Annotated in this window: 45 protein-coding genes and 2 pseudogenes (1 of these 47 running past the window's edge); 21 read left to right on the top strand and 26 right to left on the bottom strand. The window is 42.4% G+C overall.

What is annotated here, in order from left to right; translation table 11 throughout:
• Nucleotides 1-77: 77 nt before the first annotated feature.
• Nucleotides 78-785: an RNA-guided endonuclease InsQ/TnpB family protein gene (locus tag V7K15_RS11425; RefSeq protein ID WP_334905617.1), complete on the bottom strand. Its 708-nt coding sequence runs from the start codon at nucleotides 783-785 to the stop codon at nucleotides 78-80.
• A pseudogene (locus tag V7K15_RS11430) lies at nucleotides 772-1,395 on the bottom strand (IS607 family transposase). Before V7K15_RS11430 ends, V7K15_RS11425 begins: the two are co-directional and overlap by 14 nt.
• 286 nt (nucleotides 1,396-1,681) lie before the next feature.
• Here V7K15_RS11430 and V7K15_RS11435 point away from each other — a divergent pair.
• Complete coding sequence (locus V7K15_RS11435) at nucleotides 1,682-2,305, top strand: 4Fe-4S single cluster domain-containing protein (protein ID WP_334905618.1); 624 nt, start codon at nucleotides 1,682-1,684, stop codon at nucleotides 2,303-2,305.
• A 329-nt stretch (nucleotides 2,306-2,634) separates the two neighbouring features.
• Nucleotides 2,635-3,672 (top strand): FecCD family ABC transporter permease, encoded by a 1,038-nt coding sequence (locus V7K15_RS11440; RefSeq protein WP_334905619.1) that lies wholly within the window; start codon nucleotides 2,635-2,637, stop codon nucleotides 3,670-3,672.
• 7 nt (nucleotides 3,673-3,679) lie between these two features.
• Here V7K15_RS11440 and V7K15_RS11445 read toward each other — a convergent pair whose 3' ends face one another.
• Entirely contained in the window at nucleotides 3,680-4,000 is a 321-nt protein-coding gene (locus tag V7K15_RS11445; protein ID WP_334905620.1) for a DMT family transporter, read from the bottom strand.
• Between the two features lie 639 nt (nucleotides 4,001-4,639).
• Between V7K15_RS11445 and V7K15_RS11450 the strand changes: the two genes are divergently transcribed.
• Entirely contained in the window at nucleotides 4,640-5,089 is a 450-nt protein-coding gene (locus V7K15_RS11450) for an Hsp20/alpha crystallin family protein (protein WP_334905621.1), read from the top strand.
• Between the two features lie 241 nt (nucleotides 5,090-5,330).
• Here V7K15_RS11450 and V7K15_RS11455 read toward each other — a convergent pair whose 3' ends face one another.
• Nucleotides 5,331-5,630, bottom strand: a complete 300-nt coding sequence (locus V7K15_RS11455; protein WP_334905622.1) for a ferredoxin — start codon at nucleotides 5,628-5,630, stop codon at nucleotides 5,331-5,333.
• A gap of 81 nt (nucleotides 5,631-5,711) precedes the next feature.
• Nucleotides 5,712-6,602: a uroporphyrinogen-III synthase gene (locus V7K15_RS11460; RefSeq protein ID WP_334905623.1), complete on the bottom strand. Its 891-nt coding sequence runs from the start codon at nucleotides 6,600-6,602 to the stop codon at nucleotides 5,712-5,714.
• A gap of 641 nt (nucleotides 6,603-7,243) precedes the next feature.
• On the opposite strand from V7K15_RS11460, the gene V7K15_RS11465 reads away from it, so the two are divergent.
• The 5 genes from V7K15_RS11465 to V7K15_RS11485 all read left to right on the top strand — a co-directional run bounded on the left by V7K15_RS11465 (nucleotide 7,244) and on the right by V7K15_RS11485 (nucleotide 12,416).
• Nucleotides 7,244-8,083 (top strand): hypothetical protein, encoded by an 840-nt coding sequence (locus V7K15_RS11465; RefSeq protein WP_334905624.1) that lies wholly within the window; start codon nucleotides 7,244-7,246, stop codon nucleotides 8,081-8,083.
• 325 nt (nucleotides 8,084-8,408) lie between these two features.
• On the top strand, nucleotides 8,409-9,311 hold the full coding sequence (locus V7K15_RS11470; protein WP_334905625.1) for a S1C family serine protease: 903 nt from the start codon (nucleotides 8,409-8,411) through the stop codon (nucleotides 9,309-9,311).
• Between the two features lie 86 nt (nucleotides 9,312-9,397).
• A complete protein-coding gene (locus tag V7K15_RS11475; protein ID WP_334905626.1) occupies nucleotides 9,398-10,234 on the top strand; it encodes a S1C family serine protease in 837 nt (278 codons plus the stop codon).
• Complete coding sequence (locus V7K15_RS11480) at nucleotides 10,231-10,863, top strand: response regulator transcription factor (protein ID WP_334905627.1); 633 nt, start codon at nucleotides 10,231-10,233, stop codon at nucleotides 10,861-10,863. The genes V7K15_RS11475 and V7K15_RS11480 overlap by 4 nt, the downstream gene beginning before the upstream one ends.
• 323 nt (nucleotides 10,864-11,186) lie before the next feature.
• A complete protein-coding gene (locus V7K15_RS11485; RefSeq protein ID WP_334905628.1) occupies nucleotides 11,187-12,416 on the top strand; it encodes a glycosyltransferase family 4 protein in 1,230 nt (409 codons plus the stop codon).
• A gap of 199 nt (nucleotides 12,417-12,615) precedes the next feature.
• On the opposite strand, the gene V7K15_RS11490 is transcribed toward V7K15_RS11485, so the two are convergent.
• The 3 genes from V7K15_RS11490 to V7K15_RS11500 form a co-directional block, all read right to left on the bottom strand.
• Nucleotides 12,616-12,897, bottom strand: coding sequence for a hypothetical protein (locus V7K15_RS11490; protein WP_334905629.1), 282 nt, complete (start codon nucleotides 12,895-12,897; stop codon nucleotides 12,616-12,618).
• On the bottom strand, nucleotides 12,890-13,123 hold the full coding sequence (locus V7K15_RS11495; protein ID WP_334905630.1) for a hypothetical protein: 234 nt from the start codon (nucleotides 13,121-13,123) through the stop codon (nucleotides 12,890-12,892). The genes V7K15_RS11490 and V7K15_RS11495 overlap by 8 nt, the downstream gene beginning before the upstream one ends.
• 535 nt (nucleotides 13,124-13,658) lie before the next feature.
• Complete coding sequence (locus V7K15_RS11500) at nucleotides 13,659-15,104, bottom strand: deoxyribodipyrimidine photo-lyase, 8-HDF type (protein WP_334905631.1); 1,446 nt, start codon at nucleotides 15,102-15,104, stop codon at nucleotides 13,659-13,661.
• Between the two features lie 557 nt (nucleotides 15,105-15,661).
• Between V7K15_RS11500 and V7K15_RS11505 the strand changes: the two genes are divergently transcribed.
• The 3 genes from V7K15_RS11505 (at nucleotide 15,662) to ftsH4 (ending at nucleotide 19,145) form a co-directional block, all read left to right on the top strand.
• Entirely contained in the window at nucleotides 15,662-16,105 is a 444-nt protein-coding gene (locus tag V7K15_RS11505; RefSeq protein ID WP_334905632.1) for a TOBE domain-containing protein, read from the top strand.
• Nucleotides 16,106-16,999: 894 nt separating this feature from the next.
• Nucleotides 17,000-17,185, top strand: a complete 186-nt coding sequence (locus V7K15_RS11510; protein ID WP_334905633.1) for a DUF2949 domain-containing protein — start codon at nucleotides 17,000-17,002, stop codon at nucleotides 17,183-17,185.
• Nucleotides 17,186-17,276: 91 nt separating this feature from the next.
• Nucleotides 17,277-19,145 (top strand): ATP-dependent zinc metalloprotease FtsH4, encoded by a 1,869-nt coding sequence (ftsH4, locus tag V7K15_RS11515; RefSeq protein ID WP_334905634.1) that lies wholly within the window; start codon nucleotides 17,277-17,279, stop codon nucleotides 19,143-19,145.
• A 124-nt stretch (nucleotides 19,146-19,269) separates the two neighbouring features.
• Here ftsH4 and V7K15_RS11520 read toward each other — a convergent pair whose 3' ends face one another.
• From V7K15_RS11520 to V7K15_RS11535, 4 genes are all read right to left on the bottom strand, one after another.
• Nucleotides 19,270-19,641 carry a hypothetical protein gene (locus V7K15_RS11520; protein WP_334905635.1) on the bottom strand — a complete coding sequence of 124 codons (372 nt, stop codon included), beginning with the start codon at nucleotides 19,639-19,641 and terminating at the stop codon, nucleotides 19,270-19,272.
• Nucleotides 19,613-22,837 (bottom strand): calcium-binding protein, encoded by a 3,225-nt coding sequence (locus V7K15_RS11525; protein WP_334905636.1) that lies wholly within the window; start codon nucleotides 22,835-22,837, stop codon nucleotides 19,613-19,615. Before V7K15_RS11525 ends, V7K15_RS11520 begins: the two co-directional genes overlap by 29 nt.
• A 1,034-nt stretch (nucleotides 22,838-23,871) precedes the next feature.
• A complete protein-coding gene (gene moeB, locus V7K15_RS11530) occupies nucleotides 23,872-25,044 on the bottom strand; it encodes a molybdopterin-synthase adenylyltransferase MoeB (protein WP_334905637.1) in 1,173 nt (390 codons plus the stop codon).
• Between the two features lie 195 nt (nucleotides 25,045-25,239).
• Nucleotides 25,240-25,698: a M67 family metallopeptidase gene (locus V7K15_RS11535; protein WP_334905638.1), complete on the bottom strand. Its 459-nt coding sequence runs from the start codon at nucleotides 25,696-25,698 to the stop codon at nucleotides 25,240-25,242.
• Between V7K15_RS11535 and V7K15_RS11540 the strand changes: the two genes are divergently transcribed.
• The 4 genes and pseudogenes from V7K15_RS11540 to V7K15_RS11555 all read left to right on the top strand — a co-directional run bounded on the left by V7K15_RS11540 (nucleotide 25,697) and on the right by V7K15_RS11555 (nucleotide 31,884).
• The gene (locus tag V7K15_RS11540) at nucleotides 25,697-25,864 is read left to right on the top strand and encodes a hypothetical protein (protein WP_334905639.1); all 168 of its coding nucleotides are present in this window, start codon (nucleotides 25,697-25,699) and stop codon (nucleotides 25,862-25,864) included. The two genes, V7K15_RS11535 and V7K15_RS11540, sit on opposite strands and share 2 nt — an antisense overlap.
• 470 nt (nucleotides 25,865-26,334) lie before the next feature.
• A pseudogene (locus V7K15_RS11545) lies at nucleotides 26,335-28,812 on the top strand (beta strand repeat-containing protein); the annotation flags it as partial.
• Between the two features lie 263 nt (nucleotides 28,813-29,075).
• The gene (locus V7K15_RS11550) at nucleotides 29,076-30,515 is read left to right on the top strand and encodes a calcium-binding protein (RefSeq protein WP_334905641.1); all 1,440 of its coding nucleotides are present in this window, start codon (nucleotides 29,076-29,078) and stop codon (nucleotides 30,513-30,515) included.
• Between the two features lie 190 nt (nucleotides 30,516-30,705).
• The gene (locus V7K15_RS11555; protein ID WP_334905642.1) at nucleotides 30,706-31,884 is read left to right on the top strand and encodes a calcium-binding protein; all 1,179 of its coding nucleotides are present in this window, start codon (nucleotides 30,706-30,708) and stop codon (nucleotides 31,882-31,884) included.
• A gap of 419 nt (nucleotides 31,885-32,303) precedes the next feature.
• Here V7K15_RS11555 and V7K15_RS11560 read toward each other — a convergent pair whose 3' ends face one another.
• From V7K15_RS11560 to gatB, 3 genes are all read right to left on the bottom strand, one after another.
• Nucleotides 32,304-33,629 carry a DUF58 domain-containing protein gene (locus V7K15_RS11560; RefSeq protein WP_334905643.1) on the bottom strand — a complete coding sequence of 442 codons (1,326 nt, stop codon included), beginning with the start codon at nucleotides 33,627-33,629 and terminating at the stop codon, nucleotides 32,304-32,306.
• A 280-nt stretch (nucleotides 33,630-33,909) separates the two neighbouring features.
• Nucleotides 33,910-35,151: a bifunctional ornithine acetyltransferase/N-acetylglutamate synthase gene (gene argJ / locus V7K15_RS11565; protein WP_334905644.1), complete on the bottom strand. Its 1,242-nt coding sequence runs from the start codon at nucleotides 35,149-35,151 to the stop codon at nucleotides 33,910-33,912.
• A 681-nt stretch (nucleotides 35,152-35,832) separates the two neighbouring features.
• The gene (gene gatB / locus V7K15_RS11570) at nucleotides 35,833-37,308 is read right to left on the bottom strand and encodes an Asp-tRNA(Asn)/Glu-tRNA(Gln) amidotransferase subunit GatB (protein WP_334905675.1); all 1,476 of its coding nucleotides are present in this window, start codon (nucleotides 37,306-37,308) and stop codon (nucleotides 35,833-35,835) included.
• A 129-nt stretch (nucleotides 37,309-37,437) separates the two neighbouring features.
• Here gatB and V7K15_RS11575 point away from each other — a divergent pair, with 129 nt between their 5' ends.
• From V7K15_RS11575 to V7K15_RS11585, 3 genes are read left to right on the top strand one after another with little or no spacing between them, the layout of a single operon-like run.
• Nucleotides 37,438-37,947 carry a DNA topology modulation protein gene (locus V7K15_RS11575; protein WP_334905645.1) on the top strand — a complete coding sequence of 170 codons (510 nt, stop codon included), beginning with the start codon at nucleotides 37,438-37,440 and terminating at the stop codon, nucleotides 37,945-37,947.
• Between the two features lie 7 nt (nucleotides 37,948-37,954).
• Nucleotides 37,955-38,287, top strand: coding sequence for a hypothetical protein (locus V7K15_RS11580; RefSeq protein ID WP_334905646.1), 333 nt, complete (start codon nucleotides 37,955-37,957; stop codon nucleotides 38,285-38,287).
• Nucleotides 38,284-38,793, top strand: coding sequence for a PIN domain-containing protein (locus tag V7K15_RS11585; protein WP_334905647.1), 510 nt, complete (start codon nucleotides 38,284-38,286; stop codon nucleotides 38,791-38,793). Before V7K15_RS11580 ends, V7K15_RS11585 begins: the two co-directional genes overlap by 4 nt.
• A 352-nt stretch (nucleotides 38,794-39,145) precedes the next feature.
• On the opposite strand, the gene V7K15_RS11590 is transcribed toward V7K15_RS11585, so the two are convergent.
• On the bottom strand, nucleotides 39,146-40,156 hold the full coding sequence (locus tag V7K15_RS11590; protein ID WP_334905648.1) for a cyanophycin synthetase: 1,011 nt from the start codon (nucleotides 40,154-40,156) through the stop codon (nucleotides 39,146-39,148).
• Nucleotides 40,157-40,312: 156 nt separating this feature from the next.
• A complete protein-coding gene (locus V7K15_RS11595; RefSeq protein WP_334905649.1) occupies nucleotides 40,313-40,486 on the bottom strand; it encodes a hypothetical protein in 174 nt (57 codons plus the stop codon).
• Between the two features lie 340 nt (nucleotides 40,487-40,826).
• On the opposite strand from V7K15_RS11595, the gene V7K15_RS11600 reads away from it, so the two are divergent.
• Entirely contained in the window at nucleotides 40,827-41,063 is a 237-nt protein-coding gene (locus tag V7K15_RS11600; RefSeq protein WP_292799065.1) for a hypothetical protein, read from the top strand.
• Between the two features lie 222 nt (nucleotides 41,064-41,285).
• Here V7K15_RS11600 and lnt read toward each other — a convergent pair whose 3' ends face one another.
• Together lnt and gyrA are read right to left on the bottom strand one after the other, a co-directional pair.
• Nucleotides 41,286-42,944, bottom strand: a complete 1,659-nt coding sequence (gene lnt, locus V7K15_RS11605) for an apolipoprotein N-acyltransferase (RefSeq protein WP_334905650.1) — start codon at nucleotides 42,942-42,944, stop codon at nucleotides 41,286-41,288.
• Nucleotides 42,925-45,567: a DNA topoisomerase (ATP-hydrolyzing) subunit A gene (gene gyrA, locus V7K15_RS11610; RefSeq protein ID WP_334905651.1), complete on the bottom strand. Its 2,643-nt coding sequence runs from the start codon at nucleotides 45,565-45,567 to the stop codon at nucleotides 42,925-42,927. Before gyrA ends, lnt begins: the two co-directional genes overlap by 20 nt.
• A 740-nt stretch (nucleotides 45,568-46,307) precedes the next feature.
• Between gyrA and trmB the strand changes: the two genes are divergently transcribed.
• Complete coding sequence (gene trmB, locus V7K15_RS11615) at nucleotides 46,308-46,955, top strand: tRNA (guanosine(46)-N7)-methyltransferase TrmB (RefSeq protein ID WP_334905652.1); 648 nt, start codon at nucleotides 46,308-46,310, stop codon at nucleotides 46,953-46,955.
• A gap of 65 nt (nucleotides 46,956-47,020) precedes the next feature.
• On the opposite strand, the gene V7K15_RS11620 is transcribed toward trmB, so the two are convergent.
• The 7 genes from V7K15_RS11620 to ppsA all read right to left on the bottom strand — a co-directional run bounded on the left by V7K15_RS11620 (nucleotide 47,021) and on the right by ppsA (nucleotide 56,413).
• On the bottom strand, nucleotides 47,021-48,196 hold the full coding sequence (locus tag V7K15_RS11620) for a hybrid sensor histidine kinase/response regulator (protein ID WP_334905653.1): 1,176 nt from the start codon (nucleotides 48,194-48,196) through the stop codon (nucleotides 47,021-47,023).
• Between the two features lie 12 nt (nucleotides 48,197-48,208).
• Nucleotides 48,209-48,625: a response regulator gene (locus V7K15_RS11625; protein ID WP_334905654.1), complete on the bottom strand. Its 417-nt coding sequence runs from the start codon at nucleotides 48,623-48,625 to the stop codon at nucleotides 48,209-48,211.
• Nucleotides 48,600-50,900 (bottom strand): ATP-binding protein, encoded by a 2,301-nt coding sequence (locus V7K15_RS11630; RefSeq protein ID WP_442949667.1) that lies wholly within the window; start codon nucleotides 50,898-50,900, stop codon nucleotides 48,600-48,602. Before V7K15_RS11630 ends, V7K15_RS11625 begins: the two co-directional genes overlap by 26 nt.
• 385 nt (nucleotides 50,901-51,285) lie before the next feature.
• Complete coding sequence (locus tag V7K15_RS11635; protein WP_334905655.1) at nucleotides 51,286-52,773, bottom strand: dolichyl-phosphate-mannose--protein mannosyltransferase; 1,488 nt, start codon at nucleotides 52,771-52,773, stop codon at nucleotides 51,286-51,288.
• Between the two features lie 334 nt (nucleotides 52,774-53,107).
• Entirely contained in the window at nucleotides 53,108-53,467 is a 360-nt protein-coding gene (locus tag V7K15_RS11640) for a XisI protein (protein WP_334905656.1), read from the bottom strand.
• Nucleotides 53,437-53,874, bottom strand: a complete 438-nt coding sequence (locus V7K15_RS11645; RefSeq protein WP_334905657.1) for an element excision factor XisH family protein — start codon at nucleotides 53,872-53,874, stop codon at nucleotides 53,437-53,439. The genes V7K15_RS11640 and V7K15_RS11645 overlap by 31 nt, the downstream gene beginning before the upstream one ends.
• A gap of 40 nt (nucleotides 53,875-53,914) precedes the next feature.
• Entirely contained in the window at nucleotides 53,915-56,413 is a 2,499-nt protein-coding gene (gene ppsA / locus V7K15_RS11650; RefSeq protein ID WP_334905658.1) for a phosphoenolpyruvate synthase, read from the bottom strand.
• Nucleotides 56,414-57,572: 1,159 nt separating this feature from the next.
• Here ppsA and V7K15_RS11655 point away from each other — a divergent pair.
• Nucleotides 57,573-57,671 carry the 5' portion of an outer membrane protein assembly factor BamB family protein gene (locus V7K15_RS11655; protein ID WP_334905659.1) on the top strand. Its footprint extends 1,536 nt past the window's final position, so the window shows 99 of its 1,635 coding nt (coding positions 1-99); its start codon is at nucleotides 57,573-57,575; the stop codon falls past the right edge of the window.

Below are 57,671 nucleotides of genomic sequence, written 5' to 3' on the forward strand. Positions count from 1 at the left end.
ACCTACATGGTCATTCAGTTGTCAAGGTTCTGTTTTCCCTTGCGGCTAATCCCCCTTATCCTTAATAGGATTGGTTTCTAGCCAACGATTCGCACATTAATACCTAAGTCTACTCCTACAGGTTCACCCAATGTTCGATTATTGATAGGTATGGTGTCTAACTTAAAAGCAATAAACCATTTTCCAGCGCGTTTACTAATAGTTACATTTTTCGGTGAGCAAGAGTTAGGGTCTTGTTGCTCCAACGCATAGGAGCCAGCACTGTTCGCGCAGCGTCTCCCTTCGGAAAAGACGGGTTTCGCGTCGCTCTTGTCTGGCGTTGGACTAGCGAAAGAAAGAGAGGGTGAAACACTGGGTAATTGTTCGTGACATTTTACCCACCCTAAAATAGGTACTTTAATCTTATTACCACTAATTTTTATACTGCCTTCTAAATAAAAACTATCTCGAATATTCTTTTTCTTGAATCTTGGAAAACCACTACCTTTTACTTGACGCATTCTCTTGAATGCCTTAACTAAATTCCTCAATGCTTCCTGTGGAGCGCACTTTGAAACTTCGTAGTACCAAGGATTAGCTACCTTAACCGAAGCTACTAGCAATTTATGTAAGTCGATTGCTGTCGGGAATTTAATTTTGTCTGTGGGATTAGCCTTATTGTGATTGAGGAGTTCTTTAAGCAAAGCTAGACCCCAATTATAAGCATGGCGACTTGTTCCAGCGTGTCTGGCGCACAGTGTTTTTTGTTTATTATTTAGGTTTAACTCTGTTTTAAAGCTTCTCACTAATTGCTTTTAACTCCTCAACGATCTTCTTATTCTTATGACTTCTACTTCCATATAGCCTAGCGGCAAATACTGTAATTATTTCTAACACATCACTGGCTAAATCTTCCTCTCTACGAGAGGCTACGCCAACGCAACTAGCATCCTCTGTGCGATTAATAATTACTACCTCTGTTCCGAATTGTTCACATAAACTAAAAATTAGTTCGCTGCCAAATCGAAGTAACCTATCTTTGTGAGTTAGTACCAGTCGCTCAACTTTGTTGTCAGTAATAAGCCTAATTAATCTTTTTAAACCACGCTTACTATAATTCAACCCAGAACCTAAATCATCAATAATTTGGAACTGCCAACCATTAGTAGAACAAAATAGTTCTAATACTTGTTTTTGTCGCTCTAAGTCTGGCTTTTGGTCGTGACTAGATACTCTTGCATACCCAATGGTCATGGAATCATCAGATTTTATGCCGAGTAATTCAGCTAAATCGTACCGCCTATGCCCATTAACTGTTCTTTATGGAACAAGTTTACCCTCTACCTCCCAACGCCTAAGCGTGGAAGCGGAGACACCTTTAAGTTTTGCTGCTTCAGATATGCTTAACTTACTCATGCTAGTATTATAGGTCATTGCAAGAGTAAGTTTAGAAAGAATTAATTATTTTCTTGCTGTACTTTGCCCTCAGTCTATCTGGTTTTTGGCTTAATCAAACCATATTAGACAAAGGAAAAGAAAAAGAATTGTTTTGACGTAGCAGTGCTACGTCAAAACAAGGGTTCTGGGTAACGCATATTTAATTTCTGGAGATGTCTAGTTATATGACCATTGTCACGGTTATATAACTGGAGATTCGCTATAGTTAACCGTTAACAAGCAATGGCTAAAAGGAGTTAAAGAGATGGAAATTAAGCCAACTGACCCATCGCTAGCACTCATGGAAATTCCCCCAGACTATCTCAACATTATGGGTTACGTTGATCAGTCGGAAGTTAATGGCCCTGGTTGTCGTGCAGTCGTCTGGGTACAAGGTTGTCTTCGTGAGTGTCCTGGCTGCTTTAATCTTGACTCTTGGTCATTTGAGGCGAACCAATTGATTGCTGTTGATACCCTTGCCGAGAATATTCTCAGCAATCCCCGCAATATGGGTGTAACGTTTTCTGGTGGAGAACCGTTTTGGCAAGCAACTGCACTGGCATCTTTAGCTCGGAAGGTAAAAGCTGCTGGGTTAAATGTAATGTCTTTTACTGGGTTCACTCTTAAGCAGCTACAGTCACAATCCGCGCCGCCAGGTTCGCAAGCATTGTTAGAACAACTCGATATCTTGATTGACGGGCCTTTTGTACAATCTCTGGCAATTAATTCTCCCAACTCTCCAGTTTCTTCTAGTAATCAACGGGTTCGGGTGTTAAATCCGGCTTTTCAAGACCAGATTACTTGGGCTAGCGATCAGATAGAAGTCCATATCCTCAAGGATGGTGGCCGCATTGTCACTGGTTATCAAGGTGGGTTGGAGTTGACGTAGGATCTGAGGGAACAGGGGGAGTAGGGAGAGCTAAAACTTAAAAATTGAGTCTTTGAAGCTCAACTCTCAGATCAAAGGCAAGGCTCAACCTTCAGCCTCAAAGGCTCAACTTTTACCTCGCCACTTCCAATACGGTTCGGTTACAAGTGCATAGGCACTTATTGATCCTCCTTAGTTCCCCTTAAAAAGGGGGAAATAGAGCCATTATTAGCCCCCCTTTTTAAGCGGGATTGGGGGGATCAAGTCTTATCCAAACCGTATTGTCACCACTTCCTCATTAAAGATCAGCTCTCTTTAAATGCAGCTTTGTTTGGGAGGAATTATAGTGAATGAAAATACTAGACCGGAATTTGACTAGACCATTTCAGACAATTTTTAGTGAACACCGCGTATTTTGGGCTGTTTTACTCCTTGGTACAGCACTGGTGGTAACGGTAGTGCTATCGCTTTCTCAAGGAGCAGTACCCTTAAATATGTCGGAATTTTTGCAAGCTATACTCCGCAAAGGCGATCCGGTTAAACAGACAATTCTCTGGGATTTGCGTCTCCCGCGCATTACAGCTGCTCTGATTGTTGGTGCAGCCTTGGGAATGTCAGGCGCATTGCTGCAAGGAATGTTACGTAATAGTCTTGCTGATCCATTTATTTTGGGCATTTCAGCAGGTGCAGGATTAATTGTGATTGTGATGATCGTCTGGCAAATATTCCCGATCGCAATTCCTTTAGCAGCGTGGATGGGGGCAATTTTGACTTCAGCGATCGTTATTTTGATCGGTCGTTCGGGATCGGGAATTTCTGTTGAGCGGTTGATTTTAGGCGGAGTGGCGGTGAGTTCTTTATTTGGTGCTATCCAAAGTACATTGCTGCTTTTAGCTGAAGACGGTCAAATTCAAATTGCGCTGAGTTGGCTGGTTGGTAGTCTCAATGGACGGGGTTGGCAAGAAATTGCTACGGCTGGCCCTTACATCATCGTGGCATTGATCGGGGGATGCTTGTTGGCGCGATCGGTAAATGTGCTGGCTTTGGGAGATGATTTGGCTGTGGGTTTGGGGGTTTCGTTGGTGCGATCGCGTCTATTAATTGGTGGTGTCGCCACTCTATTAGCCGCAGGTGCAGTCAGCATCAGTGGCTTGATTGGATTTGTTGGTCTTGTTGTCCCTCACGGTGTCCGCCTCATCGTTGGTACAGATCATCGCTTTGTTTTACCACTTTCCGCCCTTGCAGGTGCATGGTTACTGACTTTTGCAGATTTACTCTCTAGACTAGGAGCAGTAGAACTACCAGTAGGTTCGGTCACTGCCTTGCTGGGTTCACCTCTGTTTATTTGGTTACTTTATCGTCGTTCTGCTGGGTTTAATAAATTTTGAGCTTCAATTATTGACTTGCATTTATGCCAATTACCCCGATGATTATTAAGGCGATCGACAAAAGTTTAATGAATGAGGCAGATTCCCGAAACCAGATAATACCAATAATCGCAATTAGGATAGTTCCCAATCCAGCCCAGACAGAATAAGCCACACTCACTTCAAGTCTCTTGAGAGCAAGGGTCAAAAAACTAAAACAAAGTCCATAGAAGACAAATATTAATACCGAAGGAACTATTTTAGTAAATCCTTGCGATAACTTCATGCAAGTTGTACCTGAAACTTCAAAGACGATTGCTGCGATAAGGTAAATCCAACTTGTTGACATATCTATTATCAGTACTTTCTTAGTAATCTCTTATTATCTCTGTGAAATTAAAAAAATACAACGGGTTGAATTATGATCATTAGTTGTTTCAAGATACTAAATATTTGTAGGATACGCTACACATAGCAAGTTTTAAGAGTAGGGGTATGGGTGAGACTCATACGGAAATTTTAAATAGAATTGCTATATTTCAAGCTAATTCATAATTATTATAGCGGTTCTCGGTTGAGTGAATACAAGAACCCAACCCCCTAAGAGCAAGCGAGGAGGCGGCTATGATGTACCTCATCTGATTAATAAAGGCTCTAATTCATAATTAAAAAGGGTTTCATTCCCCTTCTTCTACAAGCAGTCCTGTAATACATAAGGAGATTTAAACCGCTTTCTATTATAGAATTATGAATTATAAATTATGAATTATGAATTTTTAATGTCTGCTTTTTTAGAGTTTACCGAACACACCGATTTAAAATTACCGTACTTTTGATTAACTAGATTTTTGGTTCGGTAATCTTCCTAAATCAGGTGACAAAAAGCGAATTTACATCACTTTTATTTTTAAATACTATGAGAACAAAGGAAGGAATCAAATCCTCAATTAGTTCGACAGCAAAGATACTGATTATCCGAGGTAGAGATATGACATTAGTACGTTGGAGCCCCTGGCAAGAATTTAACATAATACAACGTCAAATCAATCGCTTATTTGATGAAGATACTTTGCCAGCTGCATTTTTGGATAGAGGTTTATCTAGAGTTCCCTCTGCTGAATTAAAAGAAACTGAAGATGCAATTTATCTGAAGCTAGAACTTCCGGGAATTGAAGCTAAAGACGTGGATTTGCAAGTTACAGAAAATGCTGTATACCTGAGTGGTGAGCGGAAGTCTGAAGCTAAATCTGAAGATAAAGGTATAATCAAAAGCGAATTCCACTATGGTAAATTCCAACGTGTAATTCCTTTACCTGCTCGGATTCAAAATACCAACGTCACGGCAGATTATAAAGATGGCATCTTGAACCTGACACTACCTAAAGCTGAAGAAGAAAAGAATAAAGTTGTCAAAGTTAATCTAGCATCGTCTGGCTAATTTCCGCTTGATATCTGCTAGCTATCTATTAAACTAAATAAAAAGCGCTCACCAAAAGGCGAGCGCTTTTTAGTGTGAATTATTCAGCCTATACAGATTTATTAGGAAAGTGCAAAATTTTAAATCTTGTAGAGTATGTTATTACGTAGGATAACGCACCATTTCAGATTTTAGGTGCGTTAGGACGAATGTTCTAACGCATCTGATAAAACTTGCTCTTGATTAAATCTACATTTCTTGGTTAACCGTTAAGCGCATCTTCTTGATGGGTTTGGATTACACAGTCAGAAGTAGGCTTGGCAACGCAGGTAAGAACCCATCCCGCGTCTATTTGCTCGTCGTCTAAGAAGTTCTGATCCGATTGGTCAACTGTACCTGAAATCAGCTTCCCGGTGCAGCTAGAGCAAGAACCTGCGTTACAGGAGTAAGGCAAGTCCATCTCATTTTCTTCATTAGCGATCTCTAGAATGTAATCATCCTCAGAAACTTCAATTGTTTTTTCTTCATCTGGGGTCTTTAATGTGACCTTGTAAGTTGCCATGTAAAAATTCCTAGTTAAGATAAACTCCATTTCCGATACTACGGGTTTATGTGCAGCTAGTCTAGAGTGCAATGTGGTTGATTACTCTACATCCTGAAGGGCTGAGTGTGAACTGGAAGTGAGAGTAAAAAATTCTGCGATCGCTTCACCAAATCCCTCAAATGAACTATAATCCGCAGACACGATAGAGACATTCATACCCAACTTTTGGGCATTAGCAGTTGTATAAGGGCCAAAACATGCAATGATACAAGGTTCATAATCGCTTTGCGAGTTGACCATTGTCAAAAAGCTTTCTACTTCCGCCGTGCTACTAAAGGCAATTACATCGATCATTCCTTGACGCATCAGGTTTAATTCAATACTGTAGATATTTTTATCTAAACCCTGTGTAATATAAGTGGGTACGCGAGTTACTTCTATACCCAATTTCTGCAAATCCGTAATCAAATTGGGTACAACATTAGGCTCAGGCAAACCTACGACTTGTGGAGTCGGTATCAGCACTTTTTTCTGGTGAATTTCCGGTAGTTTTGCTAATTCAGCGACAATTCCGGCTGGGCTAGATTCTGTAGGAATTAAATCTATTTTGGCACAAAAAGATAATAAGCTTTCTGCGTCTTTTCCTAAAGCACATAAGTGACATTTTTGTACCACAGATACAGGAATATCTAAATCATTCATCCGGTGAAAAAATGCAGTGATGCCATTTCTACTGGTGAAGATGATCCAATCAAATTTACCTATGTTGTTTAGAGCAGTATCTAACTTAGTGTAGTTTGATAAATAGCAGGTTTCGATAGTAGACATGAGAACAGGTAAACCACCTTGTTTGATGATTTTTTCAGATAACCTATAAGCATAATTTCTCGGTGCTGTGACTAAAATTCTCTTGCCATATAGAGGTAATTCTCTAGATGGAGTGAGCAGATCGATTTCTGTTGATTGGGTATGCATTTGTTCGTCTTCCATTTCATTGCTATTCCTACCTTAGAATGGGCGTTGCTGAATTTATAGCGGTTTTCGATCAGGTACGCTAACATCTCTCATTTGGATAGGGAGCATCCCAATGCAAGGAAATTTACCAAAATCGCTACAAGTCAAACGTGTAGTAGGGGCGCACACCTGTGCATTGGTGTCAACTTAAGGCAAAAGCCTGTCTAAAACAAGCTTTTAGGGATTGTCTCCAAAAGAAGTCTCCAACTGGGAATGCCTAATCGGGGGCTGCTACCTCAAGACTAGCGGCAGAGCCGCAATTGAATAGCATTTCCAGCCAGAGGCTGAAAACGAGGTTTTATATCAAGTGCGGATGAATACTTGTATTAGACTGTCCGGGTGAGAGGCCACCAGTGATAACAAGTTAATCCTTGGATTAAATCATGTTGTTTGATTAATTGTTGAGATCGAGTTCTTCTCGATTACACTCTAACTTAGGAACTATCGAAGCAAAAGTGAATTAAGGGTTGTCGCGGCTTCAACTTACGCTGATTTTCCGCAAGGTAATATACCAAGCTCGACTTTATCCAAATGCTGAGGTTGTGTCCCAATGATTCTTGGCGTGTCGATTAAACATAATAACGAACTTCTTTAATTCGTCAATGAACTTCTTTAACTTGTCAAAACCAAAAGCCCCTGCTGTATCGCCTCGCTCGTCTGATCCTACCCACAAACGAAATCATGGCGGCATCATTTCAGTGATCGGCGTAAAAACTACTTTGCTTGGGTTTGCCTCTTTGTTGGTACTCACGGTAGCTATCTCTTCCCGAATGGCCTCAGCCCACCAAGCGTCCAACCCTCAAAAGACTGACACTGGTAAGTCGATCAGTGAAAAACTTGTTGCCAACTTCCGACCCAAGTCTGATGAGGTGGTACAGCCCACGGTTCTCCCCGAAATTGGCAAATGGATGCTCAATCCGGATTTCACACCGGCTGACTGGTTAGGTGAAATCTACCAAGGGAAGACCCTGAGGGAGCCGATCAATATCATCATTGTCGATCCAGTGGCAAATTCGCCCGAAGAAGCCAAGAATCGACTGATCGCGGCTTGTACGGCAGCGGGTTATCCCAGTCGTGAAGGGCACTCAAGTGGGTATTGGGGATACATCGACGAGCAACTTCAGGCACAAGTCCCGCAAACTCAAGATCATGCTTTTTCAAACGAGCCATATATCTTCAACAATAATCATGGCAGGATCTTCGGACCTTATCGTTACAAAGAAGCGTATGTTTTCATCGGCGCATTCAGCCGTGAGAAAGTGATGCCGTTTTCAAAAATTAAGCACCAGTTCGTCTCCTTCAATCAGGCGCGGGATGATTTTGCCAAGAACATTAATCTAAAAACACAGTACCAGATAAACGGGTATCTGAACTTAGATAATGCGATCGTGAATAACCCAAAGATCACGACCGGCGATTATGACGGGATGGCTGTCTTGCTGAAGGCAAAAAAGTAGCTCTTTGTGAAAGCGGTAGATTCAAAGCGATAATGCCTTGCAGATTCTCGTTCATCCATTCTCAATCTTCAATTACTGAAACGTAGGAACTGAATACATGAAAACTGCTGTAAAGGGGTTGTAGCTTAAGTTGACACCAATCATATCTGTGTTACCCTACCATTTGTATTGCACAAAATTATTTATATCTTGATTCAGCAACGCCAAAAAGCTGATATAAATCCTAGCCATTTTTCTAGGGTGAATTCTCCCCATTTTTCCGATGCCATCTGTGTTGATAAAACGACACGATATGAATATCTAAGAACGTTTGCACAAAAATCTTATGTCTTCATTACTGGCTTTGTCCAACAATTTAGCTGACACCGTAGAACAAGCTGGGAGTGCTGTAGTTGCGGTGAATGCGGGTACTCGTGTTTCCTCAAGTGGCATTCACTGGCGTAATGGCATCATTGTTACTTCTGATGAGTCCCTCCAGCGCTATGACGATATCACTATCACTCTCTCAAATGGTAGCACTGCACCAGTAACACTCATCGGTCATGACTCTAGCACTGATATCGCTGTTTTTAAACTAGAAAATGTCGAAATACCTGTGGCAAAAGTTGGCGATGCCAAAACGCTCAAAGTCGGTCATCTGGTAATAGGGCTAGCAAGAGGTAGCGAAGGTGACTTAAGGGCGGCGATGGGTGCAGTGAGTGTAGTTAGCGGTGCTTGGCGGAGTATGAGTGGCGGGAATATTGACCAATTCATTCGCCCAGACATCACCCTTTACTCTGGTTTTGCAGGCGGACCGCTCGTAGATGCGGCTGGTTTTGTGGTAGGTATGAATACATCGGGGCGGCGTGGTATTGCTCTGACTATTCCCACTGCTACAGTCGATCGCGTGGTTGACCAATTAGTAGCAAAAGGACGCATTTCCAAGGGTTACTTGGGTGCGGGAATGCAACCTGTACGCTTACCAAAAAACCTGAAAACTGCTCTCAATTTAACTTCTACAACTGGGGTAATTGTCGTTAATGTTGAGGCTTCGGGGCCTGCTGAGAATGCAGGTGTGCTGCTTGGCGATGTTTTGGTAACGTTCGATGGGGTAACTGTGGGCGATACAGGTGATGTGTTGGCGCTGCTCAATAGTGGCGATCGCATTGGTAAAACTGTCAACGTGCAACTTGTGCGGGCTGGAGTGTTAGTTGAGTTAGCGATCGCAGTTGGCGAAAGACCTTTGTAATGACGCTCGTTCGTGAAACGTCTCCCCTTGGGAGAAGACTCGCTATCGCTACGCTAACGTAATTCGTAATTCGGAACTTTGAGATTATGGCAAACAGAACATTACCTAACATCGCTGCTGAATTGACAGAGGTGGCTGCTAAACTACGCCTACGCACTGTCAAAGTGAAAAGCGGTTCTCTGGGAGTCGGTTCTGGTGTAATTTGGCAACCTGACGGACTAATTATCACCAATGCCCATGTCGCAACCAGCAACCGCGCAACTGTAGAATTGGCAGACGGAAGGGTATTTGATGCGGTGCGTACACAATTTGACCCACAGCAGGATTTAGCAGCCCTGAAAATTGTCGCCACTGATTTAACTGCTGCAACCATTGGCAATTCTGAGGCGCTACGAGTTGGTGAATTAGTCTTAGCGGTGGGTAATCCGTTTGCTGAGAGTGGTGCTGTGACAACTGGGATTATCTATGCAAATAATCCGCGTGCAGTTATGGCCGATTTGCAGCTGTATCCGGGAAATTCTGGGGGACCGCTTGCAGACTGTCTCGGTCGAGTCGTGGGAATTAACACCATGATTGTTAATGGTTTAGCTGTGGCAGTTCCCAGCAGCACAGTTGAGCGTTTTTTACAAGTAAATAGTCGTCCGCAACTGGGAGTCACACTGCAACCTGTACTTTTAGATCGGCGTAGGTTGGGTTTATTGGTGTTGTCAATTTTATCTGGCAGTGTGGCGGAAACTGCTGGTGTGCAAATCGGCGATGTTTTAATTGGAGTTTCGGGGCAATTATTCACTAGCATGAATGACTTAACCAAATATCTGCGTGAGAGTAAAGGAACTGTGCCGCTACAACTCCTACGCGGTGGGCAGCAATTCGTGATTTATATTGCCGTGCAGTCTGAGAAAACTGCTGTGGAGGCGAGATGATCCGGGTGATGGTAGTTGCTACTTCCCCTGTAGTACGGGCAGGGTTATCAGCTGTGGTGACAACCAATCCTCGGCTGACGGTTGTGGGGAGTGCATCCGATTTGGATGTATTGGCAAGGGAAGTTGGGCAATTACAACCAGATGTGGTGCTGGTAGATTTGAGTAGCAATCTTCAACAATCGGTGTGGGAAAAATTGCTGCTTATTCAAGAAGAACAATACCCATTAGGAATGATCGTTATTGTTGAGGAACTCGATAGCATCGATTTAGAGACGGCATTACGTTCTGGTATTCGGGGGATATTGCCCAGTAGTAGCACAGAGTCAGAAATTTTCGCGGCTGTGGAGGCGATCGCTTTTGGTTTGGTGGTGCTGCACCCGGATGCTGTAGAATTACTATCTATCCGAGAAAAAGTAGTAACGAATCCTGTACAAAGCTTGACACCACGAGAGATAGAGGTTTTAGGAATGCTTGGGTCAGGGTTGGGAAATAAAGCGATCGCTAAACACTTGCATATTTCTGAGCATACCGTCAAATTTCATCTCTCATCCATTTTTCAAAAGCTCAGTGTCTCCAGCCGCACCGAGGCTGTTGCTGTAGGTGTGCGACTAGGTTTGATTATGCTGTGATCTGTAGTGATTATCATAGAATTCAGTATAAACACAATTCATCGAATTAGCCAAAACAAAAACCTTACCCTATCCTGACGTACATCCCTCCCTCTCCTTACTAAGGAGAGGGACAGGTTTTGCGTAGCATAACCAGGGTGAGGTTTCTTTGGGCTATTCGATAAACCGTAAATTGTGTCACCAAAGACTTGGTGTACAGGGTAGCCTTTTAAGAGAGAGGTGTACGCGTCGTCTATGCATTTGAAAACTGCTGTAAATCAAATAATGACATACAGCCTCTAATCAGGTCATGGTATATGTATCACATTTGATTCATCACTTGTATGAACATTTTAATGCTATCTTCCACCTTCCCCTACCCACCAACGCGCGGAGGAACCCAAGTCAGAACATTTAATTTACTTAAATACCTGAGTCAACGCCATACTGTTACTCTAGTGACTCAACGCGAGGGCGATGTTACAGATGCAGAAATAGCAGGATTACGCGATTGTGTAGATCATCTAGCTATTTTTGAACGCCCGCCAGATTCTGCAACTACCGGAATATTCCAGAAAATACAGCGATTTGGGAGATTTTTACAACAGGGAACACCGCCAAGCGTACTTAACCGCTACTCAGTTGAGATGCAAACATGGATTGATAACTGGGTGGAAGCGGGAAAATGTGATGTAATTACCTGTGAACATAGTGTCAATGAAATTTACATCCAATCGGATTATCAGAAACACCTAAAAACCATAGTTAATGTTCATAGTTCTGTTTACGCTACCTGTCGGAACCAACTAGCAACGGGCATTTCAGAAAATTCCCTCCGAGACAAAATTAATCTGCCACTTTTGCGTCGTTATGAGCAAAACTACTGTGCTAAATTTTCGGCAATTGTCGCCACAACAGAAGAAGATAAAATTCAACTACAAGAGTTTAACTCTAATAGTGAAATTACAGTTATTCCCAATGGAGTAGATTTAGTTTCTTTCCCCAACCGTACCACCGATCCAGGAGGACATCGGTTAATTTTTATTGGTGCAATGGATAATTTAGCAAACATTGATGCTGTCTGCTTTTTCAGCAATGAAGTTTTGCCAGAAGTCCAAAAATTGTATCCCGATACAACTTTCGATATTGTCGGTTCTCATCCGGTGCCAGAAGTTTTAGCACTTGCTCAAAAACCAGGAATTAATGTGATTGGGCGTGTACCTTCGATGGTAGAATATTTACATCAAGCCACCATTTGCGTTGTACCCATGCGGACTGGGTTTGGCATTAAAAATAAAACTTTAGAGGCAATGGCGGCTGGTATACCCTTAGTGGCAAGCGATCGCGGCTTAGAAGGATTAGCCGTAGATGGTGCTAGTCATCTATTACGCGCATTACGAGCCAATAAACCGGCAGAATACGTCACCGCTATTAGTCAACTATTTGATCATCCATATCTGCGTTCAGAATTGTCTCACAACGGCAGACAACTGGTAGAAACAGAATTTACTTGGGATATGGCTGGTAAAAGCTATGAACAAGTTTGTCTTGGCAGGAGTAATACTAATTCGTAATTCGTAATTACGATACACATAAAAATCCTTTATCTAATAAAGATTGGAATTTATGCTTCTAGATAAATTCTAATTGTTGTTTCTTGTCGCTGTGGGAAAATATATGTAGAGACGAAGCTAATGCAACATCTCTACATTGGTTGTGCAAATTATCTTATCTAAATCCTATTCGTTTTTAGTTAGCTCGTGAAGAAGCACGTCAATTATTGTCAAATCTAGTCGAACACCCTAACACAAGTAATTTCTTCTGCTTCCGATTCTTCTTATTCTTGAGGACAATCAAATAATTCTCAACATAGCGAAAAGCAGCTGCACAGTCGTAATCAGCAATGGCTATAGCTTGCAAAAAAACCTTTGAAGGAATTTCAAACCTTAAAAACTTTTCTATTAAAATTAGCAAATCCTTATCTGTGGCAGGAAAAGTAGTTTCTTCTGTCCCTTCTGAATCATTAAATGTATCTTCAATTAATGCTTTATACACTTTGTATCTCCCCAAAAGCATAAGATGTAAAGCCTGTGATAAAGTTTAGCTGTGGATCACGAGTTTGTAAGTTAACTGGGAGTTGAGTACTAGGACATCCGAACTCCCGTAAAGTCTCCAAACAATAAGTACTGAGTTGAGTGTATGGAGCTTGCTCCAATTGTTGAGCTACTTCTAGAGCCATCTCCAGATTGACTTGGATAACCGTCTTTACAGGGTTGGTCATAAACACGCCCTAATAAATTGGATGCTCTAAGTTTTGATCACAAGCACAAATAACGTAACAGTGTTTTTGCGGAATTTATAATCAGGGGAAATTAAAATATCAGCGCATTTGCGGTAATATATGCGAAGCTATACTTTCCTCGGCTGAGAGCTAGGTGCGATCGTTACGCTGCGCGAACGGGGAAGCAAGCTAGATATAGCGATCGCACCAGAAGACGTTGGCGTACTTGCAATCCAGTTCGGATAAGACTTTATCCCCCCACCCCAACCTCCCTTAAAAAGAGCAGGGCTAATAATGGCTCTATTTCCCCCTTAAAAAGGGGGAATAAGAAGGATCTTTAAGGACTATGCACCTTAACCGAACCCTATTGAGCGTAGTTGGCGGTCCGTTTAATAATTAAGTGCATCTTCAAAGCGAATTGGTATAAGTAGGCGTGAACAATTGAAATAAAGAGCAGCAAGCTAAGATGGAAGGTAGCAAGATTCGTATTATCTTACCAGATCAGCCTTAACTAAACATTAAAAAACTAACAATCTTACTCACCACTACTAATGTTTTTTTGCTGTTGATAACGCTGTTTAAACTGCTGTTGTTGTATTTTATGATCTACAATTGGTTCAGGATAGCCAACAGCATGACGTTCTAAAGATGGAATTTTACCAGTAACTAAATATTCTGGATCTACAGACCGCAATTCTGATACCCATTGCCGAATATATTCCCCCTCTGGATCGAATTTTTGTGTTTGACTGGCTGGGTTGAAAATCCGCACAGGTTTAGGGTCCATGCCACTAGAAGCACTCCATTGCCAACCGCCATTGTTGGCAGATAAATCTCCGTCAATCAATTTCTGCATAAAGTATTTTTCTCCCAATTGGGGATTAATTAGCAAGTCTTTAGTCAGGAAACTGGCGACAATCATCCGACATCGGTTGTGCATCCAGCCGCTTTCATTCATCTGGCGCATTGCTGCATCCACGATGGGGTAGCCAGTTCTCCCCTCACACCAAGCTTGGAAATATTCTTCGTTAGTTTCCCAAGGAAAGTTCTTAAAGATGTCACGGAAAGCACCATCAGCTAATTCGGGGAAGTTATACATTGCGTGTTGATAAAATTCCCGCCAAGCTAATTCCTGTTGCCATGTGCGGATATTAACTGCTGTTTCCTCACTGCGGCTATTTTCTTGTGCTTCTATGGTGGCTTGCCAAACGGTGCGAATGCCAATTACGCCAAATTTCAAAGCTGCACTCAGTTGCGATGTGCCATCAACTGCGGGAAAATTGCGCTGTTCTTGGTATTCAGTAATTGCTTTAGTAGTAAATTCCTCTAATCGTTCTTGCGCCGCCATCTCTCCCGGTGAAATAATCAATTCTCCATCCCAAATAAATCCTAAATCTTTCGCTGAAGGTAATGCGATCGCTCCTGCAAGTTTGGCAATTTCTTGTTCAGCTTCTGTTAAGCCCTCAACATTTTGCAGCGTTTCTACTGGTTGATTCTTCGGTTTGGTAATCCAATTTCTCCAAAAGGGCGTGTAAACTGTGTAAGGACTGTTACTACCCGTGCGGATTTCATCTGGGGAGTTGAGAATCTGATCCCAGTTTTGGTTAAGAAACTGAATGCCTTTTTCTTTGAGGGCATTTATAATGGTGCGATCGCGTTCTTGCGAATAAGGTTCTACATCCCAATTCCAAAAAACAGCTTTGGCATTTATTGCCTCGGCTAAAGCTGGTATCGCTTGTACTGGATTGGCGTGGAGTATTAATAACTCGCTACCCACTTTCGCATATCGCTCTTGGAGTTTCTGCAAACAGCCAATCATATAAGTTACTCTCACCGGAGCAATATCATCTCGTTCCAAAATATGCGGATCAAGGCAAAACATGCCCACCACTTTCGGACTCTGCTGTTTTGCCGCAGCCAGTCCCGTATTGTCAGAAATGCGTAAATCGCGCCGATGCCAAAACAGAATTAAGTCAGACATTCCCTACTGGATATAGTTCACCCGTACTAGCTTAGACGCTAGTGGTACCAATGAGCATCATTCTGGCGATAAATTTATTCTGTGAGTGGGGCAGGACTTACACAAACAATAGCCTTTCCATTGCCTGTGGTAGAGAAATAAACTCTGTCCAAGAGGAGCCAGTAACTAAATTTTGGGCGTGAGCTAATCACTTTTGCAACTGTTCAGCAGACTTGAGTCAGCGATCGCTAAACCGCTTAGACAATTTTAAGTAACAAAATATTTCGCATCTAGAAAAAAATAAATATATATGTAGTTAACTATATGAGATTAGTTGATTAATTTGCAATAAAAATGCCGAAAACCCTGACAGAAAAATGTTATTACTACGACATATCGAATTAATACTTGGTAGAATTTTACCAACATAAGCAAAATTGATAAGTAGGTAGGCAAGATAAAACCAATATATGTTTAGTTTTGTGAAAAGGCTGAAATAACGAATTTGTAAGGTATCTGCCGAATTTACATTTCGTTACATACTTGGAAATTTCCTCGCCCACTTACTTAATATTATTATGCCAAGAAAAGAACAAGGATGGGTGACATTTCAAACCTCAGAGGACGAGCGGAAGATTCTAGAGGAGTTCTGCGAACAGTCTCAACGCACGAAGACTGAGATTTTGCGGGAACTCGTGCGTAGTCTCAATCACCACCCTTGGGCATCAATATCACCACCAACTGAGCAGAAAAAACAGGAAGATATCTACACTCAAAAGCCTGAGATAGAAAGTAGTATTCAAAAGAAATCACTAAAAGTTAGCTCTCGGAATATTCTTAAAGGTGTGGTTAAACGAGTTGTTTATGGAGCTGTTAATAGTGAAGTGACTCTGGAGATTATTCAGAAAGTAGAATTAACCTCGATTATCACCAGAGCTTCCGCAGAAGAGTTGGAACTATCTGAGGGAAAAGAAGCTTATGCAGTGATTAAGTCTAACGATATTGTCATTGCTAGAGAATAGAAATATTTGATTTTGGGTGTTGGATATTAAGAGGATAAATTATCATCACTAAGATTTTTTATTTTGGATAACTGCAAGATAAATTGTCAACTATACTCAAAACTCCGCTTCCATTCCTCTCTCCCATTTTGATGCCGTGAGACTGGGCGCACTATTAAGAACTACCAATTGACTGCTACTTTCGCCACCAGATAGGCTTTAGGTTTGTAGAATAACCGCTCATTCTGTCGTAGACAATGCGATCGCTATTGCTAGCCTCTAAAATTTGACTGCACATATAACTCATTAGGACTTACGCACGAATTACGGAATAACGTAGCACAGGCTACCGCAGAGGCACAGAGAAGCCAGTGCATTGCGGGGGTGGAGGAAGGAGTTTGTAGCAACTGGCGTGACACGGAGAAATCAGAGTTTAAGAGATATTTTGCGTAAGTCCTACTCATAATAGTTAACTTTATCATCTGCAAAGTAAAGTTTTTCTGTAGGCGTAGCCCGTGGTGGACATTGGTCCCTCCAGAGTATGTATGTATCTATCTAAAGATATAAATTATTGGTGAAAAACGAACATAAGACTTCTTGCATAAACTCTCTTCACTAAAGTTCTCTCATTTTGAGTGATATTAATTCTTTGAGTACGGTAAACCGTATTTGCTGGTTAGTTCCCAAAGATTAATTTAATTGTTAAGTTTAATTACATAAATAAAAAAACTCTGCAAACATTGCTAAATGGAAGAACTTATGAGATGTGGTAGTATCGTTGACGATCAAGAGAAACTGAACAACTTAGCATCACCGATAGCGAGTCTTGTCTGTGACGCATTTTTGACCAGTCTTTAATCAAGTTTCTTGAGCTAAGTCAAAAATAAAACTTAATTAACATTGCTTAACATTGCTATGACAGCTACAGATAAATTGGTGCATTTTTTAGAAGAAGAGTTGGGTATTTCTGGTGGAGCAATTTCTCTTGCTTTGCGACATTGCGAACACACCCCCAACTTTCTAGCCATGACCCTCTGGCAGTATGGGCTGGTAACACTAGATCAGTTAGCCCAAATTTTTGATTGGTTGGAAACAGTATAAGCTGCTGCTTCAACTAGTTGGATGGGAAATAGCGGACTTTCCCAGAAAGTCAGATTCTCAACAGTATTCATTCTAAGGATTGGTAAGGTCTATGGCAATTAAAGAACAGCCCAAATCACCTCGGTTTCGGATCATTGCTAATATATTGTTGGCAGTATCAGGGCTATTCCTGCTCTTAAATTTATTTTTGCCTGGTTTATTTGCTTCTGGGCCTACTGGTGTTCCCTATAGCCTATTTATTCATCAAGTACAAGAAGGGGAAGTTAGTCGTGTTTCCGTTGGTCAAAACCAGATTCTCTACCAACTAAAAACAGAAAATGCCGAGCCAATGCAGGTGTTTCAAACTACACCAATCTTTGATTTAGAGTTACCTAAACTGCTAGAACAAAAGGGAGTTGAATTCGCTGCTACACCTCCACCTAAAAATACTTGGTTTACAACCCTCTTGAGTTGGGTGATTCCACCACTGATTTTTATTGGCATTTGGCAGTTCTTTCTCGCCCGTGGTGCCGGTGGTGGTGGACCCCAAGGTGTTCTCTCCATTGGTAAGAGCAAAGCTAAGGTTTACGTTGAAGGCGAATCAGCTAAAATCACCTTTGCAGATGTGGCTGGGGTAGAAGAAGCGAAAACTGAGTTAGTGGAAATTGTGGATTTCCTCAAGACTCCAGGACGCTTTACGCAAATTGGCGCTAGGATTCCCAAAGGTGTGTTGTTAGTTGGTCCTCCCGGTACTGGTAAGACACTTTTAGCGAAAGCCGTAGCCGGAGAAGCGGGAGTTCCATTCTTCAGTATCTCTGGTTCGGAGTTTGTGGAACTGTTTGTCGGTGTGGGTTCTTCCAGAGTCCGAGATTTATTTGAGCAGGCCAAAAAACAGGCTCCCTGTATTATATTCATTGATGAATTGGATGCGATCGGTAAGTCTCGGAGCAGTAACGGCTTCTACGGTGGTAATGATGAACGGGAACAAACCCTCAACCAATTACTCACAGAGATGGATGGGTTTGCGGCTGGGGATGCAACAGTGATTGTGCTAGCAGCTACCAACCGCCCCGAAGTACTAGACCCCGCCTTGCTGCGTCCAGGCCGCTTTGACCGCCAAGTGTTGGTAGACCGTCCCGATTTATCTGATCGTGAAGCAATTCTCAAAATTCACGCTCAAAAGGTAAAATTAGGAGATGATGTAAATTTAAAAGCGATCGCTACTCGTACTCCTGGTTTTGCTGGCGCAGATTTGGCAAACTTGGTGAATGAAGCGGCATTATTGGCAGCTCGCAATTTGCGTCAAAGTGTTGCTCAAGAAGACTTTGCCGAAGCAATTGAGCGGGTAGTCGCCGGTTTAGAGAAAAAGAGTCGGGTAATGAACGAGACTGAGAAAAAGATTGTTGCATACCATGAAGTTGGTCACGCAATGGTCGGGGCGTTAACAACCGGAAACGGTCGCGTAGAAAAGATTTCGATTATTCCCCGTGGGATGGCAGCTTTGGGCTATACTTTGCAATTACCAACTGAAGACCGCTTTTTGCTAAATGAAACAGAACTGCGGGGTCAGATTGCGACTCTGTTAGGTGGACGTTCCGCCGAAGAGGTGGTATTTAACAGTATTACAACAGGTGCTTCCAACGATTTGCAACGAGCAACTGACTTGGCAGAACGGATGGTAACAGCCTATGGTATGAGTAAAGTCTTAGGGCCACTGGCTTACCAACAAGGACAACAAGCAATGTTCCTCGGTAATGGTGCGACTAATCCCCGGCGGGCGGTGAGTGAAGACACATCGAAAGCTATTGATAGTGAAGTCAAGGAAATCGTGGAAACAGCCCACCAACAAGCCCTAGAGATTCTCAGACAGAATCGAGACTTGCTAGAAGCGATCGCTACTCAACTCTTAGAAACAGAGGTCATTGAAGGCGAAAAACTGCACAGTCTCCTGAGTCAAGTTAAACCCGTAGTTAACTCATAACCCGTACTTTCTACACACAGGGACGCAAAGTTTATGCTCTGCGTCCCTTTGCGTTAAACCTCTGCGTTACTTTGCGTTTCAAAAAAAGCCACTCATATCATGTGCGTTTAATTATTTCTCCCTGCTAACTACCAACCACAAAATTGTTGTTGGTTAGTGATAATCCAGTAGATAATTGTGCAAATTGTACCTGACTAAACCCAGTTGCGCTGCCATCTTTGTCAAAGTATAATGCACCTGTAGCACCGTTGTAAATAAATCGCTCTTCGCTTGTCGTTGCAGATGTTCCCAGAGTAAACTGATTTTTTTGAAGTGAACCTCTTGGTAAATTGCGATCGAAAGAATAATGCGATACTTGAATGATTTCATTAGTTGCATTGAAATCATAAATAGTATCAACACCTCCTTTGTAATTATCGAAAGCAAAGGTATCAGTGCCATTCCCTCCATAGAGGCTGTCATTGCTATTATTGCCACCTGTCAAGATATCTATCATTGCCATCACCTCCTAAGAGGAGGTTATTGCCTGTTGACCCCCCAGCATACAAGGTATCGTTACCAGTGCCTCCGTTGAGGGTATCATTGCCTGAAGTGAATATACTGTAGCCGGCAGAAATGTCAAGATAATCATTGCCATCGCCCCCGGAAAGAAGATTATGACCTGTGGAATTGCTACCATCCAAGGTATCGTCACCAGCGCCTCCATTAAGGGTGTTATTGCCTAAAGTATGGCCCTCATAATTGTATAAGTTAAGAGAATCATTGCCATCACCCCCATCAAGCAGGTTATCGCCTCTGGAACCGCCAGCATCCAAGCCATCGTTACCTTCGCCTCCGTTGAGAGTGTTATCACCTGTGGAACCGCTAGCATCCAAGCCATCGTCACCACTGCCACCATCAAGGATATTATTACCTTCACCACTTTCGAGAAAATCATTTCCCGCACCGCCAATGAGAGTATCATCTCCGGCATTACCTCGGAGTGTATCATTACCACTCAAGCCGTTGATGATGTCGTCACCCCCCTGACCATTAATGACATCATTGGAATTATCAAAACCTATAATGTTGTTATTGAGGTCATTGAGGAAGGTAACAGTGTTCTTATTGAACAGGTTAGTTTGAGTGGAATCAGCATCAAACACATCAAAACTATCGGTAATGCTGGTTTGTCCATAAAAGAGGATATTACCAATAGCCGGTCGTGAAGAATTTGCTGGCAGATTGTCCAGGTTTTCTAATTTGAAGTCTTGCAGAATCACTTTGCCAGGAACATCTTCAAAGGGAGGAATATGTCCAAAGGTGAGTTCTAAGTTGTTACCGTTTTGAGTTAATTGCAGATTTTGAGCAGTCAAGATACTACGACTATCTGTAAATTGACCTGTAACTGTAAATTGCAAGGTGTCTAAGGAGTCAATCGCCGTCGCTGAGGGATTTGAGCTTTTACCCACGCCACCGAAATCGGTAATTATATCAGTACCGCCTGAGTATAAGATGCCAGTTTGGTAGTCAAGACTGGTGTAAGTGGTGTAAACAAATGTATCATTGCCTGCGCCGCCAGTTAGGGTATCATTGCTTGCGCCACCAGCTAGGGTATCATTGCCACTGTTGCCCATAATTCGGTCATTGTAGTCTGTACCTGAGATATTTAACCGTTCTATATTTTTGTAGCTAACGCTATTCTTGCCGGCTCTAATTAAGCCAGTGTTAGTAGTGGCATTAATTGTTGAAGTGATTCTCATTGTAGCAGCACTGTAATCGACGGACAATAAATCGTCGCCCTGACCCCCATCTATGGTATCTTTACCACCAGTTCCCGTGCCAAAGGTATCGTTGCCATCGTTTCCCACAATATTGTCATTGTAGGCTGTACCTGAGATATTGAATCGTTCGATATTTTTGTAGCTAACACTACTTGTACCCGCCGTAATTGAGCCAGTGTTAGTGGTAGGATTAGAGGGTGTTGTTATTCCACCTGTAGCAGCACTGTAATCGACGTACAATAAATCGTCGCCCTGACCGCCATCTATGGTATCTTTGCCACCAGTTCCCGTGCTAAGGGTATCGTTTTCATTGTTCCCTACAATATTGTCATTGTAGGCTGTACCTAAGATATTGAATCGTTCGATATTTTTGTAGTTAACGCTATTCTTGCCCGCCGTAATTGAGCTAATGTTAGTGGTAGCATTAAATGTTGTTGTTATCCCCTCTGTAGCAGCACTGTAATTGACGGACAACAAATCGTCACCTTTACCACCATCTACTTGAGTCACTAAAGAAAAGGGTGCAGGAGGATCTAATACCAATGATTGGCTGCCTACGTAGATAGAATCATTGCCATCACCTCCATCAAACAGGTTATCGCCTGTTGAACCGGTAGCACTCAAGGTATCGTCACCAGCGCCACCGTTAAGGGTGTTATTACCAGACGAGATATTGGAGGTGAGGCCGTAAGGATATTCGTGAGAACCAGAGATGTCAAGAAAATCATTGCCATCGCCCCCATTGAGCAGATTATCACCTTTTGAACCGATAGCACTCAAGGTATCATCACCAGCGCCACCGTTAAGGGTGTTATTGCCTATGGAGCGAGAGTCGGTGAAGGTGTCGTAATTAAATTCAGACAAGCCAGAGATGTCAAGGGAATCATTGCCATCACCCCCATTCAGCAGGTTATCACCTTTTGAACCGGTAGCACTCAAGGTATCGTCACCAGCACCGCCGTTGAGGGTGTTATTGCCTGAGGTGATATAGTCCTCGTAAGAGTTATAGAAATAGCCAGAAATGTTAAGATAATCATTGCCATCACCCCCATTTAGCAGGTTATCGCCTGTTGAAACGGTAGCATTCAAGGTATCGTCACCAGCACCACCGTTGAGGGTATTATTGTCTGAAGAGATCAGGTCGTTTGTTACGTAGTAGTAGCTAGGGGAGTTCTGGTAGCCAGGGGCGTAGAGATAATCATTGCCGTCACCCCCATTCAGCAGACTATCGCCTGTTCCGGTAGCATTCAAGGTATCGTCACCAGTACCGCCGTTGAGGGTATTATTACCCGCACCACCTCTTAAAAGGTCATTGCCACTTAAGCCGTCTATGATATCATCACCCCCCTGACCGTTGATCACATCATCTGAGTTGTCAAAACCCTTGACATTGTTGTTCAGATCGTTTAGGAAGGTAACTGTATTTTTGTTGAAAATAGTGCTTTGGGTGGAGTTGGCATTAAAAACATCAAAGCTGTCTGTGACGGTGGTTTGTCCATAAAATAGGATATTACCCAAGTCTACAGTCGCCCCTGTAGATTTGCTGAGGTTATCTAGATTTTCCAAAGCAAAGTTTTGCAGGATGACTTTGGGATTAAGCTGATTTACAAAAGTGAAAGTGATTTCCAGATTGCTGCCATTCTGGGTAAGCAGCAGATTTTTGGCAGTGTAAACCTCATTGGCAGTATAAAAATCATTGCTATTGAATTTTAGAGTGTCCACTTCGGCAATGACTGCTGCTGAGGGATTTACGCCTTTACCCACGCCACCGAAATCAGGGATAATAGTTGTGAAAATGCTCAAGTCGTAAAATGTATCGTTGCCACCGCTACCTATAAGGGTCTTATCAGGATGTGAGCTATAATCGGGGTATGAGCTGCCACTGCCCATTAGGCTATCGTTGCCCTTGGTTCCAATGATATCTGCCATAATTTTTACCTGCCTAAATTGATTTTTTCTGTAATAGGACTTACGCAAAACTAGACGCTGTAGGGGCAATTCATGAATTGCCCCTACGTAAAAATAAAGGTTTCAGCTATTGTTTGCGTAAGTCCTGTGTAACTGTCAGTTGTCAACCTGCTGTTTGTGCTGTTTTAGGGTACAAACAACTCACCGAAATTTGAAGTTTTCGGCATACTTTACCCTTGAATCTTGAGCAAAAGTAATATTTCTCGAAGATTCACTTATAAATGGCTTCTATATAGATAGCAATGATTTTGATATCTCAAACCATCTAAATTTGAAGCACTGTGCAAATTAATCAGCGTATGCATTCAGGATGATCGATTATCTCAACCTAAATGAATCATCTTTGTTCATTAGAAATGAGTGAACAAGCATCAAAAATCCATCCTTGATATTTGGTTTTTTGCCGATGCTTAAATCCTACAAGTTTGAAATTAATTCTTGAGCTGGAAGAGATTTTGATGCCCTACTTGTGGGATATTCCCCGTAACTATGTAGCTTGAAAATAGAGAATATCTCACTTTTTACTAGCCTCACAATAACTACATAGTCAATATTCTACTTACATATTTATACTTAAATAGCTATCTTTACCTATTCTTCACATTATTGACCAAAAAATGTATACAGAAATACTAACTTTGCCTATTCTTCATATTATTGTGATTTACAAGCAGTAAAAAAGCAGTAGGCAAATGTTTTAAGCGGTAAGAAAAAATACATATTTTCTTATTTGAAGGCTATGCCTACGCCTGCGTTAAGCTACACCTAAACTTTAAGATTGAGAAAATTAAGCGATCGCACCCCAATGTATTATACCTCAGCAAAAATTGTGATAAACGCAGATATGTAGGTGTGGGGAACGGGGAGATGAAAAGTCAGTGGAAGCAGGTAAAAAGTTATTTTTCTTTCTCATCCCCCACCCTGCGGGTTCGCGTAGCGTTCCGTAGGAAAGCTAAAGCTACATCCCCCTCATCTACTCTTTAAGCGGCGCGTTTTTAATACTCTGGAACCGACGAATCGATTTCTCGACTCCAAGCGGTAATTCCGCCTTTGACATTCGTCCCGACAATTCCAGCTTCCTTGAGGATGGCAAGGGCTTTTGCCGATCGCCCGCCCATCTTACAATGAGCAATTAAGCGGTGACCGTTCAATATTTCCTTCACCTTCGCAACGCCATTCCCATTTTCAATGTCTGGTAAGGGTACCAACACTGAACCCGGAATCTTGGCAATCTCATACTCATGGGGGTTGCGGACATCCAGCAGTACAAAATCCTTCGCACCGCTATCCAGCAATTCCTTCAAATCCTTGACGGTCATTTCTTGAGTTTCCATCTGCTGTTTTGCCTCCTCTGCCTTAGCTTGTGGAATCCCGCAGAATTGTTCATAGTCTATCAGCTTTTCAATCACTGGGCGAATCGGATTAGGACGCAGTTTTAATTCCCGAAATTTCATTTCTAAGGCGTTGTATAGTAGCAACCGCCCACTCAGGGTATTACCTTGTCCCAAAATTATTTTGACAGTTTCGGTTGCTTGGATTAAACCAAGAATTCCTGGCAAAATTCCCAATACGCCACCTTCTGCACAAGAGGGAACCATTCCTGGTGGTGGTGGTTCTGGGAAAAGGTCACGATAGTTGGGGCCACCTTCGTAATTAAATACACTAGCTTGCCCTTCAAAGCGTAAAATTGAACCGTAGACGTTGGGCTTGTTCAGCAATACGCAGGCATCGTTAACTAGATATCTGGTGGGGAAGTTATCGGTACCATCTACCACTATATCATAAGGTTGGAGGATCTCCAGGGCGTTTTCAGAACTCAGGCGGGTTTCGTATAAATCAACTTGACAATAGGGGTTAATCTCGTGAATCCGGTTTTTTGCCGATTCAATCTTGGGTTTACCCACCCAGGATGTACCGTGGATTACTTGACGTTGCAGATTGGAAGTATCGACAACATCGAAATCGACAATGCCGATGCGTCCAATACCCGCCGCCGCCAGATATAAAAGTAGTGGTGAACCTAGTCCACCTGTACCGATACATAGTACACTGGCGGCTTTCAGGCGCTTTTGTCCTTCTAGTCCGACTTCTGGCAAAATCAGGTGTCGGGAGTAGCGTTCGTAATCGTCTTTGGTCAACTGGATTTCGTCCAGATTGGGATTGAGCATAGCAGTTATGATATGGGAGAGCGGAATATTAATCCTATCGAAAAACTGTATCTCTTATACAGATAGGGAGTATGCTTGCCGTGAGCTTGTCCTGAGCGTAGTCGAAGGGCGTAGCCGAATGGGAGTAGGGAAGACGAATTTTCATCCGTTGCGGGCGCGAAAACCGCTATGAGTGACTATCTTAAAACTAAGCCGTTAAATTATATTTTCAATTGCCTCGGCTTGAAACTGATGATGATCATCAAGGCTCCAGCTTTGGAGTTCTCCAGCTTTGCCCTTTTGGACAGAAACTATTATATACGAGTATCCTTGCCAAGCGTATAGGCGATCGCATTCTGAAGGGATAGCAAGATGATCTGGGTGGGAGTGAAAAATGCCGATAATGTTCAGTGAGCGATCGCGTGCTTCCTTTTGTGTTTTTAACATAATTTCGGGTGCGATCGCATATTGCCGTTTTTTACTTTCTGTTGTGCGTTCCCCTGGAAACTCAGCAGCCACTTCTGTATTCCAGACATTTTTTGTTGGCATGACTTCTACCGCAATTTTGCCCTCACTAGCCAGATAGCCCAAAATTATACCGCAGCATTCCTCTGGGTAAATGCTTTCAGCATGAGTGCGGATAGTTTGCAAGTGTTCTTGACTCAGTTGGATCATGTCTGCGTTCAAAGTTCTGGTAAGTTATAGCGATTCTTGCACAGATATTAAGATATTGGCAGGCATTATCGATAGCGTAGCGTTAGCGACGCAGGAGCGTCACAGCCCACCGCAGGCATCGCTTGCTCTTGCTCATAATCTATGTGTAGCTCAAGAAGAAGCGTAGGCATCGCAGCGTTTAAAGACAAAAATATGTATTTTTTAATCACTCCTTCAAATATTTGTCTACTGCTTTGGGTTTTCTTATTGCCTATAAACCAATACGCTTGGGTTAAGGCTAAAAACTAAACCTGTGTAGGTTGGGTTGAGGAACGAAACCCAACCCAACCTAGTATTTTTCTTAACCCAAGTGTACTGCCCTATAAACTAGAAGAATATGAAGATTACATAAAGCTCAGTAATTATATATACATTTATTAGTCAATAATGTGAAGAGTATGCAAAGATGCTTACTTAAACATAGACATCTAAGTAAGATAAAGCCAGTCAAAGGGTGAATATTCCAGAAATATTACTGATCCTCAAGGGTGACGTATAAGGTATGCAGATTTCGGTGAATTTTTGTGCCTGAAAGCACAAACTGCAAATTGACAACTGAAAGTTACTGAAAAAATCGACTTAGGTAGCTAGAAAATTATGGCAAATATCATTGGAACCAACGGTAACGATACACTATTCGGCAGTTACAACGACACCTTGACTGGTGGAGGCGGCAAGGACATTTACTACTTCACCAGCAACTACCTCACCAGCAACTACCTCACTTATACTATCACCGATTTTGGTGGGGTAGGTAAAGGCGTAAATCCTTCAGCAGCAGTCATTGCCGAAGTGGATACCCTAATATTCGGGGGCGATGGCTTAACTGCCCGAAATCTGCTGTTGACCCAGAATGGCAACAATTTGGAAATCACCTTTGAAGCGCCGGAAACTCCCAAAGTCATCCTGCAAAACTTTGCCCTGGAAAACCTGGATAACCTCAGCAAATCTACAGGAGCCACTGTAGACTTGGGCAATATCCTGTTTGATGGGCAAACTCGCATCACGGACAGCTTTGATGTCTTCAATGCCAACTCTACCCAAAGCACAATTTTCAACTTGAACACAGTCACCTTCCTTAACGACCTCTCTAACAATGTCAACGGCTTTGACAACTCAGATGATGTGATCAATGGTCAGGGGGGGAATGACATCATTGACGGCTTGAGTGGCAATGACTTGCTGCGCGGTGGCACGGGCAATGACACTCTCATTGGTGGTGTGAGGAATAACACCCTCAACAGTAAGATTTATAGTTATAGTGGCTCGCCTGTTGACAATTCAACAGGCGATAACCTGCTCTCTGGTGGCGATGGCAATGATTATCTCTTTGCTTCTGGCTACGTCTACAACGAATACTACCAAACCAATATTAGGGCGTCTGGTAATAACATCCTCAATGGTGGCGCTGGTGACGATTACTTGAATGTTGACAATTCAATAGGCAATAACCTGCTCTCTGGTGGCGATGGCAATGATACTCTCGTTACCTCTGGCGCGTTAGGTAATAACACCCTCAACGGTGGCAATGGGAATGACACCATCTATACTGATTTTGGTAATAATATCTTAACTGGTGGCGGCGGCAAGGATAAATTTGTTTACGACCAAGGTGATAGTGACGTTAGTACCATCACCGATTTCGGTGGCATTGGTAAAGGCTCAAATCCATCAGCGGCGGTAATTGCCGAATTGGATACCTTGCAATTTACAAGCTTTGGACAATTAACTGCGAGAAATCTGCTACTAACTCAAAATGGCAACAATCTAGAAATCATTTTTGAAGGGGTGTTTTATAGTCCCAAAGTGGTTCTGCAAAACTTTGCCCTGGAAAACCTAGACAATTTAGCTCAGGTCGGCAATATCCTGTTTGATGGGCAAACTAGCATCACGGACAGCTTTGATGTCTTCAATGCTAACTCCACCCAAAGCACAATTTTCAACTTGAACACAGTCACCTTCCTTAACGACCTCTCCAACAATGTTAACGGCTTTAATGACTCAGATGATGTAATCAATGCTCAGGGGGGTAATGACCGCATCGATGGTAAGAGTGGCAACGACTTGCTGCGCGGTGGTGCGGGCGATGATACTCTCATTGGTGGTACTGGTGACGATGTTTTATTAGATAATTCTCAGTCTGATTTAATAGGCGATAATCTGCTCTTTGGGGGCGATGGCAATGATTTTCTCTCCACCTCTGGCTCAGTGGACGGCCTCGGCAACGTAGGATACAAATTCTATGGTAATACGTCTGGCAATAACACTCTCAACGGTGGCGCTGGTAACGATTCCTTGTCTGCTAACGGTTCAACAGGCGATAACCTGCTTTCTGGGGACGATGGCAATGATTTGCTCTCCGCCTCTAGCTTCTTCGACAGTGATTTCGGACGGCTTCCATATACCACCTCTGGCAATAATACCCTCAACGGTGGCGTTGGTAACGATAAATTGTATGCTGACTATTCAGAAGGCAATAACCTGCTCTCTGGAGGCGATGGCAATGATTTTCTCTCTGCCTCTGGCAGACAATTGGACGACTACGGAGGCTATGCTGCCTCTGGCAAGAACACTCTCAACGGTGGCGCTGGTAACGATTCCTTGAATATTGACTATTCATCAGGCGATAATCTACTCTCTGGGGGCAATGGCAATGATTTGCTCTCCGCCATAACCGCCTTAGGGAATAACACCCTTGATGGTGGCAATGGCAATGACATCCTCATAGGTGGGAACGGTAATGATATCCTTTATGGAGGGGATGGTAATGATGTCTTTGTTTTCAATAGTTACAATGAAGGCATTGACACTATTTATGATTTCAACGTCACTAATGAACTGATTCAGGTATCGGCTGCTGCTTTTGGTGGCAGCTTATCAACATCTTCACTTCAGAAAAGTCAGTTTACCCTCGGAACATCTGCAACGACAAGCAATCAACGATTTATTTATGACTCTATTAAAGGTGCATTGTATTTTGACCAAGATGGCAGTGCAACTGGGTTTACTCAGGTAAAATTTGCACAATTATCCACTGGATTGTTACTAACCGAAAACAACTTTGTGGTTGTTTAATCTTTATTAGCGCTCTGCCATTACTAGTACCGCAAGGCGAAATTCAAAATGAATACAGCGTAAACGTTTCATTGATTTGGAATGGTTGGTTTATTTACGCCGACCTGTATTAACCAACTCCCATTCGATTGTCCCTCAAGATTGACATAAAAGTATGCCGAAAACGTCAAATTTCGATGAGTTATTTGTGTCTTAAAACAGCACTAACTGCAAATTGACAACTGAAATTTACTGAAAAAATCGATTTAAGTAGGTAGAAAATTATGGCAAATATCAATGGCACTAAGGGTAATGATACGCTCACTGGGACAACGAGTGATGACCTGATTAATGGTTTAGCAGGTAACGATAGACTAGATAGTAACGGAGGCAACGACACTCTAGATGGTGGTTTTGGTAATGATCTGCTTTATGATTCCTCTTCTACTGGCAATAACAGTCTTAGTGGGGATGCAGGGAATGACAACCTTTATATTGACAACTCTACTGGCAACAATACGCTTTCAGGCGGAGATGGGGCTGATTCCTTTTATGCCGTTAATGTGCAGGGTAGAAACATCTTCGATGGAGGAGATGGCGATGACATGTTCATTTTGAGCGATTTAAAGTCTGCCCCATCTTCCTTATTAGTGACTCAAAGGGTAGATGGGGGTACAGGTGACGATAAGCTGTTCGGCTATTACCCCAACGCTACCGGAAAAATCACTTCGACTTTCAATGCCACCACTAACATTGGCTCGATTACAGTTGGCACGAATCAGATTAGCTACAAGAATATCGAACGACTACAGATAGAGATCGCAGATAAAGCCTACGATGACTATCTAGTGGGTACTAATGGCGACGATTCTTTGTCCGGGGGTGGTGGCAATGATACGATTATTGGCGGTGCAGGTAACGATATCTTGAGTGCTAGCGGTTCGCAAAGCTCAACAGGCGATAATCTGCTGGATGGTGGCGCAGGTAAGGATTACTTGAATGCCTCTGGTGGCTATTACTTCATGTCAGGCAATAACACCCTCTATGGTGGCGCAGGTGACGATACTTTGAATATTAACGGTTCAAAAGGCGATAACCTGCTTTCTGGGGGCGATGGCAATGATTCTCTCACCGGCTCTAGCGACGGCCGTGGCTTCGGAGCATATTTATTCTATAATACCACTGGCAATAACACCCTCAATGGTGGCGCTGGTAACGATACTGTGAATATTGACTATTCAACAGGCGATAATCTGATCTCTGGGGGCAATGGCAATGATTTGCTCTCTGCCATAACTGCCTTAGGGAATAACACCCTTGATGGTGGCAATGGCAATGACACCATAAAAGGTGGCAATGGCAATGATATCCTTACAGGTGGCAATGGTAATGATAGCCTCTATGGAGGGGATGGTACTGATACCTTTGCTTTCAATAGTTACAACGAAGGTGTTGATCGTCTTTATGACTTTAACGCCACTAATGAAATCATTCAGGTATCGGCTGCTGGTTTTGGTGGCGGGTTATCAACCGATTTACTTCAGAAAAGCCAGTTTACCATCAGAACATCTGCAACCACAAGCAATCAGCGATTTATCTACAATAACATTACAGGTGCATTGTTCTTTGATCTTGATGGTAGTGCATCTGCGTTTACTCAGGTAAAATTTGCACAATTATCTGCTGGATTGTCACTAACCGAAAACAATTTTCTGGTTGTTTAATCGGAATTAGCGCTCTGCAATCACTAAGTAGTATGTGTTGTGAGGTGCTTAGAATAGCACCTTGCATGTCTGCTTTTAATTGTTGTCGTAGATTTGTATCTAATGGTAAGTTCTTTGTGCTATAAAACAGCACTAACAGCAACTTGAGAACTGAAGTTACTGAAAAAATTGATTTAGGAAGGTAGAAATTATGGCAAATATCAATGGCACTAATGGTAATGATACCCTACTGGGTAGTAACCTCGCGGACACAATTAAGGCTAAAGCAGGCAACGATTTGCTGTGGGGTGGTGCGGGGAATGATACTCTCATTGGTGGTACGGGCAATAATACCCTCTACGGTGGTATTGGTGACGATAACTTGAGCGCGAACAGTTCAACAGGGAATAATCTGCTCTCTGGGGACGATGGCAATGATTCTCTCTCTGTCTCTGGCTACTCCAGTTTCATATACCCAGACGACGACTACGACTCTGGCTCAAATGGCAATAACACCCTCAATGGTGGCGCTGGTAAGGATAGCTTGAGTGCTAGCGGTTCAACAGGCAATAACCTGCTCAATGGTGGCGATGACAATGATTATATCTCCATCTCTGGCTACTACAAAGGAAATCAGTACGACTACTCCGACTCTCGCTCAGAGGGCAAGAACACCCTCAACGGTGGCGCAGGTAACGATAACTTGAGTGCTAGCGGTTCAACAGGCAATAACCTGCTTAATGGTGGCGATGGCAATGATTATATCTCCATCTCTGGCTACTACAGCTACACTCCTGGAGACGTGCATAGCCCCCGCGAAGTCTCCATCACATACGACTCTCGCTCAGAGGGCAAGAACACCCTCAACGGTGGCGCAGGTAACGATACCTTGAGTGCTAGCGGTTCAACAGGGAATAACCTACTCTTTGGTGGTGATGGGAATGATTATATCTCGGCCTCTAGCGCGACTGGTAATAACACCCTTGATGGTGGTCTTGGCAATGATATCCTCACAGGTGGTCTTGGTAATGATATCCTCATAGGTGGTCTTGGTAATGATACCCTCTATGGAGGAGCTGGGACTGATACCTTTGTTTTCAATAGTTACAAGGAGGGTGTTGATCGTCTTTATGACTTCAACGCGACTAATGAATTGATTCAGGTATCGGCTGCTGGTTTTGGTGGCGGGTTATCAATCGGTTCACTTAAGACAAGCCAGTTTACCCTCGGAACATCTGCAACAACAAGCAATCAACGATTTATATATGACAATATTACTGGTGGACTGTATTTTGACCTTGATGGCAATGCGTCTGGGTTTACTCAGGTAAAATTAGCCCAATTATCTGCTGGTGTGTCACTAACCAAAAATAATTTTGTGGTTGTTTAATCGGAATTAGGGTTTTTCGATCACTAAGCGGCACGGATTGCGAGGTGCTTAAAATAGCACATTGCATTCGATGATACCTTTGTTTTCAATAGTTACGGTGAAGGTGTTGACACTATTTATGACTTCAACGCCACTAATGACTTAATTCAGGTATCGGCTGATGCTTTCGGTGGCGGATTATCAACACCTTCACTTAAGACAAGTCAGTTTACCCTCGGAACATCTGCAACGACAAGCAATCAACGATTTATCTATGACTTTATTACAGGTGGACTGTATTTTGACCTTGATGGCAATGCGTCTGGGTTTACTCAGGTAAAATTTGCCCAATTATCTGCTGGTGTGTCACTAACCAAAAATAATTTTGTGGTTGTCTAATCTGAAATTAACGCGATGTGCAACTTATTCTTAGAACCCAGCTAAAGCTGATTTCGCGCTTTGAGTTGCAGATATCGCTCAACTAACTCATCGGCAATTTGATTTGCTGGTGCATCTAGTACCAATACACCTTTTTGTTTCAGATGGGCAAATGCTACTTGTCGTTGCATTAATAAATCGAGTGCCACTGCACGGGCATAAGCATCTGTAATATCATCTGTGAAGGTGTGTGCCAGACGATCAACTTGCGGATCTCGCAGAGTCACGCAAAATGGGAGATAGCGGGGTGCTAGTTTGGAGAGTGCGGTGAGGAGTTCTGTAGAAGCCGTGACATCAACTAAGTCGGTAATCACGACTACAAGCGCCCTGCGAGTTTGTCGCTGCAAAACATTTGTCACCGCCCCCAAATAATCAGATTCAAATAACACTGGTTGAATTGGAGTTAAGCGATCAATTAGCTGATTCAAATGATGTTGACCGCGTTCTGGGGGAATCCACGTATGCATCTGGCGGTCAAATACACCAACACCGACGCGATCGCCTCGATGTAACCCCGCCAAAGCTAAGGACAAAGTTGCATTCAAACCCCAGTCAAACCTCTGCAAACTCTGCACTTTTGCTGTCATCAACCGTCCCCGATCAAGCAAGATCAGTAATGTTTGTTCCTGTTCTGGTTCTAGAACCCGCACCAGTGGCATTGCATTACCATAAGCCCCAACCCGACGCGCGGTAGCTTTCCAATCAATAAACCGCAAATCGTCACCAGTGCGATAGTTCCGCAGTTCGGCAAACTCTGTACCAATACCAGTTTTGCGAGATTGGCGCATTGATCCTGATGATTGCAATGTCAAACGAATTGTGAGCGATCGCAACCCCACTAAATCAGGATAAACTTTCACTGGCACACTTTGGGGAATTTGCCAATCATCCCAAGCTAATCCCCAAAGTCCCAACTGTCGGACTTGAATATTTCCCCAAGGAAACTCTCCCCTCTGTGTCGGCTTGACGGTATACGTCAATTCCTGGGTGCTGTTATTGGGAATAATAGCATGGAGTGCGGGTGTAGATACGCCAAATCCTATTGGGTAGTAATCGCAGATTTCAATTAGGGCGTTGGCATTTGGCAATGTCACCTTCAGCACCACCGGATTATCCCGCCCAATTGATAATCGTGACGGTAATTCGCGGATAATTTGCACACGAGAACGCCGCACCCGCAAACCATCTACAACCATCAATCCGAGAACGATCGCATCAAATAGCAAAGTGATAGCGATCGTTGCTCTAATGCTGAGAAAAAGGCATAGAATCGGGGCGATTGCTATACCCAAAACCAACAATAAATAAACTCGTCTGGAAGGAACCATTTTTTAGAGTCACAAGTTAGGAGAATGACGATTAGTTTAACCTACGTCATCATGGGCAAAGCGGTTAAAGAGGAAATCTAGGGCATAGTTACGCAGTTGGTAGTATTGCGGATCTCCCTCGTGTAAGGATTTTATTGAGTGGTTACTTGGCGATTTGAAAAGTGAGTCAAGCAACCACTTAACTAAAAAAACAAGGGGTTCAGCGCCGAAAAATTTGGAAGTCCCTTATACCTCTAAACGAGATTTTAATGTCTCAACCTAGGAAACAGTTGTGAGTACTTTATGTAGTATATTCGGCGTTAATCCTCACGTAGTCGTAACTCAAATCACAACCCCAAGCTTTACCTGAACCATAACCATTGCCAACGTTAACAGAAATTAACACCGTATCCTCTTGGAGATAAGCACCCCCTGCTGCTTTTTTCAAATAAGTACTCGCTGCTGCACGGTCAAATTGCAGAGGTTGCCCATTTTCTAACATTAAAAAATCCCCTAGCTTAATTTGCAGGTTTTCTTGCTCAAAAGGAATACCTGCACGTCCGGCGGCGGCGGCGATGCGTCCCCAGTTGGGATCACGTCCAAAGATTGCAGATTTAACTAAGGATGAACCAGCAATGGTTTTGGCTATTTGCCTAGCTGAGAGTTCATCGTGGGCGCCTGTCACTTCCACTTCGATTAGACAGGTTGCGCCTTCACCATCACGAGCGATCGCTTTGGCTAAATGCTGACAAACTGCTGTTAACATCGCTTCTAATTTCTCTGCTTCTGCGCCCAATTCTATAATTGCTGGGGTACGAGATTGACCATTTGCCAAGGCAATTAAGCTGTCGTTGGTGCTAGTATCACCATCCACGGTGATGGAATTAAAGCTTCTATCAGCTGCCCTTGCTAACATCTGCTGCCAAAGATGAGGCGAAACCACAGCATCACAAGTCACAAATGCCAGCATGGTTGCCATGTTGGGGTGAATCATACCGGAACCTTTGGCAATGCCGCCAATTCGTACCGGGCGGTCGCTTATAGTTGTCTCTAGGGCAATAGATTTTGTGACCAAATCTGTGGTGAGAATCGCTCCGGCGGCGGCATCTGAGCCTGTTTCGGAGAGTGCTGCTACTACCTTGGGAATCCCGCTTCGCAAAGCATCCATCTTAATTCTTTGACCAATCACGCCAGTTGAAGCCAATAACACAGATTCAGACGAGATGTTCAATGCTTGGGCTATTGCCATAGCTGATTCTAGGGTATCAAGGTAGCCTTGAGTTCCTGTAGCGGCATTTGCTTGTCCGGCGTTGCAGAGGATGGCACGAGCGCTATGTTTAGCTTGCAAGCGTTGGCGACAATATTCTACACAGGCGGCTTTAACTTGGCTCGTGGTAAATACACCAGCTGCGATCGCTTCCACCTCTGAGAATATCAAAGCTAAATCTGGCAAAAGAGAAGGTTTCAACCCGGCGGTAACTCCCGCCGCCTGATACCCCCTTGGTGCTGTGATGCCACCTGTTATTTTGTGCCAATCTGCCATTATTCTTCCTTATAACTATCAGGTTGGATAGGTCAATTTGTGCTTTGGAAAAGTGCTGAGTTTAGGAGTTAGGAGAGACGCGATTAATCGCGTCTGTTAGGAGAGACGCGATTAATCGCGTCTGTACAGCAGTTTCCCCCTACTTCCCCTGCTGCCCAGTCCCTTTTGTTGTGAGTTTATTTGCTGATGGTAATAATAATGCACCAGTTGGCGATTGGCATAATTGTTTTTACCTTTCTTATGACGAAAGACAAAAGCAAAAAAGGAGAGCCACTTGGGTCGATCTCCAGATCATTAGGGTGCATTTACTTAATAGACTCTATCATTTGTAATCTAAGGGTTAATACTTAATTTTTTGAAATTATTTCTAATAACATTATGAATATATCCGTAAATGCCAGAGAAATAAAATAAAAAAGAGAGCCACTTAGGCAGCTCTCCAGATCATCAGGGTGCATCTACATACCACAGCATATCATTTTAGGTATGCGGGTTGTCACCAGCTTTTGTGTGAAGATTCTGTGAAGAACCACCGGGAAAATACTGACTTGGGGCATGGGGCACTTGTACTGAGCGAAGTCGAAGTATTGGGCATTGATTATTCTCCTTGTCTCCCTCATCTCCCTCATCTCCTCCTACCCTTCTGCACCCCTGACTCAGCAAAGTTGACTTAACAAACTACTAGGCGTCCAATTTTTTCTCCACCAATTCGTTAGTCAGCTTAGGATCAGCACGTTTGCCAGTCTTTTTCAGAACCTGTCCGACAAAGAAGCCTTTGAGGTTGGTGTTACCATTGCGATACTTTTCTAGTTCTTTAGGATTGGCGGCTATGACTTCATCAACTATGGGTTCTAGTACACTAGGATCGGTGATTAACTCTTGACCAGCAAAGGCTTTCTCAGGAGAAATACCACTGAGCAAATCTGGCAGCTTTTCTTTAGCTTGAGCATTACTAATTTTGCCTGTTTCAATGCGAGTGATGATATCTGCTAAATTGGTGGGAGTCAGCGCGATTTCAGTAATACTGAGTTTTTGCTTATTGAGGTGTGCTGCGATATCTTGAGTAATCCAGTTTGCAGCAGCTTTGGGATTTGCTCCAGATGCGATCGCAGTTTCAAAATATTCGGCGACTGGATGATCTTCTGTCAACACTCGCGCATCATAAGCCGAAAGCCCTAACTCGCTTTCATAATGATGGCGTTTTTGGGCTGGTAGTTCTGGTAATTCGCTGCGCCATTGCTCTAATTGGGCATTTGTCACCTCAATTGGTGCTAAATCTGGTTCGGGGAAGTAGCGGTAATCGCTAGAACCTTCCTTTACCCGCATACTACTTGTGCGTTGAGTGCCTTCTTCCCACAGACGAGTTTCTTGAATAATGCGATCGCCTGCTTCGATGGCGGCGATTTGGCGCTCAATTTCGTAGTCAATCGCCCGTTGGATGGCGTTGAACGAGTTCATGTTTTTAATTTCTACCTTGGTGCCAAACTGCTCTCGTCCCACCGGACGCACGGAAATGTTGACATCACAGCGCAGAGATCCTTCTTGCATATTCCCGTCACTCACGCCGAGATAGCGCACAATCCGGCGTAATTCTTCGGCATATTCAGCAGCTTCTAATCCCGAACGCAGGTCAGGTTCCGAGACAATTTCTACTAACGGGATACCTGCGCGATTGTAGTCTACCAGAGAATAGGTAGAACCGGAGAGGCGATCACTGCCTGCGTGTACCAATTTTCCCGCATCTTCTTCCATGTGCAGACGCGTAATGCCAATGCGTTTGCGAGTCGGATTACCCTCAGCATCTACCAACTCAATTTCTAACCAACCATGTTCTGCGATCGGTAGATCATATTGAGAAATTTGGTAATTTTTGGGTAAGTCAGGATAAAAATACTGTTTCCGGTCAAATTTGCTATATTTCGCAATTTGACAATTTAGTGCCAAACCAGCTTTTACGGCGTATTCTAATACTTTTTCATTGAGTACAGGTAAGACCCCAGGTAAACCCATACAAACCGGGTCAATGTTAGTATTGGGGTCAGCACCGAATGCCGTAGAGCTATTAGAGAAAATCTTGGTATTGGTACTCAGCTGACAATGGGTTTCTAGACCAATAATCGCTTCATACTCAGTTTTTACAGTTGTAGCAGTGGTCATAATATCAATATTTGGGCATAATCCTTGTAGTGGTACTATTGTAGCGGCGTATTGAGTTGCCCTGAAGACGGTTATTTGGGTGAGCAATGCTTACCCTCTTGAGCTTGAAAAGGGAGATGCAAATTTAAAGTGAAGAAAATCTTAATCATTGGTTCTGGGGGTGCTGGTAAATCTACCTTAGCCCGCGAACTGGGAGCCATCTTAGGCTTAGAAGTGATTCACTTGGATGCTTGGTACTGGAATCCTGGTTGGGTTGAGACTCCAAAAGCTGAATGGCAGAGCATAATTCAAGAACTAACCCTACGAGAATCTTGGATTATGGATGGTAACTATAGCAGTACTTTCGACGTTCGTTTGTCGGTTGCAGATACGGTAATTTTTTTGGATTTTCCCCGGATTTTATGTTTGTCACGAGTGATTAAACGTCGCTTCATGTATGCTGGACAATCTAGACCTGATATGGCATCAGATTGCCCTGAAAGATTGACTTGGGAATTTATTAAATATATCTGGTCATACGCAATTATTCGCCGTCCTGGAATTCTCGAAAAGCTTAGTCAACTAACACCAAATCAGCAAGTGATTATTCTCCGCAAACCAACAGAAGTCAGAGATTTTTTACAAAAGATTTATAATTAGATATTAAATGGACAAATTAGTTCAGGGAACAACTAAGATTATGATTGATGTCAAAACGGCAGTAAATGCTGCCTCTGAATACATAAAATCCCTACAAGACATGATGGGTTTTTCATTAACAGATTTGAGACTTGAAGAAGTTGAACTTTCTGATGATAAAACCTTCTGGTTGATTACTTTAGGGTTTGATATTTCTAAAAAACCTCCTAAAAGCCTATTTGAAGACTTAATTCCTACCTCTCTTGCTTCAAGTCCCGTGTTGTATGAACGAGAATATAAACTTTTTAAGGTAAATTCTCAAACTGGCGAAGTAGAAGCAATGAAAATTAGACAAGTATGAAAGATTTGATTGCTTCCCTTATTCGCCGTTATTGCCAAAAAGGAGTTTTAATTGATACAAATATCCTACTTCTCTTCTTGGTTGGGAGCGTCAATCAAGAACGAATAACTAAATTTAATCGAACCCAGCAATTTATACCAGAAGATTATAAGCTTCTGCTAGAATTTATTGCCCGCTTTCAAAAGCTTGTAACAACTCCGAATATTCTGACAGAAGTTAATAGCCTCGCAAATCAACTTGGTGAACCTGAACGTTCTCAGTGCTTTACAATATTTGCTCAATTTGTTAAAAACGTTGCTCTTTTGGATGAATACTATGTAAAGAGCTTAGATGCTGTTAATACTGAGAAATTTATCAAATTCGGACTTACTGATAGTGGAATCCTGACTTTATCTAAAGGGAAGTATCTTGTACTAACTGATGACTTTAAGTTAGCAAGTTATCTTCAGAGTGTAGAAGTTGACGTGATTAACTTTAATAATATTCGGATCTTTAACTGGAAGTAAAAATCTGATACACAACTACTAACTAAGTTGTTATGTTTCATATTAATGAATCAATAAAACTCTTTAATAATAAATTAAACTATTAACAAAAATTAGCACTCTCAGCTTGTTAGTGCTAACTTCTAGCTGAGGGTTAATGCCTATGATATAGACAAAAACTATACTTTTTCTAGATGCTTGAGTTACTTGTCAGATATTATCTTAGAAAATAACTAAACTTTTCCTGGAAGGAATTTACAACTGGGAGTACTAGGATGAAATATACTTTTGATATTGTCGGAGTATCTCCACTTTTACAATTTTTTAATCATCAACAGAGCGGAGTTACTCCTGCTTCGCTCTAGCGTCAAAATCAATGCTTTTCTCTGTTATTCTCGTTTTCAAGCGCTTTAAGAACTTTGAGATATAAATTTTCTACTCTTTTCATCTGAACTTCGCCAAATGAAGCATAGTGAGTTAAACTAGGAGCGCCATTTACTTCAAGAATCGTATAATCTACTATTGGTAATGTTATATCACTAGTAAGAAGATCCACACCTGCTAATCTCAATTCCATATCTTTTGTAATACTTACTGCTAATTTTTGAAAATCAGGATGAATATTTTCAGTGAAGTCTATTGCCTCGCCTCCAGTCGATAAATTTGCATTGTCTAAAAGATAGACTATATTATTCTTGGGTATAACACTATTGAAATTTAGCTTCCGTCTTCGCAGCTTTTTTTTGATTCTATAATCTTCAAAATCTATAATTTCTTTTCTACCATTTTTGATAAAAGTTTCCTGTTTCTGTTGCATAAGTTCTAAAACATTAGATTGGCCATCTCCCATTATAAATAGGGGAATTCTTTGATATGCCGAAACTACTTCATCATCAAGTACTACAATTCTATAGTCATTGCCATTATAGAATCGCTCAACAATAAATCCTGAGGTTTTTTGCAAGATTTTCTTGGCTACTTGATAGTATTCTTGCTTGTTGTAAACCTTTGTAACAAATATTCCTTGACTGAGATTAATCGGCTTGACAATTACGGGAAATCCCAACTCTTTAGCATAATAAAATCCTGCATCTATATCCCTGGAATTAGCTATTTCTTCGCATAATTCTTCACTAAAAAATGTTTTCCCTTCAGTAACCTTATAACCAAATTTATTCAGAAAAAAGCTCGAAACCCCTTTGTCTTTAGCTATTGCTACTGAACCAGAAGAATTAATACTAAACCTGCTAGTACGAAAAAAGGTTTTATTGCCGTTTTTAAACGTAATTAGTCCTACAAAGGTGCATTCTGGGTCTACTAAAACTACTGCTCCTATTTGTTCTGCTACTTTTTTAATTATTGATGTTACAAATGGTGTTTCCATTGTCATAACTATAAATATACCGGGGAATTTTAACTATTTTATAGCAGTTATTCAAGATATTTTAAATTAAACAATTGCACTATGTATTTTGCTCAAACCTATAGTATAGAGACAATAAAACTTCGTTTTTTAATATCTAAAGAAACTCTTAAGTTTTCAGGATTCTAAACTAACTATAAAAAATGTAAATCCCTGCAATATGGCTTTACCGTAGGCGTGTAGCCCGCCATAGGTCTTACCCTGAGCCTGTCGTTGGCGTAGCCTCTCGTAGAGAAGGGCATCGCACTCTAGAAAATTAAGAGTTTGTCCCCGCCAATTAATGCTACGCACGTTATGTAAATTGTTAATAGTAAGTTTTCAGACATTGATATTTAATTTTAGCACTGATACGGATTTCACTTATGTATGTAAAGACAAATCATACAAACAAAATAATTGCAAACTTCTGCTTGAGCATTGTTGTGTCCTGGAAACGATTGCAAATTAAGGCTTTTAGATTCATAGGCATTTGAAAGTTCCAACTCAGTTGGTCTAAAATATAGCGCTAAGTGTTGACAATCTAAAAATAATCGAATAACAAGGTGGCAGCAGCATAAAAAAAAGCGTTAGTGCATTCCTACCTAGAAAGTAATTAACGCCCTTCATGAAATTTCATACGGATAACATAATTATGCCAGAAAATACGGATAACAAAGCTTCCAAATCAGACAATCAGCCTATTGCCTATAAAGAACGCCTCAATTCTTGGGCGATCGCTCGTCTACTTCCTAATACACAACGAGAGATTGTTGCCCGCTTCCGCAGTCGTTCTGATGCCGATGGCTATATGCGGCACCTCCCTCAGGAAATACCAAATGCTTCCTACATGGTTGTTTTTGATTGTCAACGGGAAGAAGCTGCGATTTAAAGTACAAGTGTACGCAATACACCTCCTATGAAAATAAGGACTTAGGCGGGAGTTGAGGAGTATTTATTCAGACGCCAGTCAGGCTCAAATTCATGCTGAATTCTGACGACTTGTGATGAGGTTAAGGATCAACTTAGACTTTATCGAATAGTCCAAAGAAACCTCACCCTGGTTTTGCGTAGCAAAACCAGTCCCTCTCCTTAGTAAGGAGAAGGATGTCCGTTAGGACAGGGTGAGGTTTTTGTTTATTTTATTTGTACCCCAAAGTTGAATCACTAGCCAAGCTCCTCCAGAGAATACTAACAACAATGGTGTCAACCAATCACCCCAACGCACATATAGAGTCTTTGTCTGTCGCCGATAAATTGTTTCAGCATGAGTTTCATAGGTATTATATCCAGATATCCACAAGGTTCTGCCGTGAGGATCTATAAAGGCTGAATATCCGGTATTAGTTGCCCTTGCTGACCATCGATCAGTTTCAATAGCCCGCATGATATCCTGTGCATGATGCTGGAATGGCATGGATGCCGTGTAATGGGCATCGTTTGAAGAACTGAGGATAAATTGCCCACCCATAGTAGCTTGACGGCGAAATTGTTCAGGAAAAGCAGATTCATAACATATACTAGCGATCGCCCGACCAAAAGGAGTGTCAAATAGCTGATTTGCTGAACCGGGAACTTGGTGTGCATCCAAAGGCGACAAGCGCTGAACTATTCCACCTAAAATTCCTTCAAAAGGAATATATTCTCCCAGAGGTACTAGTTTGGCTTTATCGTAGCGGCTGACAATTTCACCTTTACTGTTGAAGGTAAACAAACTAATTGTATAACTATCTCCCCGTTCGCCAAAAGCCCCAATCCAAGCAACTACACCTTTTAGTTTCACGGCTGCAACTAAGGCAGTTCCCAGTAAATCACGCTGGAAAATAGGTAAGGCTCCTTCTGGGGTAAGGACTGCATCTACACCTTGATCTGCTAAAGTTATATACCCACTGGTATAGTTTTCTTGGGCGCGGCGAAACCCTTCCGAACTTCGTAAAAGTCGGTTCGGGATATTACCCTGAACAATCCCCACTTTCAAGGCTGTTTCTGGGGGTTGAGCGATCGGACGGCTATATAAGATAAAACCAATCAGGTGTAAGCTAATTAATAATCCTGCGGCGGCAGCTAAATATTTATTAACGAACCACAGAGGCGCAGAGAACACAGAGGAAATTCTCTCTGCGCCCTCTGCGTCTGGGCGGTTCATCCACGCTTCCGCAATTAAACCATTGACGGCTGCGATCGCTGCTGTCACAGTATTAGGCCCAGAGAGCTGGCCAAGGTGTAAAATCACCAGGTTATGTGGACTTTGTGTGTAAGCCAGAGAACTCCACCACAGAGGACCAGCACTCCATAGACTCTCTAAGCCGCACCATAAAGCTGTACCAATCAGTATACGTAACCAGGATTTTTGCCCACCCAGGCGAACCATCACACCCGCCCAAATAGCAACAAATATTCCTCCCAAGACACTGATAAATCCCCAACAAAAAAGGGTGATTGCCAAACTCGGCAACCACGGAACGCCCAACCAAGTCATCGGATGAATTCCCGTAATCCAAGATAGGGCGATACCGTGATAAGCGATACCCCAGAGGAAGCCATTTTGGATTTTGGTTCGCACCTTTGGTGCGCTTCCAGCGCAACTTGGATTTTGGATTGAATTAGAAGTAACAACTAAAACCCAGAGGGGAGCTAGAGCAATCCAAGCTAGGAACCATGCGCCGACAGGGGCAACGGTTAGCCCCATCCAAATCCCGCTAGCTAAGGCAATCAAGTAAGGGAGTGAGGAAGTTAACCTCTCCCCCTGCTTTTTACTCTGCTTCTTCTGCATCGACAGCATCAGGTGGAACTATTGCCACTCCGGTAATTGCATCGTCTTCATCTAAACGCTGCACTCTGACTCCAGTTGCCGATCGCGATTGGATAGAAATCGCATTCAAGGCTTGACGGATGATAATACCGCGATTTGTCACCATCATCATTTCATCGTCATCATCGTTCACAATGCGTAGGGTTGCCAACTTGTCTTTGTTTTTGCGGTTTTTGAACTTGGTTGCCATTAAACCCTGACCAGCACGATTTTGCAGGCGGAACTGGGCAACTGGTACGCGTTTACCATATCCTGCCATTGTAATTACTAATACCCAAGGGCCAATACTGCCGTTGCTAGGAACTTCTGGGGATTCTTCATTAATTTCGATAGTTTCGATAGTTTCGATAGTTTCGATATCTTCTGTTTCGAGTGCTTCGATTGTTTCGACTGCTTCGATATCTTCAATTTCGACTTCTATTTCTGTATCCAAAGTGGCAAGAATTGCTGCGGGGAGAATATCCATACCCACCAGTTCATCTTTATTTTTGAGTTTCATGGCTTTCACCCCACGAGTCGCCCTACTTAAAGGACGCAATTGTTCGTGGTTGCACCGGAAATGAATCGCCATTCCGTGACGAGAACCAATGATTACACTGTCCTCTGCTTTCGCACGCCGTACCCAACGAAGTTTGTCGCCTTCTTCTAAGGAAATCGCAATCAAGCCATTGGCGCGAATGTGACTAAACGCTGCCAATTCGGTTTTCTTGATATTGCCGCCTTTGGTGAGCATGACCAAATATTCTTCTTTGCTAAACTCGTCAACGGGTACAATCGAAGTGATTTTCTCCTCTTTGGGAATCGGTAGCATTTGAACAATTGGTGTGCCGCGACTGGTACGCGAACTCACTGGAATTTGATACGCTCTCAGGCAGTAAACAACACCACGCTGGCTAAAGAATAAAATACTGTCGTGATCGCAGCAAGTCAAGAAATGCTCAACAGTATCATCATCTTTTACTTTAGCTGCGGCTTTACCTCTAGTAGCACGGCTTTGCGCTTCAAAGGTGTTGACTGGCATCCGTTTGATGTAGCCTTGCTCTGTAACCAGAATTATTGCTTTTTCATTGGCAATCAGGTCACGGTCATCTAATTCCCCTTCCCCTGGTAAAATTACCGTGCGGCGAGGTGTGGCAAAACTAGTTTTTAGTTGCGCGACTTCGGTTTCAATGATTTCTAGCACTCTCTCCCGACGTGCCAAAATATCTTGCAAGTCGGTAATTTTGGTTTGCAATTCATCGTGTTCCAGACGAATTTTATCTGCTTCTAAGGCAGTCAACCGCCGCAATTGCATTTGTAAAATCGCATCTGCTTGCACTTCGGAGAGTCCGTAAGTTGTGATCAACTCGCCTTTAGCTGTGGGTGCATCTGGTGCATGGCGAATCAAGACAATAATCGGATCTAACTGGGACAGCGCAATTAATAACCCTTGCAAGAGATGGTCGCGTTCTTCGGCTTTCCGCAGTTCGTAGCGGGTGCGTCTGGCAATGGATTCGATCCGGAAATCCAAGAAGACGCTTAAGAACTGCTTGAGGGTGAGTACTTGAGGTTCGCTATTCACCAACGCCAGCATATTCGCCCCAAAGTTGGCTTGCAGTGGCGTTTGCTTGTAGAGGTTGTTCAGAACGACGCGCGGATAAGCATCACGCTTGAGTTCGATTACAATTCGCATCCCGTCGCGATCGCTTTCATCCCGGATATCTGCGATGCCCTCTAGACGCTTCTCGTTCACCATTTCGGCGATTTTTTCAATCAGCGCCGCTTTGTTGGTTTGATAGGGCAATTCGGTGATGATAATTGCTTCTCTATCTGGGCGTCCGCGCTGTTCAACGGTTTCAATGTTAGCTACACCACGCATGGTAATGGAACCCCGCCCGGTGGTGTAAGCTTCTCGAATCGCAGATGTGCCCAAAATCTGCGCCCCAGTCGGAAAGTCTGGGCCGTGGACATACTCCATTAATTCGAGATCGGTGATTTCTGGATTGTGGATTACAGCCACCAAAGCATCAATCAATTCGCCCAGATTATGGGGAGGAATGTTGGTGGCCATGCCCACGGCAATTCCTGAGGAACCGTTGAGCAATAACTGGGGAATCCGTGCCGGTAAGACTGTCGGTTCTTGTTGAGAACCGTCGAAGTTATCGGCAAAGTCTACAGTTTCCAATTCGATGTCGTGCAGTAAGCCAGCGCTAGTTAAAGCTTGCAAGCGGCATTCAGTGTATCGCATTGCGGCTGGCGGATCGTTGTCTACCGAACCAAAGTTACCATGCCCGTTAACTAAAGGCGATCGCATCGAAAAATCCTGTGCCATCCGCACCAAGGCATCATATACTGCCGTGTCGCCGTGGGGGTGATATTTACCCAACACTTCCCCGACCACACGGGCGCATTTCTTAAAGGGGCGATCGTGGAGCAGACCTAGCTCGTGCATTGCGTAGAGAATGCGACGATGCACAGGTTTTAGACCATCCCTGGCATCTGGCAACGCCCGACCCACTATCACGCTCATGGCGTATTCCAGATAAGACTGCGACATTTCGGTTCGCAAGTCTATCGGGATAATCCTCTCCTGTGAGGTTGTCATAACCTAAAAATCTCCCAAAATCGTAGATTTTAGCTTTTTTATTCAACAAAGCGCAAGATTATTCTAAATTGCTCTTGAATAATTGCCATAATTTGATACAATCCTAACATATATTATTGCTTTTTTTCCCTGGATAACTAACCCAAATATCTAGTTAAAAAGGGTATAATAAATCACAGTGTATAGCAGATTAACTAGTTAAACAGAGCAATGAACTACAAGTTTGCTAAGTGCAAATTTACCTAACTTGAAATATGACAGGATAAATTTAAAAGAACAATCTAAATTGGCTTTATAAGCTCTTACTTTTATAACCGTTATTTATTAGACTTGTGTCTAAAGAAGGTTTTAGCATCGAATGATGTGAAGGGCTGTGGTGTAGGTGAAATAACACCCCTGTTACATCAAAGCTGAAATAGAACAATATGAAAAATAGCTTGTCTTCTACTGGTTGTAATCTAATTTTTCTATCCTTACCTATAGAACGTTTTCGTGGCTTTTTTCGATGAGGCGATGCGCTTCTACAGGCTCAGGGTAAGACCTATGGTGGTCACTGACTTGTGCCGAGCGCAGTCGTACTCCTGGCGGAGGACAAGCTACGCGGAGCGTCTCGTAGAGAGGTAGCCTTGCCGTTGGCGTAGCCTCTCGTAGAGAAGTGCGGCAAGCTACGCTTCCTGATTAAGTATAATTTGAAAGGTTTGTGACACTACAGAATATTTTCACGTAAAGGAGAGCAAATTTTGGCAACAGTCCGAGTCCGCCAGCATGTTAATCCATTTAATAAAAAGTATCAAACACCAGCAAGTCCCCTTGACTGGGAAAACATTTATGCAAAGCCAAATCAACCACTACATTTAGATATTGGCTGTGCTAAAGGACAGTTTTTGGCGAATATGGCCCAGATAGAATCCAACTGGAATTATCTCGGCTTAGAAATTCGGGAACCTTTGGTGGTGGCAGCGAATAAATTACGTTCTGAGTTGGCTTTAACAAACCTGCACTACTTATTTTGCAATGTGAATAACTCACTCGACTCACTTTTATCTGCACTCCCTCCAAGAAGTTTACAACGCGTGACAATTCAATTCCCTGATCCTTGGTTTAAAACCCGCCATGCTAAACGTCGTGTAGTCCAACCAGAACTAGTGACAGAATTAGCTAATTATCTGGCGGTTGGTTGCGTTGTATTTCTGCAATCAGATATGGAATTTGTCGCCGTGGAAATGCGCGATCGCTTTGCTGAAAATCCAGCTTTTGAGAAAATTGGTACAGAAGAATGGTTGGCTGAAAATCCCCTACCAGTCCCTACAGAACGAGAAATAAGTACGCAAAAAAAAGGTGAACCTGTTTATCGAGCTTTGTTTGAAAGGGTGAGAAATACTGACTAGAGATGTTAGGAAATAAAGTTTATAAATTCCGAATAATCATCAATAAATTTTCTGAAAATGCTTGGTCAAAAACTATTTTCTATTCTGATTAAAGGCAGGGTGACAGTAAATGTCGTGCCTATTCCAACTTGACTATTAACTAGAATTTCGCCTCCGTGTGCTTCCACACACTTTTTAGCGATCGCTAGCCCCAAACCAGTACCAGGAATGCGTCCCACATTGTCTGCACGTTGGAAAGGCTGAAACAGTCGCTTTTGGTCTTCTTGAGGAATGCCAATTCCCCAATCTTGAATTTGGAAAATTACTGTTTTTTCCTGACCAATTAGTTCAAAGCGCACTCTGCCACCCGATAGTGAATACTTAATAGCATTACTAAGTAAATTGCTCAAAATGTGCCGCAGCAAACTTTTATCCCATAGTGCTTCGCCTAATTCCCCAAAACTAGCGAATACCAAAGTCACATTTTTCTCCTCTGCCATTAATCGAACTTCTTCGACGAGTTGGCGGCAAAAAGCTTCTAAATCTAAGCAGAGGAGTTCACACCCCAGTTTAGCAGAATCAGCTTGACCGATGAATGAAACTTCATCTAATAGCTGCGCCATGTTTTTAATTGCCGAGCGAATCATTTGCAAATGATTCAGTTTTTTCTCTTTAGTCAATTTTTCGTCGTAGTTTTGTAGCAATCCAGCAGCCAAGAGAATAATATTTAGGGGATTGCGGATGTCATGGGAGAGCATTGAGACAAATTCAGATTTGAACTGGCTAACTTCATTGGCTTTCACAAGTTCAGCAGTTCGTTCTTCAACCTGGATTTCTAGCGTTTCATTGACCGTGCGTAATGATTCTAAAAGTTGCTTGCGCTCGATCGCATAACGCAGGGAGCGAACCAACACATCTGGATTTATCTGGCGCTTCATTAGATAATCTTGTGCCCCCTGCCGCACTGCCTCAATTGCCAGTTGTTCGTCATTTGTATTGGTTAGGACAACAATCGGTATGTTTGGGGCTTGACCCATCAGCGGAGGCAGAGATAACAATCCTTCGCTGTCAGGTAGAGTTAAATCTAACAAAATAACATCATAATTACACTGAGTCAGTTCCTGAAGTGCTTCCCCCAATCGCTTCACATGAACCAGAGTAAACTCTTGGGATTGGACTTCCATCATAAACTCTTCTAACAACCTAGCATAAGGTAGGTTATCCTCAATTAACAAGATTTTTACTGAGTAGCTCACAACCATAATTTTCGGGTTTTACTCCAATGGTAGCGTCACAGTACAAAGCCAAAATTCTTCAATACTCTTGACGATTTGGAATAGCTGGTTAAGGTTGCGGGATTTAGTGATATAGCAATTCACATGCAAGTTGTAACAGTCAAAAATGTCATCCTCATTTTTTGAGGTTGTTAACACAACGACTGGAATACGTTTTAGTACTGGGTCAGTTTTAATTTCTGCTAGCACTTCTCTACCATCTTTCTTGGGCAAATTTAAATCTAGGAGGATGAGGTCAGGGCGCGGTACATTAGCATATTCGCCTTCTTGACGTAAATAAGCCATAGCATCTATGCCATCCCTGGAACTGACCACCTCGTATGGCACCGAACTATTTTTAAACGCTTCTTCAATTAAGCGAATGTCGGCTTTATTGTCCTCGATCAAAAAGATCATTTTGTGTTTTTCTCCCCTTTCTCCGCTCAAGTTCACGTCCTCCAACTGGAATCGTAAAGTAGAAGGTTGCGCCTTCACCCAGTTTTGATTCTATCCAGATCCGCCCTCGGTGGCATTCGATAATCTTCTTACATATTGCTAAACCCATACCTGTACCGATATATTCATCCCGTGTATGTAGGCGCTGAAAGATCAAGAAAATGCGATCGCTAAATTGTGGGTCAATGCCAATACCATTATCCCGAACTGAGAATAGCCATGCATCTTCTATCCTTTCTGCTCCCACATGGATTTGTGGGGGCTGGTCACTGTGGAATTTAAGGGCGTTACCGATGAGGTTTTGGAATAGCTGCATCAGTTGGGTGCTGTCAGCCATCACGGTTGGTAAGGGATCGTGGGTGATCGTCGCCCCAGTTTCCTTAATACGTTGACGTAAATTGCCCAGCCCCCGATCTAAAGCTGTTTTTACCTCAGTCATTTGAAATGCGATCGCCTGCATATCCACTTTCGAGTATGCCAGCACGTCATCAATCAAAGTCTGCATCAGGGTAACTCCCTCTACAGCATAGCTGATAAACTCGCGGGCTTCTTCGTCGAGTTGTTCGCCATAGCGCATCTGCAACAGCTGCACGTAATTCACAACTTGATTAAGAGGTTCTTGCAAGTCATGGGAAGCGACATAGGCAAACTTTTTCAGGTCTGCGTTAGAACGTTCTAAATCCTGCGCTAACTGGGCAAGTTCATCGGCTTGACGCAGCACAATATTCACAATTGCTTTCCGCAGTTCCAATGCTGCTTTAACTTCTATATCTTTCCAAGGTAAAGATGTTAAGTGGACGGTTTCTTTCCATAGTTCAAATGATTTGCGTGGACATAAATGGATATTTCCTTCTGACTGGCTAACTTCAAACGCCTGATTAGGATCGCCACCCCAATTTACAGTTTGAATTACTTCTGGCCGAAACCACAAAACATAATTCCGCTTGGCGATGGGAATAGCTAATAAACCGCTAGCGACGTTTTTAAAACTTTCGGCATCTGGATAAATCTGCGGCAAAGAATCTGTATAAAATACTTCTTCCTCAACGTTATTCTTGAGCCATTGGACTAAATAATTCAGGTCTTCTTCTTTTGGCGTTTCACCAACTACCCGACAATTTCCTCCAAAACACACGGCTGCACCTTGAGCGCTAGCCAAATCTAGAAGATTTTGTGCGTTTTTAACTAAACCATCAATAAAGTTTTCCTCTTGAGACATATATTCAATCAGTCTGGATTGAATATATGTCAAATTTATCCGGCGATCGTGGTCTTCTGTCTCTTCTCTCGCTGAGATTTCGGTAAATATTAATCGCCCCAAAAATTCGCAAGCTTTACGCAATTCGTAGGAAATATATTTAGGAGACTGATGATGGCAAGCAATTAGCCCCCAGAGTTTTTGGTCTTTAATTAAAGAGATCGTAAGTGATGCAGCAACACCCATATTATGCAAGTACTCTATATGACAGGGAGCAGCACTTCTGAGTATAGAGTTGGTTAAATCAATTGGGCGATCGCTAATTGGATTATTCACAGGAAAAACTTTTACTGGCTCAGAAGAAGAATCCGGTATGATTCTGATCGAATTGCTAGCAAATAATTTTCTGGCTGGTTCGGGAATATCTGATGCTGGGTAATGCAGTCCAAAGTATGGTTCTAGGCTTTCTAGTTTTTCTTCAGCGACAACAGAACCATGTTCATCATCATCAAATTTATATAGCATTACCCTGTCAAATTCCGTTATTTTCTGAATTTCTTGAACGATAATTTGACAAAAATCACGGAAGTTTGATACTTTTTCTAGCTGATTTATGGAGGCTCTAGCTAGATGATAAAACTTTAAAAATGGAATATTTTCCTGAGTAATAGCAGGTTCTAATTCCATAATTAAAAATTTCTCTTGATTGCGGTGAAATACTGCATCAAATACTATGTAATCATCACCTTTTTTGTGCACCCAAACTTTGGTGGAATTGATGAAATCAAGATTTGTCCCGGATAGCCCTGTTTTAATTATCTGTATTTGGAATGGGTCAAGTAAATCTTCTAGTTTTTTTTGCAACACATTTTCGAGAGTGATTCCGAAAATATTTAATGTATTAGTGCTAACTTGTAATATTTTTAGCTCCGGCTCCTCCAAGACTAACAGGACACCATGAGGCTGAATTTGACTAGAAAGATGAATCGATGCCTCGTTCAGGCTGATTAAATTAATATCTGGCAATTCTAAGTTCATTTTGATGACGATCCTCCTCTATTATTCGGGAGCATCAAAACTAAGTATTTATAATAACAGAGAATGATAAATGTTAAAAATTTTATAAGTTCTCATTCATTATTTTTACTTAGTATCTAATTCACTATGCCCTAGTGTTGCGTTTTGCAGCCTTACTTTCGTCTGCTTGCGCTTTTAACAGTTTAACAGTAAATAAAGCTACATAGTAATAAGAAATGTGAAACCGATGAAATTAAACAAATCTGTATATATTTATGTTAAGTTTAGAAATTAGTTAGGAGTTTGCACAGACGCGATTAATCGCGTCTGTACTTTGGGGAGACGCGATTAATCGCGTCTGTACAGGGGTTAGGAGTTATTATTATTCCCATGCCCCTTATTTAATCTAAATCCAAGAGTTAAACCACATTCGCAGCTTATAACCGTTAGGGGAGAGGGGTAAACCCAAATAAATGGGCATCCAGAAGATAAAAGCAGCCAGAATGATAAAAGTAATGGTGACACCTACTGCCCGGAGTTGTTGATAATAACTGCGAAGACACTGATCAACAAACCAAGCGATCGCTAAAAATACAAACACCACTGCACACAGATAATGGTAGATAAAAGCGCACCTCGTCACCTCTACCCAAGGTAATAAGTTAGCAACATAATTGATAACTAAATACAAGGCAATCCAAGTATCAACACTAAGAGTGGCTCTTCCAGAAAAACGCTTTTCCTTCACCCAAAAAATCACTACTTGTGACACCAGCATTCCTACTAAGAACAACATTGCCGCAATACCAAACCACCATAAAAATGGATTACCCATTGCATGGACATCATAAATAACTTTTCCAGCACCAGCAGGCAAAGGCGGCCCCATCACAGGTAACGGTTCGGTGATACTTTCAGCCGTTTGATAATAATATGCCATTGGTCGAGTCATCAAAGGCCATTTATACCAGGCAGCACAATAAGGATGCACATTAGGACTATTGCCACCTAGCTGCAAGTGAAATTTCAAAATTTGCTGATGTACTGCAATAAATCCATACCTTTTATCTAGTTGAAGGTGAGGAATCCAGATGATACTGTAGATAAAAGCTGGGATAATTCCTAGATAAAATAACATCTGGAAAACGTTGATCTGAGTTAGGTTTTGTAGCGGTGTCTGAGATGAGGGAGAATAAGTACTAACTTCTGCCTCCTTCAATGAGGGGGATGTAAAAAATAGTTTTGGATTAGGAAAAGAATCGATCAAATGAATTACCCAAGCTGTTATCCAAATCAGATAAGCACCTGACAGGAACCATAAACCATTCCACTTAGTACCGACTGATGCACCAAAAGTAATGCCAGCAAAAACTAACCAAAAACAACGCCGCCGATTTTGGTTATCTAATGCCAATAATAAAAACCAGTGTCCTAACAAACCAAAGATGACGATATAAATATTACTTAAAGCATAGCGAGATTCAACTAGAAAAATGCCATCACAAGCTGTGAACAAACCTGCAAGCAGTGCAAAGCTACGGCGATAACTCAATTGATAAGCGATCGCAGCCACAACTAAAGGGATAAATGAGCCGGTGAGGGCATTTAACCACCGATAAGTCCAAGGCGATCGCAATGAACCTGTCAACCCATTGACCGTATCGTGCCAAAAAGGAATGTGACTACCAATCCAAATGCCGATACCAATAATATATTGACTTAGCGGCGGATGAGCATTAAAAAATGGCGTATGCGTGAGATAATTATTACCGAATTTAGCAAAGTAAACTTCATCAAATACCAGAGTGTTGAATCGCTCCAATCCCCAAAACCGTAAGGCAAGTGAGAGAAGAAATACACACACTATCCCAATTTGAAACCACTTTTTAGTCATTTGTCATTTGTCATTGGGCATTGGTCATTGGTCATTGGGCACTTGTACTGAGCGTTCGCGTAGCGTCTCATAGAGAAGTCGTTGGCACAGCCTCTCGTAGAGAAGTATTGGGCATTGGGCATTGATTAATAATGGGAGCATCTCAATGAGTGTAAAAAGCCTTGTAAAACCTTACCCCAACCCTCTCCTTGGTAAGGAGAGGGAGCAAGAATCTTGTTTTTTATCTGGTATATTTGCAAAACTGAGATACTTCCTTAATAATTCTTCTTCCCCTACTCCCTACTCCCGTTCGGCTACGCTCACGGCAAGCCTACTCCCCACTCCCCATTCTCTACTATGCAACAGCAAATTCTGAATTTTCTCTCAGTTCCTCAGACCGAAATCCCAATACAATCCGATCCTTCGCCACACCAGCCCTAACTAGTTCCATTGCTAGCCCCTCTTCAGTACCATCACGTTGAATCCAAATTTTGCCATCAATAATATCAATGTGAATCAGACAGCCGTGAACGCGACGTGTTGCAGTCACAGAAAGTTCAGGCACCGATTCTCTACCAAGAATCATCACCAAATATCGATTCTGTTCTTTATCAAAAATAGTTTCATGCTGAATATTACCGTAAGAGTAAGGAATTTTCGTGTGTTCAGTAAGAATGCTGCAAATTATCTGTCTGTATTGTTCCAGAGTATCCATCGGACTATAACCTCCCGCTTTGGATTGAAAACGAGCAGAGGAATTTTGTAATCTTCCAATATAAGTTTACCAAGCGGCTCCTCCTCAAAAATGTCAGTAAAAATATCCTCATGAACAGCAATATACAAAGCCCTATCTGGATAATTGCGGGACATGACAGCAAGGTAAGTAAAGTACTGACCAATTGCCTGTTCGAGGTCTGCTACTTCCGAGTCACCACTAAAAGTCTTGATTTCAACAGCAATTTTCTGCGTTCCTTTTTCTGCTATGAGTAACTTTTCGGCTGCCAAATCCACGTACAGATCCTTTTTTCCCCACTTTAGATGAAAGGGATCGTCGGTAATCGTCCAGCCATCTTTAATTAAGGCATTCTTCAAGTTTTCGTGGTAACGGTCTTTAGCTGGCATAAATTACTCGAATTACGAATTACGAATTACGAATTACGAATTACGAATTACCCTCAACTTTTGCCACTTCCAGCATCGTCTTTAAAACCGAATCTGGATTCAGACTAATTGAGTCAATTCCTTGTTCAACCAAAAACTGAGCAAATTCTGGATAGTCGCTGGGTGCTTGTCCACAAATGCCGATTTTGCGATCGCATTTTTTCGCTGCTTCTATGGCCATTTTCACCATTCGCTTGACGGCTGGACTGCGCTCATCAAATAACCGCGCTACCAACGCCGAATCTCTATCTATCCCTAGTGTCAGCTGAGTTAGATCGTTGGAACCAATGGAGAAACCATCAAATACCTCAGCAAATTCCTCAGCCAGAATAACATTACTGGGTAACTCGCACATCACATAAACCTGCAAATCGTTAACACCTTGCTTTAAACCATTTTTTGCCATCTCTGCCAAAACTAAACGCCCTTCATCGGGAGTGCGACAAAAGGGAATCATCGGGATCACATTCGTTAAACCCATTTCTTCCCGTACCCGTTTGATGGCATCACATTCTAGGGCAAAAGCTTCTCTATAACCTTGATCATAGTAACGCGCCGCCCCTCGCCAACCCAGCATTGGGTTTTCTTCATGGGGTTCAAACTGTCGCCCACCTAACAAATTAGCATATTCATTACTTTTGAAATCTGACGTTCGGACAATCACTGGTTTAGGATAAAATGCCGCCGCAATTCTACCTATGCCTTGGGCTAATTTATCTACAAAATATTGGGCTTTATCGTCGTAAAGTGCAGTAATGTCAGCAATTTTAGCTTTCACAAATTCATCTTTTAACAAATCATAGTGAATCAACGCCATTGGATGAATTTGGATTTGGTTAGCGATGATAAATTCTGTCCGCGCTAAACCTACGCCATCGTTGGGAATTGCCGATAAACTTAATGCTTCTTGAGGATTACCCACATTCATTAAAATTTGAGTGCGAGTACGCGGTAAGTTCTCTAAAGGAACTTCTTGAACTTCAAAAGGTAATAAGCCTGCATAAACTTTTCCTTCTTCGCCTTCAGCGCAAGAAATTGTTACCTCTTGACCAGGTTTTAAAATTTCTGTAGCATTGCCACATCCCACGATCGCAGGTACACCCAATTCTCGTGCAATGATTGCTGCATGGCACGTTCTGCCCCCAGAGTTGGTGACAATTGCACTGGCGCGTTTCATAATTGGTTCCCAATCGGGGTCAGTTCTCTCTGTCACCAAAACTTCCCCGGCTTGGAACTGTCCGAGTTTCTGAACATCTAAAATTAGGCGTGCTTTTCCTTGACTAATTGCTTCTCCAATCGCCCGCCCAGTAATAAGGGGGAGTGGGGAGTCGGGAGTCGGGAGTGAGGATTGGGAAGTTTTTTCTCCAGTTCCTAGTCCCCAGTTCCCAGTCTCCAATAACAACCGATAACTCCGCAGCACATTTCCCGTCTTCTGCGACTGGACGGTTTCGGGACGCGCTTGCACAATAAAAAGTTGGTTAGTAATCCCATCTTTTGCCCACTCGATATCCATTGGAGTGTAAATGCCGTGGACTTGCGAATAATGGTCTTCAATTAAACACGCCCAATTTGCTAGTTGTAAAATCTCTTCATCACTCAGGGCGAATTTACCTCTTTCACTAGCCAGAACAGGCACATTTTTTGTAAATTTGGAGCCGTCATCATAGATCATTTTCAGTTCTTTACTGCCCAATTTTTTATCGATGATTGGGCGGAAACCAGTTTTTAAAGTTGGTTTAAAAACATAATATTCATCAGGATTTACAGACCCTTGGACAACATTTTCACCTAAACCGTAGGCGGCTGTAATCAGTGCCGCATCCTTAAATCCGGTTTCTGTGTCAATGGAGAACATCACCCCAGAGGTTGCTAAGTCAGAGCGCACCATTTTTTGCACGCCCACAGCTAGGGCAATGCTAAAATGGTCAAATCCCTTGGTGTGGCGATAAGAAATGGCGCGATCAGTAAATAGGGAAGCAAAGCATTTATGACAAGCTGCTAAAACTCCTTCGACACCGACAACGTTGAGGTAAGTTTCTTGCTGTCCGGCAAAACTCGCATCGGGTAAGTCTTCAGCAGTGGCGCTAGAACGAACTGCAACATCTGTCTCTGCGTTGTATCGTTCAGAAAGACTATGGTATGCTGTAGAGATCGCCTCTCGCAATTCTACAGAAAATGGGGTGTGGATTAATAGCGATCGCGCTTTTTTACCTCGTTCCCGTAAATTTTTGACATCTTCAACATCCAAGTCAGCAAAGAGTTCGCGTAGCTTTGGTTCTAAGCCTGCTGATTGGATGAAATGACGATAAGCGTAAGCAGTGGTAGCAAATCCGGTGGGAACGTTAATGCCTTTGGGCGTTAGCTGTTGAATCATTTCCCCTAATGAGGCATTTTTACCACCAACTACAGGGATATCAGCAATACCAACTTCATCAAACCAGAGAATGAGCGATCGCTCTTTGGAAAATTGAGATAAAGTACTTGTCGATACTGTAGTCATAAATATTACCTTTTAAGTTTATACTGAATTTGTCAGTGTATAACTGTCAGTATATTTTGCCCATATTCGATTTGAGATTTTTGATCTTGTCGCATGATTTCATATTTGGCGATAAAATGCAAAGCTATGTGAATAACAATTAAGAATTATTCACGTTAACGGAGAGGAACGGCTTTTGCATAGCATAAATTTTTCTTGAGGTATTTTAGGGACTGCGCGATCGCCCCTAGCATTTACTGGGAACTATTTACCAATCACCAGTTGTCACCACTTCAGGAGGCATCACCCTGAATGGAGAAGCTGTATTAACGAACATCACGACATTCATAAGGAACATCACGACATTCATAATGAACATCACGACATTCATAATGAACATCACGACATTCATAATGAATATCACGACATTCATAATGAACATCACGACATTCATAATGAACATCACGACATTCATAATGAACATCACGATATTTATAATGAATATCACGACATTCATAAGGAACATCACGACATTCATAATAAACATTCAGTACTCTGGCTTACCTCACCCTCAATCCCTCTCCTTATAAAGGAGAGGGAAGCTAGAGACAGGATGAAGTTTTGCATTTTATTTATAGCAGAATTCAAGTATTTGAACCACATCTTTCGTAGGGGCACAGCAATGATCATACGTGTCAACTTAACGTAAAAGCCAGTCTATAACTAGCTTTTAGATTGTCTGGTTCCCAGTCTCCGACTGGGAATGCCGTTCTAGAGGCTCCGCCTCCCTTGCTGGCGGCAGAGCCTCAATTGATCTGCATTTCCATAGCCTTCTTGCTGGAAACGAGGTTTTAAAGGGGTTTGCCCTTAAGTTGACACTAATGAGCAATGCTATGCCCTTATTGCGTAGTCTATTTACTTGAAAATAGCTGTAATCCACGTTCCTTAGAGGAAGTCAGGATTAAGAAGTTGTTCTATAGAACCCATTTAATTTGTCACTGTACACCAGGTGCGAGATATCAGTTATCTACTTACTTGCTTTATGGTAGGCTATCAGCAATTATGGCTTTTTTAGCAAAAGTATAACAGAGCCATAACAGATTGTCTTAAGTAGTAGTGGAACTTGGTAATGGTGACTAAAAGTTATTCGTTTTGCCTTCGAGCAGTTGGAGTTGTTACAATGGCATTGATACTGGTCGTGCCAACGATTGTTAGTCGTGCTAATGATAGCCAGTGGAAGTGGAATGGCGAGTGGAAGTGGGATGGCGAGTGGAAGTTG

The sequence above is a fragment of the Nostoc sp. genome (assembly GCF_036919815.1).
In the GTDB taxonomy this organism is placed as follows: domain Bacteria; phylum Cyanobacteriota; class Cyanobacteriia; order Cyanobacteriales; family Nostocaceae; genus Nostoc.

What these genes read in the sequence shown, in the direction of transcription:
- V7K15_RS11540 (WP_334905639.1), top strand. Translation starts at nt 25,697, where the DNA reads ATGTCTGCGTTCAAAGTTCTGGTAAGTTATAGCGATTCTTGCACAGAT.
- V7K15_RS11625 (WP_334905654.1), bottom strand. Translation starts at nt 48,625, where the DNA reads ATGATCTTTTTGATCGAGGACAATAAAGCCGACATTCGCTTAATTGAA.
- V7K15_RS11635 (WP_334905655.1), bottom strand. Translation starts at nt 52,773, where the DNA reads ATGACTAAAAAGTGGTTTCAAATTGGGATAGTGTGTGTATTTCTTCTC.
- V7K15_RS11525 (WP_334905636.1), bottom strand. Translation starts at nt 22,837, where the DNA reads ATGGCAGATATCATTGGAACCAAGGGCAACGATAGCCTAATGGGCAGT.
- V7K15_RS11440 (WP_334905619.1), top strand. Translation starts at nt 2,635, where the DNA reads ATGAAAATACTAGACCGGAATTTGACTAGACCATTTCAGACAATTTTT.
- V7K15_RS11585 (WP_334905647.1), top strand. Translation starts at nt 38,284, where the DNA reads ATGAAAGATTTGATTGCTTCCCTTATTCGCCGTTATTGCCAAAAAGGA.
- V7K15_RS11640 (WP_334905656.1), bottom strand. Translation starts at nt 53,467, where the DNA reads ATGGATACTCTGGAACAATACAGACAGATAATTTGCAGCATTCTTACT.
- V7K15_RS11505 (WP_334905632.1), top strand. Translation starts at nt 15,662, where the DNA reads ATGCCAAGAAAAGAACAAGGATGGGTGACATTTCAAACCTCAGAGGAC.
- V7K15_RS11450 (WP_334905621.1), top strand. Translation starts at nt 4,640, where the DNA reads ATGACATTAGTACGTTGGAGCCCCTGGCAAGAATTTAACATAATACAA.
- V7K15_RS11435 (WP_334905618.1), top strand. Translation starts at nt 1,682, where the DNA reads ATGGAAATTAAGCCAACTGACCCATCGCTAGCACTCATGGAAATTCCC.
- gyrA (WP_334905651.1), bottom strand. Translation starts at nt 45,567, where the DNA reads ATGACAACCTCACAGGAGAGGATTATCCCGATAGACTTGCGAACCGAA.
- V7K15_RS11645 (WP_334905657.1), bottom strand. Translation starts at nt 53,874, where the DNA reads ATGCCAGCTAAAGACCGTTACCACGAAAACTTGAAGAATGCCTTAATT.
- V7K15_RS11495 (WP_334905630.1), bottom strand. Translation starts at nt 13,123, where the DNA reads ATGACCAACCCTGTAAAGACGGTTATCCAAGTCAATCTGGAGATGGCT.
- V7K15_RS11455 (WP_334905622.1), bottom strand. Translation starts at nt 5,630, where the DNA reads ATGGCAACTTACAAGGTCACATTAAAGACCCCAGATGAAGAAAAAACA.
- V7K15_RS11445 (WP_334905620.1), bottom strand. Translation starts at nt 4,000, where the DNA reads ATGTCAACAAGTTGGATTTACCTTATCGCAGCAATCGTCTTTGAAGTT.
- V7K15_RS11470 (WP_334905625.1), top strand. Translation starts at nt 8,409, where the DNA reads ATGTCTTCATTACTGGCTTTGTCCAACAATTTAGCTGACACCGTAGAA.
- V7K15_RS11590 (WP_334905648.1), bottom strand. Translation starts at nt 40,156, where the DNA reads ATGGAAACACCATTTGTAACATCAATAATTAAAAAAGTAGCAGAACAA.
- V7K15_RS11620 (WP_334905653.1), bottom strand. Translation starts at nt 48,196, where the DNA reads ATGGTTGTGAGCTACTCAGTAAAAATCTTGTTAATTGAGGATAACCTA.
- V7K15_RS11560 (WP_334905643.1), bottom strand. Translation starts at nt 33,629, where the DNA reads ATGGTTCCTTCCAGACGAGTTTATTTATTGTTGGTTTTGGGTATAGCA.
- V7K15_RS11630 (WP_442949667.1), bottom strand. Translation starts at nt 50,900, where the DNA reads ATGAACTTAGAATTGCCAGATATTAATTTAATCAGCCTGAACGAGGCA.
- V7K15_RS11550 (WP_334905641.1), top strand. Translation starts at nt 29,076, where the DNA reads ATGGCAAATATCAATGGCACTAAGGGTAATGATACGCTCACTGGGACA.
- V7K15_RS11485 (WP_334905628.1), top strand. Translation starts at nt 11,187, where the DNA reads ATGAACATTTTAATGCTATCTTCCACCTTCCCCTACCCACCAACGCGC.
- gatB (WP_334905675.1), bottom strand. Translation starts at nt 37,308, where the DNA reads ATGACCACTGCTACAACTGTAAAAACTGAGTATGAAGCGATTATTGGT.
- V7K15_RS11555 (WP_334905642.1), top strand. Translation starts at nt 30,706, where the DNA reads ATGGCAAATATCAATGGCACTAATGGTAATGATACCCTACTGGGTAGT.
- V7K15_RS11475 (WP_334905626.1), top strand. Translation starts at nt 9,398, where the DNA reads ATGGCAAACAGAACATTACCTAACATCGCTGCTGAATTGACAGAGGTG.
- V7K15_RS11535 (WP_334905638.1), bottom strand. Translation starts at nt 25,698, where the DNA reads ATGATCCAACTGAGTCAAGAACACTTGCAAACTATCCGCACTCATGCT.
- ppsA (WP_334905658.1), bottom strand. Translation starts at nt 56,413, where the DNA reads ATGACTACAGTATCGACAAGTACTTTATCTCAATTTTCCAAAGAGCGA.
- V7K15_RS11580 (WP_334905646.1), top strand. Translation starts at nt 37,955, where the DNA reads ATGGACAAATTAGTTCAGGGAACAACTAAGATTATGATTGATGTCAAA.
- lnt (WP_334905650.1), bottom strand. Translation starts at nt 42,944, where the DNA reads ATGCAGAAGAAGCAGAGTAAAAAGCAGGGGGAGAGGTTAACTTCCTCA.
- V7K15_RS11480 (WP_334905627.1), top strand. Translation starts at nt 10,231, where the DNA reads ATGATCCGGGTGATGGTAGTTGCTACTTCCCCTGTAGTACGGGCAGGG.
- ftsH4 (WP_334905634.1), top strand. Translation starts at nt 17,277, where the DNA reads ATGGCAATTAAAGAACAGCCCAAATCACCTCGGTTTCGGATCATTGCT.
- argJ (WP_334905644.1), bottom strand. Translation starts at nt 35,151, where the DNA reads ATGGCAGATTGGCACAAAATAACAGGTGGCATCACAGCACCAAGGGGG.
- V7K15_RS11600 (WP_292799065.1), top strand. Translation starts at nt 40,827, where the DNA reads ATGCCAGAAAATACGGATAACAAAGCTTCCAAATCAGACAATCAGCCT.
- V7K15_RS11520 (WP_334905635.1), bottom strand. Translation starts at nt 19,641, where the DNA reads ATGATAGATATCTTGACAGGTGGCAATAATAGCAATGACAGCCTCTAT.
- V7K15_RS11510 (WP_334905633.1), top strand. Translation starts at nt 17,000, where the DNA reads ATGACAGCTACAGATAAATTGGTGCATTTTTTAGAAGAAGAGTTGGGT.
- V7K15_RS11460 (WP_334905623.1), bottom strand. Translation starts at nt 6,602, where the DNA reads ATGGAAGACGAACAAATGCATACCCAATCAACAGAAATCGATCTGCTC.
- V7K15_RS11500 (WP_334905631.1), bottom strand. Translation starts at nt 15,104, where the DNA reads ATGTCTGACTTAATTCTGTTTTGGCATCGGCGCGATTTACGCATTTCT.
- moeB (WP_334905637.1), bottom strand. Translation starts at nt 25,044, where the DNA reads ATGCTCAATCCCAATCTGGACGAAATCCAGTTGACCAAAGACGATTAC.